At 62.7% G+C, this 56,276-nt stretch carries 56 protein-coding genes and 1 pseudogene; 41 read left to right on the top strand and 16 right to left on the bottom strand.

Translation table 11 applies throughout. The features are described from left to right. Positions 1-33: 33 nt before the first annotated feature. From ACYPXD_RS19015 to ACYPXD_RS18995, 5 genes are all read right to left on the bottom strand, one after another. Positions 34-810 carry an alpha/beta fold hydrolase gene (locus tag ACYPXD_RS19015; RefSeq protein WP_459714483.1) on the bottom strand — a complete coding sequence of 259 codons (777 nt, stop codon included), beginning with the start codon at positions 808-810 and terminating at the stop codon, positions 34-36. Then, complete coding sequence (gene fahA, locus ACYPXD_RS19010; protein WP_459714481.1) at positions 807-2,165, bottom strand: fumarylacetoacetase; 1,359 nt, start codon at positions 2,163-2,165, stop codon at positions 807-809. The genes ACYPXD_RS19015 and fahA overlap by 4 nt, the downstream gene beginning before the upstream one ends. After that, complete coding sequence (locus tag ACYPXD_RS19005) at positions 2,162-2,692, bottom strand: VOC family protein (protein WP_459714479.1); 531 nt, start codon at positions 2,690-2,692, stop codon at positions 2,162-2,164. The genes fahA and ACYPXD_RS19005 overlap by 4 nt, the downstream gene beginning before the upstream one ends. Before the next feature lie 83 nt (positions 2,693-2,775). Then, positions 2,776-3,963 carry an FAD-dependent monooxygenase gene (locus ACYPXD_RS19000; RefSeq protein ID WP_459714477.1) on the bottom strand — a complete coding sequence of 396 codons (1,188 nt, stop codon included), beginning with the start codon at positions 3,961-3,963 and terminating at the stop codon, positions 2,776-2,778. A 209-nt stretch (positions 3,964-4,172) separates the two neighbouring features. After that, a complete protein-coding gene (locus ACYPXD_RS18995; RefSeq protein WP_459714474.1) occupies positions 4,173-4,751 on the bottom strand; it encodes a UbiX family flavin prenyltransferase in 579 nt (192 codons plus the stop codon). 360 nt (positions 4,752-5,111) lie between these two features. On the opposite strand from ACYPXD_RS18995, the gene ACYPXD_RS18990 reads away from it, so the two are divergent. The 4 genes from ACYPXD_RS18990 (at position 5,112) to ACYPXD_RS18975 (ending at position 10,025) form a co-directional block, all read left to right on the top strand. Beyond that, positions 5,112-6,203, top strand: coding sequence for a porin (locus tag ACYPXD_RS18990; RefSeq protein WP_459714472.1), 1,092 nt, complete (start codon positions 5,112-5,114; stop codon positions 6,201-6,203). A gap of 220 nt (positions 6,204-6,423) precedes the next feature. Then, entirely contained in the window at positions 6,424-7,851 is a 1,428-nt protein-coding gene (locus ACYPXD_RS18985) for an MFS transporter (protein ID WP_459714470.1), read from the top strand. 46 nt (positions 7,852-7,897) lie between these two features. After that, positions 7,898-9,523: a methyl-accepting chemotaxis protein gene (locus tag ACYPXD_RS18980; protein ID WP_459714468.1), complete on the top strand. Its 1,626-nt coding sequence runs from the start codon at positions 7,898-7,900 to the stop codon at positions 9,521-9,523. 160 nt (positions 9,524-9,683) lie between these two features. Beyond that, entirely contained in the window at positions 9,684-10,025 is a 342-nt protein-coding gene (locus ACYPXD_RS18975) for a BON domain-containing protein (protein WP_459714466.1), read from the top strand. 268 nt (positions 10,026-10,293) lie between these two features. Here the strand turns inward: ACYPXD_RS18975 and ACYPXD_RS18970 are convergent, their stop codons facing one another. Together ACYPXD_RS18970 and ACYPXD_RS18965 are read right to left on the bottom strand one after the other, a co-directional pair. After that, positions 10,294-10,497 carry a hypothetical protein gene (locus tag ACYPXD_RS18970; protein WP_459714464.1) on the bottom strand — a complete coding sequence of 68 codons (204 nt, stop codon included), beginning with the start codon at positions 10,495-10,497 and terminating at the stop codon, positions 10,294-10,296. Then, complete coding sequence (locus tag ACYPXD_RS18965; protein ID WP_459714462.1) at positions 10,482-10,913, bottom strand: cupin domain-containing protein; 432 nt, start codon at positions 10,911-10,913, stop codon at positions 10,482-10,484. The genes ACYPXD_RS18970 and ACYPXD_RS18965 overlap by 16 nt, the downstream gene beginning before the upstream one ends. 711 nt (positions 10,914-11,624) lie before the next feature. On the opposite strand from ACYPXD_RS18965, the gene ACYPXD_RS18960 reads away from it, so the two are divergent. The 3 genes and pseudogenes from ACYPXD_RS18960 to ACYPXD_RS18950 all read left to right on the top strand — a co-directional run bounded on the left by ACYPXD_RS18960 (position 11,625) and on the right by ACYPXD_RS18950 (position 13,123). Beyond that, the gene (locus tag ACYPXD_RS18960; protein WP_459714938.1) at positions 11,625-12,803 is read left to right on the top strand and encodes an efflux RND transporter periplasmic adaptor subunit; all 1,179 of its coding nucleotides are present in this window, start codon (positions 11,625-11,627) and stop codon (positions 12,801-12,803) included. Between the two features lie 12 nt (positions 12,804-12,815). Continuing rightward, a pseudogene (locus ACYPXD_RS18955) lies at positions 12,816-12,983 on the top strand (efflux RND transporter permease subunit); the annotation flags it as partial. Beyond that, positions 12,983-13,123, top strand: coding sequence for an AraC family transcriptional regulator (locus tag ACYPXD_RS18950; RefSeq protein ID WP_459714933.1), 141 nt, complete (start codon positions 12,983-12,985; stop codon positions 13,121-13,123). The pseudogene ACYPXD_RS18955 and the gene ACYPXD_RS18950, both read left to right, overlap by 1 nt. Before the next feature lie 15 nt (positions 13,124-13,138). Here ACYPXD_RS18950 and ACYPXD_RS18945 read toward each other — a convergent pair whose 3' ends face one another. Next, positions 13,139-14,539 (bottom strand): GntP family permease, encoded by a 1,401-nt coding sequence (locus ACYPXD_RS18945; protein WP_459714460.1) that lies wholly within the window; start codon positions 14,537-14,539, stop codon positions 13,139-13,141. Positions 14,540-14,804: 265 nt separating this feature from the next. Between ACYPXD_RS18945 and ACYPXD_RS18940 the strand changes: the two genes are divergently transcribed. From ACYPXD_RS18940 to ACYPXD_RS18880, 13 genes are all read left to right on the top strand, one after another. Continuing rightward, entirely contained in the window at positions 14,805-15,398 is a 594-nt protein-coding gene (locus tag ACYPXD_RS18940) for a BON domain-containing protein (RefSeq protein WP_459714457.1), read from the top strand. A gap of 162 nt (positions 15,399-15,560) precedes the next feature. Further along, a complete protein-coding gene (locus ACYPXD_RS18935) occupies positions 15,561-15,782 on the top strand; it encodes a hypothetical protein (protein ID WP_459714455.1) in 222 nt (73 codons plus the stop codon). Between the two features lie 504 nt (positions 15,783-16,286). Then, the gene (locus ACYPXD_RS18930; RefSeq protein ID WP_459714452.1) at positions 16,287-16,493 is read left to right on the top strand and encodes a hypothetical protein; all 207 of its coding nucleotides are present in this window, start codon (positions 16,287-16,289) and stop codon (positions 16,491-16,493) included. Between the two features lie 106 nt (positions 16,494-16,599). Next, a complete protein-coding gene (locus tag ACYPXD_RS18925) occupies positions 16,600-16,890 on the top strand; it encodes an H-NS histone family protein (RefSeq protein WP_459714450.1) in 291 nt (96 codons plus the stop codon). 442 nt (positions 16,891-17,332) lie between these two features. Then, entirely contained in the window at positions 17,333-17,899 is a 567-nt protein-coding gene (locus ACYPXD_RS18920; protein ID WP_459714448.1) for a fimbrial protein, read from the top strand. 78 nt (positions 17,900-17,977) lie between these two features. Continuing rightward, complete coding sequence (locus tag ACYPXD_RS18915; protein WP_459714446.1) at positions 17,978-18,292, top strand: hypothetical protein; 315 nt, start codon at positions 17,978-17,980, stop codon at positions 18,290-18,292. 107 nt (positions 18,293-18,399) lie between these two features. Further along, positions 18,400-19,146 carry a fimbrial biogenesis chaperone gene (locus ACYPXD_RS18910; protein ID WP_459714444.1) on the top strand — a complete coding sequence of 249 codons (747 nt, stop codon included), beginning with the start codon at positions 18,400-18,402 and terminating at the stop codon, positions 19,144-19,146. A gap of 229 nt (positions 19,147-19,375) precedes the next feature. Then, a complete protein-coding gene (locus ACYPXD_RS18905; protein ID WP_459714442.1) occupies positions 19,376-22,018 on the top strand; it encodes a fimbria/pilus outer membrane usher protein in 2,643 nt (880 codons plus the stop codon). A 156-nt stretch (positions 22,019-22,174) separates the two neighbouring features. Then, complete coding sequence (locus ACYPXD_RS18900) at positions 22,175-23,176, top strand: fimbrial protein (protein ID WP_459714440.1); 1,002 nt, start codon at positions 22,175-22,177, stop codon at positions 23,174-23,176. Positions 23,177-23,292: 116 nt separating this feature from the next. Beyond that, positions 23,293-24,894 carry a peptide chain release factor 3 gene (locus tag ACYPXD_RS18895; RefSeq protein ID WP_459714438.1) on the top strand — a complete coding sequence of 534 codons (1,602 nt, stop codon included), beginning with the start codon at positions 23,293-23,295 and terminating at the stop codon, positions 24,892-24,894. Between the two features lie 190 nt (positions 24,895-25,084). Then, positions 25,085-27,448 (top strand): GNAT family N-acetyltransferase, encoded by a 2,364-nt coding sequence (locus ACYPXD_RS18890; protein WP_459714436.1) that lies wholly within the window; start codon positions 25,085-25,087, stop codon positions 27,446-27,448. Positions 27,449-27,681: 233 nt separating this feature from the next. Then, entirely contained in the window at positions 27,682-28,284 is a 603-nt protein-coding gene (locus ACYPXD_RS18885; protein WP_459714434.1) for a sigma-70 family RNA polymerase sigma factor, read from the top strand. Further along, a complete protein-coding gene (locus tag ACYPXD_RS18880; RefSeq protein ID WP_459714432.1) occupies positions 28,281-28,922 on the top strand; it encodes a DUF1109 domain-containing protein in 642 nt (213 codons plus the stop codon). The genes ACYPXD_RS18885 and ACYPXD_RS18880 overlap by 4 nt, the downstream gene beginning before the upstream one ends. 40 nt (positions 28,923-28,962) lie before the next feature. Here ACYPXD_RS18880 and ACYPXD_RS18875 read toward each other — a convergent pair whose 3' ends face one another. From ACYPXD_RS18875 to ACYPXD_RS18855, 5 genes are all read right to left on the bottom strand, one after another. Then, positions 28,963-29,460: an RNA polymerase sigma factor gene (locus ACYPXD_RS18875; RefSeq protein ID WP_459714430.1), complete on the bottom strand. Its 498-nt coding sequence runs from the start codon at positions 29,458-29,460 to the stop codon at positions 28,963-28,965. Further along, positions 29,457-29,945 carry a DoxX family protein gene (locus tag ACYPXD_RS18870; RefSeq protein ID WP_459714428.1) on the bottom strand — a complete coding sequence of 163 codons (489 nt, stop codon included), beginning with the start codon at positions 29,943-29,945 and terminating at the stop codon, positions 29,457-29,459. Before ACYPXD_RS18870 ends, ACYPXD_RS18875 begins: the two co-directional genes overlap by 4 nt. Before the next feature lie 457 nt (positions 29,946-30,402). After that, on the bottom strand, positions 30,403-30,669 hold the full coding sequence (locus tag ACYPXD_RS18865; protein WP_459714426.1) for a DUF4148 domain-containing protein: 267 nt from the start codon (positions 30,667-30,669) through the stop codon (positions 30,403-30,405). A 208-nt stretch (positions 30,670-30,877) separates the two neighbouring features. Beyond that, a complete protein-coding gene (locus tag ACYPXD_RS18860; RefSeq protein ID WP_459714423.1) occupies positions 30,878-31,417 on the bottom strand; it encodes a hypothetical protein in 540 nt (179 codons plus the stop codon). Positions 31,418-31,551: 134 nt separating this feature from the next. Then, positions 31,552-32,418, bottom strand: coding sequence for an IclR family transcriptional regulator (locus tag ACYPXD_RS18855; RefSeq protein WP_459714420.1), 867 nt, complete (start codon positions 32,416-32,418; stop codon positions 31,552-31,554). A 134-nt stretch (positions 32,419-32,552) separates the two neighbouring features. Here ACYPXD_RS18855 and ACYPXD_RS18850 point away from each other — a divergent pair, with 134 nt between their 5' ends. The 6 genes from ACYPXD_RS18850 (at position 32,553) to ACYPXD_RS18825 (ending at position 38,164) form a co-directional block, all read left to right on the top strand. Next, positions 32,553-32,861: a UxaA family hydrolase gene (locus ACYPXD_RS18850; RefSeq protein WP_459714418.1), complete on the top strand. Its 309-nt coding sequence runs from the start codon at positions 32,553-32,555 to the stop codon at positions 32,859-32,861. Positions 32,862-32,975: 114 nt separating this feature from the next. Then, positions 32,976-34,289, top strand: a complete 1,314-nt coding sequence (locus tag ACYPXD_RS18845) for a UxaA family hydrolase (RefSeq protein WP_459714415.1) — start codon at positions 32,976-32,978, stop codon at positions 34,287-34,289. 167 nt (positions 34,290-34,456) lie between these two features. After that, positions 34,457-35,500, top strand: coding sequence for an aldo/keto reductase (locus ACYPXD_RS18840; RefSeq protein ID WP_459714413.1), 1,044 nt, complete (start codon positions 34,457-34,459; stop codon positions 35,498-35,500). Position 35,501: 1 nt separating this feature from the next. Next, entirely contained in the window at positions 35,502-36,341 is an 840-nt protein-coding gene (locus ACYPXD_RS18835) for an amidohydrolase family protein (RefSeq protein WP_459714411.1), read from the top strand. A gap of 175 nt (positions 36,342-36,516) precedes the next feature. Then, positions 36,517-37,260, top strand: a complete 744-nt coding sequence (locus ACYPXD_RS18830) for an SDR family oxidoreductase (protein ID WP_459714409.1) — start codon at positions 36,517-36,519, stop codon at positions 37,258-37,260. Positions 37,261-37,315: 55 nt separating this feature from the next. Further along, complete coding sequence (locus tag ACYPXD_RS18825) at positions 37,316-38,164, top strand: ureidoglycolate lyase (RefSeq protein WP_459714405.1); 849 nt, start codon at positions 37,316-37,318, stop codon at positions 38,162-38,164. Positions 38,165-38,288: 124 nt separating this feature from the next. Here ACYPXD_RS18825 and ACYPXD_RS18820 read toward each other — a convergent pair whose 3' ends face one another. Then, on the bottom strand, positions 38,289-38,747 hold the full coding sequence (locus ACYPXD_RS18820; RefSeq protein WP_459714403.1) for a PaaI family thioesterase: 459 nt from the start codon (positions 38,745-38,747) through the stop codon (positions 38,289-38,291). 127 nt (positions 38,748-38,874) lie between these two features. On the opposite strand from ACYPXD_RS18820, the gene ACYPXD_RS18815 reads away from it, so the two are divergent. Then, positions 38,875-39,345, top strand: coding sequence for a hypothetical protein (locus ACYPXD_RS18815; protein WP_459714401.1), 471 nt, complete (start codon positions 38,875-38,877; stop codon positions 39,343-39,345). Then, the gene (locus tag ACYPXD_RS18810) at positions 39,345-40,205 is read left to right on the top strand and encodes an MBL fold metallo-hydrolase (RefSeq protein ID WP_459714398.1); all 861 of its coding nucleotides are present in this window, start codon (positions 39,345-39,347) and stop codon (positions 40,203-40,205) included. The genes ACYPXD_RS18815 and ACYPXD_RS18810 overlap by 1 nt, the downstream gene beginning before the upstream one ends. Before the next feature lie 66 nt (positions 40,206-40,271). Here the strand turns inward: ACYPXD_RS18810 and ACYPXD_RS18805 are convergent, their stop codons facing one another. Next, a complete protein-coding gene (locus tag ACYPXD_RS18805) occupies positions 40,272-41,402 on the bottom strand; it encodes an AGE family epimerase/isomerase (protein ID WP_459714396.1) in 1,131 nt (376 codons plus the stop codon). Positions 41,403-41,560: 158 nt separating this feature from the next. Here ACYPXD_RS18805 and ACYPXD_RS18800 point away from each other — a divergent pair, with 158 nt between their 5' ends. Further along, on the top strand, positions 41,561-42,271 hold the full coding sequence (locus ACYPXD_RS18800; RefSeq protein WP_459714393.1) for an MgtC/SapB family protein: 711 nt from the start codon (positions 41,561-41,563) through the stop codon (positions 42,269-42,271). A 69-nt stretch (positions 42,272-42,340) separates the two neighbouring features. Here the strand turns inward: ACYPXD_RS18800 and ACYPXD_RS18795 are convergent, their stop codons facing one another. Continuing rightward, entirely contained in the window at positions 42,341-43,030 is a 690-nt protein-coding gene (locus ACYPXD_RS18795) for a hypothetical protein (protein WP_459714391.1), read from the bottom strand. Positions 43,031-43,364: 334 nt separating this feature from the next. Between ACYPXD_RS18795 and ACYPXD_RS18790 the strand changes: the two genes are divergently transcribed. From ACYPXD_RS18790 to ACYPXD_RS18735, 12 genes are all read left to right on the top strand, one after another. Next, positions 43,365-44,525, top strand: coding sequence for a TIGR03032 family protein (locus tag ACYPXD_RS18790; protein WP_459714389.1), 1,161 nt, complete (start codon positions 43,365-43,367; stop codon positions 44,523-44,525). A gap of 729 nt (positions 44,526-45,254) precedes the next feature. After that, entirely contained in the window at positions 45,255-46,988 is a 1,734-nt protein-coding gene (locus ACYPXD_RS18785; protein WP_459714386.1) for a ShlB/FhaC/HecB family hemolysin secretion/activation protein, read from the top strand. A gap of 105 nt (positions 46,989-47,093) precedes the next feature. Then, positions 47,094-48,845: a DUF2341 domain-containing protein gene (locus ACYPXD_RS18780; RefSeq protein WP_459714384.1), complete on the top strand. Its 1,752-nt coding sequence runs from the start codon at positions 47,094-47,096 to the stop codon at positions 48,843-48,845. 69 nt (positions 48,846-48,914) lie between these two features. Next, complete coding sequence (locus ACYPXD_RS18775; protein WP_175112243.1) at positions 48,915-49,319, top strand: ExbD/TolR family protein; 405 nt, start codon at positions 48,915-48,917, stop codon at positions 49,317-49,319. A gap of 52 nt (positions 49,320-49,371) precedes the next feature. After that, positions 49,372-50,097 carry a TonB C-terminal domain-containing protein gene (locus tag ACYPXD_RS18770; protein ID WP_459714381.1) on the top strand — a complete coding sequence of 242 codons (726 nt, stop codon included), beginning with the start codon at positions 49,372-49,374 and terminating at the stop codon, positions 50,095-50,097. Between the two features lie 72 nt (positions 50,098-50,169). Beyond that, a complete protein-coding gene (locus ACYPXD_RS18765) occupies positions 50,170-52,002 on the top strand; it encodes a putative porin (protein WP_459714379.1) in 1,833 nt (610 codons plus the stop codon). Between the two features lie 8 nt (positions 52,003-52,010). Next, positions 52,011-52,730, top strand: a complete 720-nt coding sequence (locus ACYPXD_RS18760; protein ID WP_459714377.1) for a hypothetical protein — start codon at positions 52,011-52,013, stop codon at positions 52,728-52,730. 125 nt (positions 52,731-52,855) lie between these two features. Beyond that, positions 52,856-53,392: a YbjN domain-containing protein gene (locus tag ACYPXD_RS18755; protein ID WP_459714375.1), complete on the top strand. Its 537-nt coding sequence runs from the start codon at positions 52,856-52,858 to the stop codon at positions 53,390-53,392. Continuing rightward, positions 53,389-53,883, top strand: coding sequence for a hypothetical protein (locus ACYPXD_RS18750; RefSeq protein ID WP_459714373.1), 495 nt, complete (start codon positions 53,389-53,391; stop codon positions 53,881-53,883). Before ACYPXD_RS18755 ends, ACYPXD_RS18750 begins: the two co-directional genes overlap by 4 nt. 122 nt (positions 53,884-54,005) lie before the next feature. Continuing rightward, complete coding sequence (locus ACYPXD_RS18745; RefSeq protein ID WP_459714371.1) at positions 54,006-54,896, top strand: peptidylprolyl isomerase; 891 nt, start codon at positions 54,006-54,008, stop codon at positions 54,894-54,896. Between the two features lie 23 nt (positions 54,897-54,919). Next, a complete protein-coding gene (locus ACYPXD_RS18740; protein WP_459714369.1) occupies positions 54,920-55,705 on the top strand; it encodes a hypothetical protein in 786 nt (261 codons plus the stop codon). Positions 55,706-55,717: 12 nt separating this feature from the next. Further along, positions 55,718-56,134, top strand: coding sequence for a hypothetical protein (locus ACYPXD_RS18735; RefSeq protein WP_459714367.1), 417 nt, complete (start codon positions 55,718-55,720; stop codon positions 56,132-56,134). The last annotated feature ends 142 nt before the right edge of the window (positions 56,135-56,276 follow it).

The following is a 56,276-nucleotide window of genomic DNA, read 5'->3' as shown; positions in this document are numbered from 1 at the left end:
CGCGCGCCGGACCACGGCGCGCGGCCGGTATTGCTACGTCGTTTGTTTCAGCCAGTCTTCCAGCTTCGTTGCAAGCGCAACGGGTACCTCGTACATCGCATAGTGGCCCGCATTCGCAAGCGTTTCCAGCGTGGCGTGCTCGTACCACGCGAGCCACGTGCGGTTCATCAGATCGGCGGTCAGGGTTGGATCGTGCTCGCCGATAAACAGCTTGACCGGTACCTGCGCAGCCGGGCTTCCCGCAAGTTCGGCCGAGAAGTCGTGCGTCGCCCATTCGGGCAGATAGCCGGCGAACGCTTCGCGGCGCGACAGCCGCATCGACTCGTTCGCGAGATGCGCACTCCAGCGCGGCGTCAGGCGATTGCCGGTCGAAAAGGCAATGATGCCCGCGCGTTTTGACACGTCGTCGATGGTGGCGCTAAAACCCGCGAGGCGCGCCGCATCCATCCGCGAGCCGCATGCGGGCACCGCCGAAATGCCGGCCATCCGTTCGATCCGCTCCGGCGCCGCGAGCAGCACTCGCTGCATCGCCATGCCGCCCATCGAATGCCCGATCAGGCTGAAGCGCGGCCAGTCGAGACGATCGGCAAGCGCGAGCACATCGCTCGCCGCTTCCGCGAACGTGAACGCGCCGTCGTGTTCGAGCGATGCGCCATAGCCGCGATAGTCGAAGAAAACATAGGTGAAAGCGTCGACGTCGAGCATTGGCGCGAGCGTTTGCCAGTCGGCGGAACTGCCGAACCAGCCCGACAGCGCAAGCACTTTGCGCGGACCCTGTCCGACCTGTACATATCCGTTCAGAGCGGTCATGCGTGGGCCTCGCTGCGAGCGTGGACAGGCGAGGCCGCGAATGCCGGCGCAATCGTGCCGCGGCATTCGCCGAAACCGATCGTCACGGCGCCGGGTTGCACGGCGCGCGCATGGAAAATCACTTCGTCGCCATCTTCGAGCGCGGTGCGCGTTTCGCCGTTCGGCAATTGCAGCGGATCTTTGCCCGCGTTCGTCAACTCGGTCAGGCACGCGCGCGAAAGGTCGTCGGCGCCGGAGATCGTGCCGCTGCCGAGCAGATCGCCGGTGCGCAGATTGCAGCCGTTGCTCGTGTGATGCGTGACCATCTGCGCGAAGGTCCAGTACAGATTGTCGAGATGCGTGCGCGTGATGCGCACCGGCGCAACGCCTGCGGCGCGCAGTCTGGCGGTCGACAGGAACGCTTCGAGTTCGAGGTTCAGGCCGCCGTGCTGCTGATCGAACGCGCCGTTCAGGTGCGGCATCATGGCCGGATCGCCAGCGGCGCGTGAAGGCGCCGGCTTGCGGAACGGCGCGAGCGCCTCCGCGGTGACGATCCACGGCGACAGGCTCGAGTGAAAGCTCTTGCCGAGGAACGGTCCGAGCACCTGTTCGAACCACTGAATGCTTTTCGCGGACCAGTCGTTGAGCAGGCAGTAGCCGAAGATGTGCCGGTGCGCATCGTCGATCGCGACCGGTTGCGTCAATGCATTGCCGCGGCCGATCAACGCCGCGAGTTCGAGTTCGAAATCGAGCGCGGGCGCCGGGCCGAAATGCACATTGCCTTGCGCATCGCGATACTGGCCGTGCGGCCGGCGCACGTCGCCGCCGCTCACGCGCAGCGACGATGCACGGCCGTGATACGCGATCGGCAACGATTTGAACGCGGCGGGTAGCGGGTCCGCGAGGCCCTTGTAGCGGCCGTGCCGTTCGGTGTGATGCAGCGAGGTCAGGAAATCGGTGTAATCGCCGATCTCGCACGGCAGCCGCATCGTGACGTCGGCGATGCGCGGCAGCAGGGCGGCCGCACGCGGTTCTACCTGCGACAGCATCGGCGAATCGCTGCGCAACAGCGCGGACAATGCACGGCGCAGCGCGCTCAGGTAACGCGGCTCGAGCGCCATCAGGCGGTTAAGCGTGCCGTCGCCACTGGCGGCGGCTGCGCACGCAATCGCGGCGTCGCCGTCGAACAGCGCAGCATCGTGCAGCGCCTGCAAATCGACGATGCGATCGCCGATCGCGACGCCGGTACGCGCGTCGCCATCGCGCTCGAAGGCGCCGAACGGCAGGTTCTGAATCGGGAAGTCCGCACCGGGCAGATTGGCCGATTCGACCCAGCTGCGCAGGGCGGGATCGTGGGTGGAGTTCAGCTCGGTCATGCGGGGCGTGTCTCCAGTACAGCTTTTTTCTGTTCCGCGGTCCACGCGTCGAGCGTGCCGCGAGCCCGTATTTTAAAGCCTTCGAGCGTGGCGGCATCCGCCACCACCGTGGTCAGCTCGACACGCAACCCGTTCGGGTCGAAGAAATAGATCGAGCGCACGAAGTGGTGATCGGTCACGCCGAGCACTTCAATGCCGTGCCCGGTGAGCCGCTGTTTCATCGTTTCGAGCTCGTCGAGCGACGCCACACGGAACGCAATGTGATTGACCCACGCGGGCGTATTCGGCGACGGCAGGGCCGCCGTATTGTCGCCGAGATCGAAGAACGCGATGTTCGAACCGTCCGCGAGCTCGAAGAACAGATGCACATACGGGCAATGCTCGCCGGTGCTCGGCACGCGGTCGAGGCGAATCACGTGCGTAAGCGGCAGGCCGAGGATGTCCTCGTAGAAATGACGGGTTTCCTCGGCATTGCGGCAGCGCCATGCGAAATGGTGCAGGCCGAGGACGGCGGGTATCGTGGCCATCTATCGTCTCCTTTATGCAGAGGCCGGAGCTGCGCTTGAGCGCTGACTCGAGCCTCTTGCCCGCGAGGGCAGGCGGCTGGAATTCAGACTTCGACGGTGTCGACGTTGTATTCGAACAGCCAGTTATAGCGCTCTTTCACGCGCTCCTCGCTCCATTCGCGGTCGACATATTCGGCCGCACCTTCCGCGTGCGCGAGTTGCGGATTGTGAAAGCGCGTCGCGTTGGCGGCCGACCCGCGCACCACGCGTGCGGTGCGATCGAGGCGCAATGCTTCGTAGCGTTCCAGAGCGCGCGGCAAGTCGCCCGCATAGCGTTCGAGGCAGCGCGCGATCAGGTAACCGTCTTCGATCGCCATGCCGGCGCCTTGCGCGAGGAACGGCAGCGTCGGGTGGCAGGCGTCGCCGAGCAGCGTGGCGTTGCCGGAGCTCCAGCGCGTCATCGGTTCGCGCACCATCAAAGCCCACTTGTACGGAATATCGATGGCCGAAATCAGCGCACGCACATCGTCGTGCCAGCCCGCGAAATCGTTCAGACATTCTTCGAGCGTGCCGCGTTCGGACCACGATTCGACTTGCCAGCCGTCGCGTTCGACCGCGCCGACGAAGTTGACGAGCTTGTGCCCGCGCAACGGATAGTGAATGACGTGCGCGCCCGGCCCGACCCAGTTCGTACCGTAAGCGGTGCGCAGATGCTCGGGCAATTTTTCCGCGTCGATCACGCCGCGCCATGCCATCACGCCGGAGTACACGGGTTCGTCCGGGCCGAACAGCGCGCGCCGCACGCGCGAGTGCACGCCGTCCGCGCCGATCAGCAGATCGGCCTCGTAGACGTTGCCCTGAACCGTCGTGACCTCGACCTTGGCATCGCTCTGCTTGATGCCTTCCACCTTTTCGCCGAGGCGGATCGCATTCGGCGCGAGCGCATAGACTGCATCGGCGAGCCCCTGATGCAGATCCGCACGGTGCAGCGTGAAGTACGGATAGCCATAGATTTCCCGCGACGCGGCGCCGAGATCGAAGAGGCGCCACGACTGGCCGGTGTTCCACAGCCGCACGCGCTTGCCGGGCGGCTCGCACGCGAGACCCTCGAGCGTGTCGCCGACACCGATCTGGTACAGCACGCGCGTCGCATTCGGGCTCAGCTGCACGCCCGCGCCGATCTCCTTGAGCGCCTGCGCCTGCTCGAGAATCGTGACGTCGAAGCCTTTCTTCAGTAACGCAACGCCGGCCGTCAGTCCGCCGATTCCAGCTCCCGCAATGACTATCTTCATTCGTCGAATCAACCTCTTTTCGTGTTGGGCGCGTTTTATCGGGTTAATTTATCAATCTATCGATAAATGTTTTTAATGCCGTTATAAATGCATTACCCGCTGAAACCGGAATGAACTTTAAAACAACGCCTGGCACTTAAGAAGCAAAAGAATCCGAATGGATCATCGAGCAATTTTGTTAATTGCAGCGCATGATGGGGGCGCGCCTGCTACATGCCCCAGCGATGCACGACGGAGGTCTCGATGCCGAACAGGTCGAGCACGCGGCCGAGCGTGTGATCGACCATATCGTCGATCGATTCCGGGTTCGCGTAGAATGCCGGCACCGGTGGATAGACGATCGCGCCCGCTTCGGTGACGCTCGTCATGCTGCGCAGGTGGCCCAGATGCAGCGGCGTTTCGCGCACCATCAGCACGAGCCGGCGGCGCTCCTTCAAGGTGACGTCGGCGGCGCGCGAGAGCAGCCCGCTTGTCACGCCTGTCGCGACTTCCGAGAGCGTCTTGATCGAACAGGGCGCGACGATCATGCCCATCACGGGAAATGAACCGCTCGAAATGGCCGCGCCAATATCGGTGTTCGAGTAGCAAACGGTGGCGAGCGCGCGCACGTCGGCGACGCTGTAGTCCGATTCGTGCGCGAGCGTGACTTGCGCGGAGCGGCTCATCACCAGATGCGTTTCGATGTCCATCTGCCGGAGCAACTGCAGGAGCCGCACGCCGTATACGACGCCCGATGCTCCGCTGATGCCGACGATCATCCGCCGCGGCGGTACTGCCCTGACTTGCATTCTGTTCTCCTCCGCGAGAGCGGATTTTTATCATTTCGAAACTCGCTTTGATCGCGCGGATGGTAGCACGCGCAATAGCGGCGATTAAAGACGCGCAATCAGGTTTTTCAGGGTCTCCTGGTAAATACCCCAGGCGAGTATTCGCATTGTTCTATCGATTGATAAATATTTCACGATTCAAAATCGCAAACGACATGGCTACACTTTGCGCAGCGTGAAGGGACTGTCGACGCGCGCAGCGGATCAACCGGAGACGATCACGCGACGCGCGGCTCTTCACGTACGACAGACAGCCGTGCCAGTCCAGGAGACCAGGGCCGGACACGATAACAACATCACAAAACAATATTTGGAGGCAAGTTGAAGACACGAATGTTCGTCGGCGGATGTGCCGCGCTATTGAGTTGTCCTGCGCTCGCGCAGTCGTCCGCCACGATTTACGGGAGCATCGACACGGGTGTCGACTTCGTGACGAACTCGCATGGAGGCCATCTGGTGCAGGAATCGGCAGGCAAACGGACGCCCGACCGCTGGGGCTTTCTGCTCAGGGAAGACCTGGGCGGCGGCAACGCGGTGTTTGCGCGGCTCGAATCCGGCTACCTGTCCAATACCGGCGCGCAGATCAACCCGACCAGCTTCTTCAACCGCGATGCGTACGTCGGCCTTGCGAACGACAAGTGGGGCGCGCTCAGCTTCGGTAATATTCCGGACTACATCTACGAATACGTCGGTGCGCTGAACAACTCGGTGCCGGGTATTTCGTCGTTCTACACAGTGGGCAATCTTGACGGCCTCGCGAACACGCACGCGCTGAATAACTCGGTGCGGTACGAGACGATCAATTTCCACGGCCTCCAGGCCGGCGTGATGAACAGTTTCGGCGGTCAGGCCGGCGATTTCAGCGCCGGACGGCAGTACAGCGTCGGTGTGCGTTACGGCAACGGTATCGTGAAGCTCGGCGCTGCGTACACGATGTCGCACGACCGTACAGCAGACGTGTTCGGCGTTTTCAGCATTACGTCCCTGCTTGGCCAGCAGTTGAAATCCGGCGTGCAGTTCAATGCGAGCCGCTACAGCACGATCGCGGTCGGCGGCTCGGTTGTGATCGGCGCATTCACGCCGCACCTCACGTATACGGATGTGAAGCTCGAAAACGCGCAAGGCGCGGAGCATGAGCACAACTACCAGGCCGGCGTGAACATCGATCTGAGCGGCGGGGCGCGCCTGTACATACTGGGCCTGTCGTACAACCGTTCGACATTCGACGACCTGACGTTCAATCAGTACAACCTGTTTTTGACGCATTACCTGTCCAAGGTCACGCAGATTTACGCGGGCGTCGGTCTGCAGCGCGCGTCGGGGCCGAATGCGCACGCCGAGCAGTTCGGCTATCTGGCGTCGAGCTCGAACGCGCAGACGGTTGGACGGATCGGCATCAACCATATGTTCTGAAGCGGAGGCGCTATGGCGTGACGGGAAGTGAGAGATGAGCGGATTTATTCACTTTTTTCTATCTCTTCATCGCTAATTTTTGATTCTGCCGCTGCACGGCGAGCCTTATATTGTGGCTCCCGGCAGCGGCGCTGCAACGGGCAGCCTTGAGAGCATGAGGAGAACACGGCAACGCACACGCGCGAAGGCGCGGCGCGCTGACGACGCATATGGAACGCACATGCAAGCAGACCGGACATTCAATATCGCGACACTGGTAGAAGAACAAAAGACGGGGCGCTTCGCCGTCGGGCTGTTGTTCTGGTGTTTCATGATCATGCTGATGGATGGCTACGATCAGACGGCCGTGTCGTTCGCGGCACCCGCCATCATCAAGGAATGGCACGTTGCGCGCGGCGGGTTCGGTGCGGTGTTCGGCGCGGGCCTGCTGGGCACGCTGATCGGCTCGTTCATTTTCGGTTATATCGGCGACCGTTTCGGCCGCAAGAGGGCGATTGTCTCCGGCAGCCTGTTTTTCGGGGCATTGACGCTGGCATCGGTGTGGGTCGCATCGTTAAACGAACTGATGTTGCTGCGTTTTATCGCGGGTATCGGCATGGGCGGCGTGATTCCGAATTCGGTTGCACTCGTCGCCGAATATGCGCCCAAGCGCTTGCGCGCAACGTGGGTCACGCTGATGTTCTCCGGCTTTTCGATCGGCGCGGGGTCCGGCGGGCTTGTTTCATCGTCGCTCATTCATCGCTATGGCTGGCCGGTGATGTTCGTCGTCGGTGGCGGCGGATCGCTGCTTGTCGCGGTGCTGCTGATTTTCACGCTGCCCGAATCGGCGAAGCTGCTGGTCGTGCGGCAGCGCAGTGTGGATGCGGTGCGCAAGCTCGTCGCGCGGCTGCGCCCGGAATTGCAGATTCCCGCGGATGCGCAATTCATTGCCGGCGAAGTGCAGGAGAAAAAGCGCTTCGTGCTGAAGCTGATTTTTTCCGATGGCCTTGCCCGCATCACGCCGCTGCTCTGGATTGTGTTTATCGTGAACTCGATGACGCTCTACTTCCTGCAGAACTGGCTGCCGATCCTGATGGAAGGCATCGGCATCAATCCGCAGGGCGCGGGGATCATCACGACGATGTTCTCGGTCGGTGGCGTGATCGGCGGGCTCGTTCTGTGCCGTTTCGTCGATCGCCACGGGGTGCTCGCGATCATCTCGCTGCCTGCGCTCGGTGCGCCGGTGGCGGCGGCGCTCGGCTTCACGACCTCGCAGGCGTGGCTGATGCTGGCCGTGTTCGCGACCGGCTTCTGCGTGGTCGGCGCGCAATATGGCCTGTATGCGGTGGCCGGCATGATTTATCCGACCTCGTTCCGGTCGGCCGGTGTCGGCAGTGCGATTTCGGTTGGCAAGATCGGTTCGGTGTCGGGGCCCGTGATCGGCGGCTTGCTGTTGTCCATGCATTTGCCCATCGCACAACTTTTCTATGCGGCCGCGCTGCTGTTTGTGGTGACGGCGGTGTTTTCGGCGGTGCTGTCGCTGTTGTATCGCGTGCGCTTCGGCGCGCAGCATGCGCAGAACGCGCAACAGAATATGGCTCAACAGCATGCGGCCGCGGCCAAAGCCGTGGAGCCGATACAAAGAAGCTCGGTGCTCGGCGATTCATAGCCGCCTAGGCCAATCGATAAAAACATAAATACGGGGATCTGATTCGATGACGCACGCTCTGGCCGCCGATGCGGTTGACGCATCACATTACGACGTCGCGAATAGCGCAAGCACGCGATTCATCGCAAAACGCCGCAGCGGCTTCACGCTGCAAGCGCGCATCGCGTTGACGGTCGCATTACTTGCGGCGCTGATGCTTGCAATCGGCGGTTTCGGCCTGCAAGGCGGTTACACGGCGAACCGTGCGAATCGCGACACCTATCAGAACAAGCTGGCGGCTACGATGCACATCGGCGCGGCCGAGTTGCTGATCGCGCGCATGCGTCTCGTGCTTGGCGCGGCAACCGCCAATGTCGACGACGCGATGACGCAGCGCCAGATTGCCCGCGCGACCGAATACCTCGCGCAATCGGACGACGCATGGCAGCGCTTCGTCGGACAGCCGCACGAGCCGGGCGAAGCGTCGCTGATCGAAGCGGCGAACCAGCACCGCGAAGCGCTGCGCAACGCAATGCTCGCGTTTATGGACGCGCTGAAAAAGGGTGAACGCGCGGCGGCCGACCGGATCGGCACCGTGCAGCTGAGTCCGCTCTTCAACGATTTGACGACGGCGGACGAAGCGTTGAAGCGCACGCTCTATACGAATGCGCAACGCCGTTATGAAGAGGCGGAACATTACTTCAGAACTTTTCTGATCGCATCGTCGGCGTTGATCGCGATCGGCTTGCTGGCCGCCGTTGTCGGCTGGGTCACGTTGCGCCGCGCGATCATGCGTCCGCTCGGCGACGCGCTCGGCCATTTCAATGCGATCGCGGCCGGCGACCTGAGCCGCGGGATCGAAAGCGGGCGTGCGGACGAAATGGGGCAATTGCTGGCCGGCCTGAAAACGATGCAGGTGCAACTATCGAAAACCGTGACGGCTGTGCGAGACAGTTGCGAAACGATCGGCACCGCGACGCGAGAGATTGCCGCGGGTACGCTCGACCTGTCGACGCGCACTGAAGAGCAGGCGGCCTCGCTCGAAGAAACGGCGGCGAGCATGAGCGAGCTCACCGCGACCGTCAAGCAGAACGCCGACCATGCGCAACAGGCGCGTGGCCTGGCCGACGACGCTTCGTCGGCCGCGCAAAGCAGCAGCGCGGTGATCGGCCGCATGACCGGCACGATGAGCCGCATCGATGTCAGCTCGCGCAAGATCGCGGACATCACCGGCATTATCGACGGCATTGCGTTTCAGACGAATATCCTGGCATTGAATGCGGCGGTCGAAGCGGCGCGCGCCGGTGAGCATGGCCGCGGTTTCGCGGTCGTCGCGGCGGAAGTACGCGCGCTTGCGCAGCATTCGTCGTCGGCGGCGAAACAGATCGGTGAACTGGTCGCCGATTCGGTCAGTGCCGCGGCTGACGGCACCGAACTGGTCACCGAAGCCGAGCAGGCGATGCAGCAGGTGCTGACCACGGTGCAGCGCTTCGCGCTGGTGATGAACGAGATCGTGGCGGCCGCGCTTGAGCAGCGCACCGGCATCGAACAGGTCGACACGGCAATCAGTCTGATGGATTCGATCACGCAGCAAAACGCCGCGCTGGTCGAACAGGCGAGCGCCGCGGCACAAGCGCTCGATCAGCAGTCGCAGGATCTCGCGCGTCAGGTCGCGGTGTTTAGCGTTCGCTGAATCGCTCGGGCGCGTTTCAGATGGCCCCGTTGCGGCTTGCTTCGTTATGCAGCAAGGCCGCACGGGGCTTCTTTGCGGATTCCTTCCGAATCGCCTACAGTGCTCAAAATGAGGGTCATTGTCCGCCAATACCGGCAACAATGTGCAGCGAGGAGGCAACATGAAACGAAGGATCATTCAGGCGCTGTTGCTGGGGGCGGGGCTGGCGGTCGCGATTCCACCGGCGCTCGCGCAAAACGATGCGGCCACGACTGCCGCTCCGGCGCAGTCGTCAAAACAGGCGGACCGGGCGCTTGCCAAAGCAGTGCGGCGTGCCTTGAGCAAGGCCCAAGGCTTCGATGTGTCGGGCGTATTCGTCAAGGCGCGCGGCGGCGCCGTGACGCTAAGCGGCAGCGTCAAGGACGGTTCGCAGATTGCTCAGGCCGAACAGATTGCGCGCTCGGTGCAAGGCGTGACGTCGGTGTCGAACAAGCTGACGTTGTTCCATGGCGGCAACGGCTAGATAAGGTCGTCGCCACACGCCGAAGCGGCAATCGGCTTATCACTGGTGCGACAGGATGGCGTTTGCGGCGCCAGGGGAATGCCTGCGTAAGCGTCGGGCGCGGACCATGACGCTGTGCCGCGCAGGCCCATTTCGCTGATCAATTCACACGTAACCGAGGCCGATTCCGTCGCCGACGCCCAGGCGGCAATGCATGTGGATATGACGGCAACAGCACAGAGCGTGCAGACTAATCGGATCGGCTTCATGGTGCGTCACTCTCTACGGTTCAACATTTCAATCTACGACTTGATGTGTCGTAGTAACGATAATGGATTGCAAGTTGGAGTGCAAGTGCAATGAATAGATGGACGCTCGATACATAGCGTTGGAACGCCTCGTGATGCTCGAGGGGGTCAGTCAAAGCAAAAAAGGCGATCCAGCGGATCGCCTTTTGTTCATCCGGCGCCAGCACGCCTACTTTTTGTCCCATATCACAAGGTTCTTGTCGTCGGCGGCGGCGACAAAGATCGCGAGCAGCTTCGCGGGCTTCGTGCTGCTCGCGTTTTCGCTGTCCGTGTGATGATCGCCGGGCGCTTCGGTCCACGATTCGCCGGCGTGGTAGACGCGCGGCTCGCCGCCGTTGACCGCGCTGCGAATTTCTCCCTGCAGCACATAGGCAACCACGAACGCCTCGCCATGCCGATGGGGCAGCGACTTTCCACCTGGCTTGTAGTCGACGACGAGCGCCGTCATGGTCTTGCCGGGCACGTTCGCGATCGGTGTCTGGAACGCGGGTTTGATGGTCTCTTGCACGCTGTCGGCGCCGTGCGCGTGCGCGGATGGCGGTGCGCACAGAACGGCAAAAGCGGCGACGGAGGCGGCAAACGCGGTCTTGATGGTCTTCATAGGGTCACTCCTGATGGGTGGTCTGTCTACGATACGAAAAATCGTAGTCTGGAAGCCGAAAGGCGGAAATCTCTCGGCGACGAATAAAGCATAGGATTTTTTCGGTTTTACTACGACTTAATATATCGTAGTATTGAGATGTACTCGATCGAGTCTGGACGAAAAACATCGTGTCGCCCGAAGCGGTGCGGCGCTGGAGAAAGTGCCAAACCACAAAACTGGCTGCGGTTTCGCGCGCTCTTCCTTTAGCCCGCCCGTTCCATTCATCGAGCCGCCGGTAAGCTCATCAGCGGGCGTATCGACGAGATAAACGAGGCAGCGCAATCCATCTCCGACCCCTGTGCTGATAAACGGCATCGGTGTGTGCATCTAAGCGTGTCGCCATTCGGTTCTGATACTGTCGAGGCTAAGGCCAGTTCCGCAAAACGTACAGGGACAAGAATCGGGTAAAGCGCCAGGGCATAGCGCGCGGACGCCGCGGATTTCTTACGCGCACGCGATGTGAGTTCGCTCGATGGCCTATATGTTTTGCATAATTTTGGCTCTTCTTGCCCACTGCTATCGGTTGCACCATAGCGCCGTCTGATCCTTTTCTCATTAGCGATTCCGTGAGGCATGACATGACGAATCAGCTCAAGAACGATCATCGTGCGGCCCGTTGTGGAGATATCAGTGATGAACACGCAGTTTATGGCTCGTCTATATGCGGTCATGCCGGCCACGGTCCTTGCCGCGCTGTTTCGCCTCGTTGCCTTTAGCGCTTTAGCGTTTTCATTCAGTGCATGCCGGAATTCGGAAGGCGCCGCCGCGCCGTCATCGGTGAACGTTGCGCCGGTCGCATCTAAAGCGATACAGGAATGGGATCAGTTCAATGGGCGCGTGAGTGCGATCGATACAGTCGAGCTGCGCGCTCAGGTCAGTGGCTATGTGGACCGCGTCGTCTATAAGGAAGGCGACGATGTGAAGAAGGGCGATGTGCTGTTCGTCATCGACAAGCGGCCTTACCAGGACGCCCTCGCGAGCGCGGAGGCACAACTCGCGCGTGCCCGTGCAACGGCCTCCCTCGCACGCGCACAAGACAGGCGGGCTCAAGCGCTGATCCAAAGTAAGGCGATCTCGGTGCAAGAGTTCGAGACGCGGCACGCGACGTATGAGCAGTCGAACGCTGACGTGAGGGCGGCTGAGGCCGCTGTCGCAACGGCGCGCCTGAATCTCGGCTTTACCGAGGTCCGTTCGCCCATCGACGGCCGCACGGGCCGGGCCTTCCTTACCGTGGGCAATCTGGCTCAGGCCGATCAGACCTTGCTGACGACTGTCGTCTCGCAGAACCCGATATATGTGTATTTCGACGCCGACGAACCTAGCTATCTGCGTTATCTCGGGCGGGCGAAGCAAGGGGCAGGGACCGGTACCGCGCAAAAGGTGCCAATCGGCCTTGCGAACGAAGAGGGCTTTCCGCATGCCGGCACGGTCAACTTCCTCGATAACCAGGTCGATTCGACGATGGGCACGATACGCGCGCGAGCGGTGGTGCCCAACCCCGACCATCTGCTGACGCCCGGACTCTATGCTCACGTCCAGTTCCCCGGCAGTGAGCATCACAGCGCGCTTCTGATCGACGACAAGGCGGTTCTGACGGATCAGGACCGCAAGTACGTCTATGTGCTTGGCCCCGGAAACAAGGCGCTCCGTCGGGACGTCACGCTCGGCCGGGCGATCGATGGTCTTCGCGTGGTCGAAGCGGGCTTGAAAGCGGGAGACAGGGTGATCGTCTCGGGACTGCAGAAGATCTACTACCCGGGGCAGGTGGTCAATCCCGTATCCGGTTCGGCGGGGCAAGGGGATGCGCATGCCGACGTCCCCGCAAACAGCACGGCAACGGCCGAGTGAGGGGGTTCTCCGATGGATTTTTCAAAGTTCTTCATCGACCGGCCGATTTTCGCCGTTGTGCTGTCGATCATTATGTTCGCGGTCGGCCTGATCGCGATCCCTCTGTTGCCGGCTGGCGAGTATCCGGAGGTGGTGCCACCGACGGTCGTTGTGCACGCAACCTATCCGGGCGCGAACCCGTGGCATTGCGATGCGGTTTCTCATCGCATGCTCACTTCAGCCGTGTGTTTAGAGAGCGTTATGGCATGTCGCCGAGTGATGCGATTGCTGGGAGAAGTGCACTGCCTGCTCCGGTTCGAAGTCAGGCAGATGAAATCTGATCCAGGCGTGGTGCGTTAAACCAACCCGGTCGCGTAATACAGCGCGATGACGAAAAACACCGCAAGCGTCTTGATGACCGTTACCGCGAAAATGTCGCGATACGACTCGCGGTGCGTGAGCCCTGTCACCGCCAGCAGCGTAATGACTGCGCCGTTATGCGGCAGTGTATCCATGCCCCCGCTCGCCATTGCCACCACGCGATGCAGCACTTCCATCGGGATATGTGCGGCCTCCGCGCTTTTGATAAACAGATCCGACATCGCGGCGAGTGCAATACTCATGCCGCCCGATGCGGAGCCGGTAATGCCGGCCAGCGAGCTGACCGACACGGCGGCATTGACGAGCGGATTCGGAATGCTCTTTAACGCATCGCTTACTACGATAAAACCTGGCAGTGCTGCAATCACACCGCCAAATCCGTACTCCGATGCGGTATTCAACGACGCGAGCAGCGCGCCCGCGACCGCCGATTTAGTGCCGGTCGCAAAGCGTTCGCTGACGCGGCCAAACGCGGTCGCCACGACGAGCAGAATGCCGAGCAGCAGCGCGCCTTCGACGGCCCAGATCGCGACCACCGACTTGATCGTCGCGGTAACCGGCGCATGCACGCCCGGTAACACATCGGGCGCGACCGTGTACGACGCGCCATACCATTGCGGCAACCAGCGCGTCAGCGCGAAGTTTGCGACGCCGACGAGCACGAGCGGCGCCACTGCAAGCAGCGGATGCGGCAACTGCGACGTCTCGACGCGCTCCGGCTCGTTGACGAGCGACGTGCCATAGCCTTCGCCTTTGGCCATTGCCGACCGGCGTCGCCATTCGAGAAACGCGAGCCCCACGACGATGATGAACAGCGACCCTGCGATGCCGAGTCCGGGCGCGGCCCACGCGGTGGTCTTGAAGAATGTGGTCGGGATGATGTTCTGAATTTGCGGGGTTCCGGGAAGCGAATCCATGGTGAACGAAAACGCGCCGAGCGCGATCGCGCCCGGCATCAGGCGCTTCGGAATATTGCTTTGACGGTAGAGCTCGGCCGCAAACGGATACACGGCAAACACGACGACGAACAGCGACACGCCGCCGTACGTCAGCAAGGCGCAAACCGCGACGATGACCGCGTTCGCGCGCGAGCGGCCGATGTATCGGATCGCGGCCGCGACGATCGACTCCGAAAAGCCCGATAGTTCGATAACCTTGCCGAACACGGCGCCAAGCAGAAATACCGGGAAGTACAGCTTGACGAAGCCGACCATCTTTTCCATGAAGATGCCGGAAAACACCGGCGCGACGGCCGCGGGATCGGTCAGCAGCACTGCGCCGAGCGCGGCGACGGGCGCGACGAGAATGACGCTGTAGCCGCGATAGGCGGCGAACATCAGAAATGCCAGAGCGGCAAGGACAATGACAAAGGACAAGAGGCGTCTCCAAAACCTGGTTTTATGGATTGGTTGCGAATGTTGGCGGGGGCGGTCGGCGCGGAGCGGGTGCCGCTTTGGCCGGTATCGGCGCTGATGCCGGCGCCTGCGTTCGCAGGTTCCATGCCGGTTTTCGCAAGGCTCATGAGAATACCCGATTTACGTTGTGCTGACGGTCGAGAAAATAAGCGTCTGGTGCGGGACGCGCGCACCGAAAAGGGGTAGCGCCGCGCGCGGCTGGCCGACATAACGTAAGGGAGGAGGGATGACACGTTCAGGTACCCGATCTATCCGCATTTGCATGGCGGGCGTGGCCGGCGTGCTGTGCCTGTGCCATGGCCTGTCATCGTATGCGCAACAACGGGCTTCATCAGCTTTGTCGTCGGCCGCCGCGCCGCCGCTCGAGCGCAAGAACTGGTTCAACGACCCGTTCTTCGAGCTGTCCCACGCGCTGCTAGGCTGTCCGGTCCCACTCGGCCCATTGATGACCCGCGCGCAGATGGAAGACGATGCGCACTACCGGGTCGAGCGCGGCACGACCTGCTGGCTCGCCCACAAATGCACGAAGCCCAATTCGTATATGTACGACCAGCCGATCGCCGATGCGATCCGCGCGCATTTCACCGATTCCCGCCCGTTCGACGGCACGAGCCTGTGGATCACCGTGCAGCGTCGCTTCGTCTACGCCGAAGGCTGCGCGCCGGCCTCGTTCGACCGGCAGGCGCTGCGCCGGCAACTGGAGGCGATTCCGGACGTCGAGCAGGTGTTTATCCGCGTCGGCACGAGCGCGGACGCGCCGGCGCCCTACAGGACGCTTGCCGCGCCGGACCAGCCTGCCGGCGTTAGTGATGCGCAATGACGCAATGTAGCGCCCGCATGGCACAATCTCATCGTCGAAAAACAACAGGTCCAAAAGGTCCAAGCGGGGTTGCCCATGAAATGCAGTCAGATCTCCGGCAGTCAATTATTCGAGGCGGCGTGCGGCGGTCGCGGGTTCCGTCCGTTCCGCGCCGCGTGCGCAGTGGCGGCGTTGGCGGCAACGGCCCTCCTGGCCGGCTGCGGCAGCAGCGCACCGTTGTTTGCATCCGACGGTCGTCCGACGACGCTCGTCCAATGTACGAACGGCTCGGATAGCTGCGATCAGCAGGCGGCGGCCAGTTGCGACGGCGCCGGCTATGAGGTCGTGCGACAGACGGTAGAAAGCGGTGTTCGCAATCTGCTGTATGCGTGCAAGCGCAAGTAGAAGTCGAATATGCGCCATCGCGGGTGAAACGCGGACGGGAGATGACTTGCCGTTGGCGCGTATGCATGGCGACAAATCGATGAAAGCCGTTTTGCATTAACCGCTGTCTGATCGCTGGCTGGTTCATTCTGAAATGGGCATTTCTTTTCCTAATCAGCCAGCATAAATTGCCGGGCGTTCGATTTAATTTCCCGTCGATGTTCATTTAGCGCCGCGCGCGCTCGTTCTTATTTCCTCCCATACGGCATTTTTACCGGCCTTCGGCTGTTGGACTGCCGACTTCCGTGCGGCGGGCAACGGACGCGTGCAGATCGGCATCCTATAGTCGTTCGCAGTCGTTCGCGGCGACGATGCATGGGAGATCGAGCTTGCATGCTGTTTCATGCAATACCGGAAAGACGTTCGAAAAAAGAATAAACACGTGAAACGGTGTGGCCTGGTTTTCCGTAACACCGTTTGCGCAATAGACGAATGACTCGACATACGGTCAATACGGGGAACGCGATGAATCACGATCAAATCGAAAAGGATATTGAGCACCTTGAACGGATAATTCCACGCATTTCGCCTAATGATGGCATTCCATTGTCCTATTGGCGAAATCGTATCAATTCGGTTTCGGGCGCGGTGCTGGTGCCGGCCCAGATGGACCGTGTCAAGAAGCTCAGCGAGGCTTTGAAGGCGCTCGAGGCGCGGGCGCGAAAGAGCTGAGTGCGCTTGAAAAGTCTTCTCTCGGGGCAATACGGGCTACCCGGCACTTTTTGTGTCTGGTACGGTCACACCTGCCGTACTCGACACTGACAGGAGACGATGCTCGATGGCCACGTATAAGCAGCTGACTGCGCAACTCGAAAAACTTCATAAGGAAATGTCGCTTGCGCGCGATAAGGAAGTCGCGCAAGCCATTGCCGATATCAAGGAGAAGATTGCCGAATACGGCATTACCGCCGAGGAACTCGGTTTTTCGAGCAAACGCCCGGCGACGCGCAAACCGGCTCTTCCGCCCAAGTACCGGAACCCGAAAACCGGCGAGACCTGGAGCGGCCGCGGCCGTGCCCCGGGCTGGCTGGCCGGCAAGAATCGCGACCGGTTCCTGATCGAAGAGTAGGCGGCAACGCGCGAAGCATCGCCTCGGGTGGCGCTGGCTGGGCGCAGCGGCGCTGCTTGTCTTATAGCGGCGCCGGCGCGCAGCAGCGCCCTTCACTCCCGAATATCCTCACCTTTCCCGCTTGACGCCGCCGCACCGGGCAACCGATGCGGCGTTTTCTTTTGTGCGGCTCCCGAAAATCCTCACCTTTACCCGGCTGCCTTCTGCCTCGGCTGATCCGTTGCCGAGACAATCATCTCAAATTTAAGAGTCGTCTTACGGACTCTTAGTCACAACATTTTTAAGATTCTGTTCAACCTGATGACTGCTTCAGCGCTTCAACGAAAGCCTCCGATAACGAGGCGAGAGCGACGGGGCAAATCAGGACCGGTGCGGTCAGATGGTAGGAACTGATGCGTACCGATCTCAATCTGCTTCGTTCAATTTTGTTGGAGTGTCAAACATGAAACTGCGCCTTTCCACGCTCGTTCTGGTTGCTGGTGGTCTCTTCGGCATCGCATCGCTCAACGCTCGCGCCGCTGACGGCACGATCACGATCCAGGGTTCGGTATCGGATACGACATGTTCGATCAACGGCGCCGCATCGGGCACGCCGGCCGATATTTCGGTCACGCTGCCGACGGTCCAGGCGGGTTCGCTGGCGTCGGCGGGTGCGGTCGCCGGCACGTCGAATATGGGCGACATTCAGATGGTTCTGAGCGGCTGCTCCGGTGCGGCGACCAAGGCGATTGCCCGCTTCGAAAACGGCTCGACGGTGGATCAATCGTCCGGCTATCTGAAGAACATGGCGAGCGCGAACGGTGCCCAGAACGTTCAGGTGCGTTTGCTCAACGCGAGCATGCAGCCGATCAACATCGTCACCGGCCAGAACAACGATATCGCGAGCAACGGCACGGCGATTACCGGCGGGGCAGCGGTGCTCAAGTACTTCGCTCAGTACTTCGCGACGGGCAAAGCGCAGGCGGGCAGCGTGTCGACGTCGGTGCAATACACGATGCAATACCAGTAAGTCACGTCTGAAGGGCGTCGCATAGGCGACGCCCTTGTGGCGTTTGCAATCTTCATGGATCTCTTTTGGAAAACAGGTATGAAATCGCTTCTCTCTGCGCTTGCGCTCGTTTCAGCCGGAGTTTTTGGTGTTGTGTCGATTAATGCTCAGGCGGCGGACGGCACCGTTGCTATTCGAGGCGCCGTTGCGGATACGACGTGCCCGACCGGATGCGCCGGTTTCGCAACTGAGGCGCTTGCCCGTTTCGAGAATCGCACGACGGACGAACCGACAACCGGCTATCTGAAGAATGTGTCGATCGGGAACGGCGGAAAGAACGCTGAGATACGCCTGCTGAACGATCAGCTTCAGCCAATCGATATTCGCATCAACACCAATAACGACGTCGCATGAAATGGCAAACCGATTGTCAGTGGCTAAGCTATCCTGAATTGTTTCGAGCAATACATTGGAACGGCATTAAAGGCGTTTGCTAACACAAACGGGCAAAGGTAAATGCGATGAAAACCTTCGTTCAAACGGCGATCGCGGCAAGCGTGGCCGGTATGTGCCTGATCGGCGGTGCGCATGCGAGTGTGACAATCGGCGGTACACGCGTTATCTATCCGCTCGATCAGCGCGAAGTAACCGTCAAGCTTGAAAACGACAGCAAGAATCCATCGCTTGTGCAGGTATGGATGGACGATGGCAACGCGGATTCGAAACCCGGCGAAGCGAAAGTCCCGTTTGTGATTACGCCACCGATCTTCCGGATGGATGCGCGCAAGACGCAAATGCTGCGCGTGATTTTCAGCGGCGATATGGCGTTGCCCCAGGACCGCGAGTCGGTCTATTGGCTCAACGTGCTCGATATTCCTCCAAAAGCCGACCAGAAAGCCGACGCGAACTCGCTGCAGTTTGCCTTTCGCACGCGTATCAAGGTATTTGTGCGGCCGCCGAAATTGCCGGGCAGCCCGGATGAAGCGCCGCGTCAACTCGAATGGAAGCTCGTTCCGGCACCACAGGGAAAAGGACAGGCGTTGTCCGTGTCGAATCCGACGCCGTATTTCGTGTCGTTTAGCGAAGTCGATGTCGTCGATGGTTCGCAAACCTGGCGCAATGAAACGGGTGGCATGGTGCCGCCGCGCGGGACGGCGCTGATCGTGGTGCCAAAGATGGAAGCGGCGCCCGCGTCCGCTACGGTTCGCTACACGGCTATCAATGACTACGGCGGCGCATTGACGGGCGACGCGCAGTTGCATCACTAGGCGCCGTTTTTCTTCGTGGCGAAGCGTCCGCCTTCGCCCGCTATCGATTCCTATCTTTTCTCAACAGCTCGCGACTTTTCTGCTCTGAGCGCTTATCGCGCACGCAATCGACGTGCGTCTTAAAAGGCCATCTCACAAATAGGACTCGTCCTAGGTACTTCGCTATCTCGAAAAAATAACATCGGTTTGAGCTTTTCGAGATAGCAACCACCTGTTCGAAGTTTTCCGAATGATGACCTCCAGCCGCCGACAATCGCATGCAAACGTCAATCTCAATGCAGTCGCATCGAGCCTGAAGCCGATCACGGCGGTTGTGCTGGCTGCTTTCGCGGTTCTGGGCAGCGCGCATGCGGCAGATGTGAAGATGCCGTCCGATGCCGGCGTCGTGAATAGCGCGAATGCTGCGGTTTCATTCGATACGACGTTCCTGCAAACCGATTCGACGCAAAAGGTCGACGTCGCGCGTTTTGCGCATGGCAATCTCGTTTCGCCGGGCGTGTATTCAGTGGACATCTGGGTCAACGACACGCGCGTCGCGCACGACGACGTGCGTTTTGTCCCGGCTGCGAACGGTGAAAGTGCCCGCCCGTGTTTCGGCCGCAAGACGTTGCAGGGATTCGGCGTCGACTTCGCAAAAGCGGCGGCCGATACAGGCGCAAAACACGGCGCCGATGAGGAAGCATCGTCAAGCAATGCTGACGAATGCATCGACCTCGGTGTTGCCGTACCTGGCGCAACGGTCGAATTCGACTTCTCGGAACAGAAGATCGTCGTCGCCGTGCCGCAGAAATACATGCGCAACTCGGCACGCGGCTATGTGCCGCCCGAAATGTGGGAGCAGGGTGTCAACGCGGGCTTCGTGAGCTACAACGCGAATGCCTATCGCACGGACGGCCCCGGCGTGCATTCGGCGCAAGAGTATCTGGGCCTGAACGCGGGCCTCAATCTTGGTGCATGGCATTTTCGTCACCAGTCGTCGGTCACGGCCGCGACGGGGCAGGCGACGACGTTCGATAACGTTGCGACATACGTCCAGCGCGACGTCGCCAAACTGCGCTCGCAGGTCACGCTCGGCGACGCCTATACGACTGGCGACGTTTTCGACAGCGTGTCGTTTCGCGGCGCGCAAATCGCCACCGACGACCGCATGCTGCCCGAGTCGCTACGGGGTTACGCACCGGTCGTACGCGGCACGGCCGAAACGAATGCGCGCGTCACAGTACGCCAGAACAATCAGGTGATCTATGAAACGACGGTCTCGCCGGGCGCGTTCGAGATCAACGACCTCTACGCGACCGGCTACGGCGGCAACCTCGACGTGACGGTAACCGAAGCCGATGGTCGCACGAAGAGCTTCACGGTGCCGTATGCGTCGGTTGCGCAATCGCTGCGTCCGGGCACGACGCGTTTCGCATTCACCGCGGGCCAGCTGCGCAACGATTCATTGCAGACGAAGCCGAACTTCGTGCAGTTCACGATGCAGCGCGGCATGACAAATATGCTGACGTTGTATGGCGGCGCGATCGTATCGAACGGATATCTTGCGGCAAACGCGGGCGCGGCCTTCAATACGAAATACGGCGCATTTTCGGCGGACGTGACCGCGTCGCAAACGCAAGTGCCTGGGCAGAACGCGATGCGTGGCACGAGCCTGCGGATCGGCTATAGCAAGTTTATCGACCCGACGGACACGAGCATCACGGTGGCTGCCTATCGTTATTCGACCGCGGGCTATATGAGCTTTTCGGATGCGGCCACGCTGCGTGATGCGGCGCTGCATGGTGGGGATCTGAACACGGTGGACCGTGAACGCGGCCGCATGCAAGTGACGATCAACCAGAATCTGAAGGACCATGGCAGCGTGTTTTTCACGGCATCGACGCAGCACTACTGGAATCGCAGCGGCAGCGATACGTTTTTTCAGGCGGGCTATTCGAACAGCTTCAAGTACGGCACGTACAGCATTACCGCGGGGCGCACGCGCAATTCGGACGGATCGATGTCGAACGAAATCATGTTGAGCACGACGATTCCGCTCGGCCACACGCAGCACGCGCCGATGCTGACGACCAATCTGTCGAAGAACGGCGATACGTCGAATTTGCAGGCGAACGTGAGCGGCACGGTGGGCGAGAATAATCAGCTGTCGTACAACGCGTACGGCACATATGGGCAGAGCGCGGGCTCGGGTAGCGGGAACGCGGGCGTGAGCGGCGTGTATCGCGCGCCGTATGCGCAGGTGACGGCTTCGGCGAGTGCGGGCGCGAATTCAGCGCAGGTCTCTGCGGGCGTGAGCGGCTCGATCGTCGCGCATCCGGGCGGCGTGACGTTCTCGCAGACGGTCGGCGACACGTTCGGCATCGTGGAAGCGAAGGGCGCCGAGGGCGCGCAGGTGACGAGCGCGCAAGGCGTGAAAGTGAACCATAGCGGTTACGCGGTCGTGCCGTATCTGACGCCGTACGCCATGAACACGGTTGATATCGACACGAAGGGCACGTCGACAGACGTCGAATTCGAATCGACGTCGGAGCATGCGGTGCCGCGCGCCGGGTCGGTCGTGATGCTGAAGTACAAGACGGTGACCGGGCGCGCCGCGTTGATTCAGGCGCCGCGGCTGGGTGGCGAGGCGTTGCCGTTCGGTGCGGAGGTGATGGATCAGAATGGGCGCAACGTCGGTGTGGTGGCGCAGGATAGCCGGATTTTTGCGCGCGGGCTGGAAGATAAGGGCGCGTTGGTGGTGAAGTGGGGTGATGGCGCGGAGCAGCAGTGCCGGGTGGATTATGAGTTGCCGAAGCAGAGCGGGAAGGCGCAGGAGGCTTATTTGTCGGTGCAGGGGCATTGCGTAGATCTCACGCAGATTTCGCGGCGATGAATCAAGGGGACGGCGGAAGCAAATGTGGCAGATGACGTGACAAGAGGGGCTGCAATGGTGCGCAATCTCGTATTTCTCACGCGGCACCGAGTCGTAACAAATCTGGCGAAACGGCGGGGCGAAATTTTTCGTCCAGGAATAGTGCGAGCCGCTCAGATGATCTCTATCTTGCTTCTTTCTCGATCCGTTTGCGCGAACCTTACTTGCGAGGTCGCCTCAGTCGACAAGGTGCTAAATGCGGGTACGGTTTCGGTTGCCGTGAACGCTGCTGTTGGATCAACGGTACTGACGCTCGCACCTGATCCGTTCCAACTCACATGCAACTTTCCTGATGGTGGTCTTCGAGACACGTCCGCGACTTTATATTCAGACTTCAAGACCGCAACACCGCTTGCCGCTGGTTTCAGTGACGTGTATCAAACTGGAATTGCAGGGATCGGTACGCGCTATACGTTCAATTCGCCGCAGTGCAATGCGGTGAATGTGGGTTTGACAAACGGTGCCGTGCGGATTAACTGCCCGTTCAGTGGGCCACTGAACGGGCCGATTCAAGCCGCAAATGTCTCTGTAACCGTTGCCTTGGTCGTAACGGGCGTGGTTGCTCCGGGCGCGTCAAACTTTTCCAAGGCTCCGACGGTGACTATCGGCTTCGCCACATCGGATGGCGGGACGGGATACTGGAACAAGTCACCGCTCTATACGGGCAGCGCTACGGGAATACTGACACATGCGACATGTTCTGTTTCCGAAACCCAGGTTGCAGTCATTTTGCCGACTGCCGATACGGGTGCATTCAGGTCGGGAATCGGTGCGGTCGCGGCGCCTCAGCCCTTCACTCTGTCGTTTTCTTGCAATACTGGCGCGAAAGTGCTGATAACGCTGACAGACAGCGTAAGCCCCTCTAATCGGACGACGACGCTGCAAATAACCGCAGACTCGACCGCAACAGGAATTGGCGTCCAGATCTTGAATCCTCTAGGCGCGCCGGTTTCATTCGGCCCCGATTCTGCTGCGCCCGGCAACTTGAATCAATGGACGGTCGGCGATTCTCCCAACGGCATATTGAAGGTACCGCTGACAGCACGATATGTCCGGACGGGCCTGGTCTCGGCGGGTACCGTTAAAGCGTTGGCCACATTTACCATGTCTTATCAGTAGTCGTGCTGTGCGGTGACGGCGAATGCCGACAGGGTACGTTTTTATAACGTTTTGCGCAGCACGTGTATCATCCGTACCGGCGCTTTCTGCTAGCCTTCACTAAACGACTTTGTCTGATGTCCCTCTCCGAACTCCAACGCCGCCGCACCTTCGCGGTCATTTCTCACCCTGACGCGGGCAAAACCACGCTCACGGAAAAGCTGCTGCTTTTCTCCGGCGCAATCCAGATCGCCGGCACCGTGAAGGGCCGCAAAAGCAATCGCTACGCCACGTCCGACTGGATGGAAATCGAAAAGCAGCGTGGCATTTCCGTCGCAAGCTCGGTGATGCAGTTCGAGTACGGCGACGCGGTCATCAATCTGCTCGACACGCCGGGCCACGAAGACTTCTCGGAAGACACATACCGGGTGTTGACCGCGGTCGACGCCGCAGTGATGGTGATCGACGGCGCCAACGGCGTCGAAGCGCAGACGCTCAAGCTGCTCGAAGTGTGCCGCAGCCGCAAAACGCCGATCGTCACGTTTATCAACAAGCTCGACCGCGAGGTGCGCGAGCCGCTCGAACTGCTCGACGAAATCGAACAGCACCTGGGCGTCGCAGCCGTCCCGTTCACGTGGCCGATCGGTATGGGCAAGGACTTCCAGGGCGTCTACGACATCCAGCGCGATCAGGTCCGCGTTTTCCGTGCGGGGCAAGACACCCTGGGCGGCGACGTCGAAACGCTGCAGGCCATCAGTCATGAAGACGGCGAACGCCGCTTCGGCTACGCGTGGACGAAAGCCAAAGACGAAGTCGATCTGATCACGGGCGCCACGCCCACATTCGATCGCGACGAATTCCTCGCGGGCCAGCAATCTCCCGTGCTGTTCGGCTCGGCCATCAACAACTTCGGCGTGAAGGAAATTCTCGACGCGCTGGTCGATCTCGCACCGCCGCCATCGATGCGCATGACGGTGCAACGTCCGGTTCAACCCGACGAACCGAAGTTCACCGGCGTCGTATTCAAGGTGCAAGCGAACATGGACCTCGCGCACCGCGACCGCGTCGCGTTCATTCGCGTGTGCTCGGGCCGCTTCGAACGCGGGATGGCCTTGAAGGTCACGCGTTCGAACAAGACGTTCCGCGCGAACAACGTCGTCACGTTTCTGTCCCAGCGGCGCGAAACAGTCAGCGAGGCGTACGCGGGCGATATCATCGGCATTCCGAATCACGGCACGCTGAGCCTCGGCGATACGCTGACCGAAGGTGAAGACCTCCAGTTCGTCGGCCTGCCGTTCTTCGCGCCGGAAATCTTCCAGACCGTCGAAGTGGTCGATCCGATGCGGGCGAAGCAACTCGGCGAAGCATTGAAGCAACTCGGCGAAGAAGGTGCGATCCAGGTCTTCAAGCCCGTCGTCGGCGGATTGATGGTGCTCGGCGCGGTCGGGCAACTGCAGTTCGAAGTCGTGTCACACCGGCTTTCGACTGAATATAAGGTCGACGTTCGCATGATGTCGGCGCGCTACAAGATGTCGCGCTGGGTCACCTGCGACGACGCAGGCGAACTGCGGCGCTTTCTCGATTCGTACTCGGCTCGCATCGCACTCGACGCATCGAACGCGCCGACCTATCTCGCCTCGCATATCTCCGAGATCGAGGTCGCGCAAAAGGCCTGGCCGAAGATCGTATTCAACGAATTGCGCGAGCGCTCCGGGGCGCCGTTCACAAAGGCGATCTGATCTGACCGGATCTGATCGTCAGCACCCGCCGCAGGCCGATTTGCATTCCCGCTCTCGCATTCGGCCTGCAAAAAGTCCCACCGCGCCGCCACTTCGCCTATCCTGACAAAACACGCGCGGCCCCGCCTCGACATTCCCGCCCGCGCACCCTCCATCTGAGGATACTCATTCAAGTACTCGAGGAGCGTCCGTGACCGTCCGCAATCTCGATGCACTGTTCCGCCCGAAATCCGTCGCCGTCATCGGTGCGTCGCACCGTCCCGGCAGCGTCGGCGCGATGGTATGGAAGCGCCTGACCGAGGGCGGTTTTGCCGGCCCCATCTGGGCAGTCAACCCGAAGTACGACATCCTCGACGGCCACGCGACCGTCGGCGACGTGGGCGACCTGCCCGAGCCGCCCGCCGTGGCGATCGTTTGCACACGGCCCGCCACCTGGCCTTCGATTGTCCACAATCTCGGCGGCCACGGCACGCGCGCGGTAGTTATTGTCGGGGAAACGCGCAGCGACGAAGACCGCACGCATCTGCGCCACGCGCTGTCGGCCGCGCGCCCGCACCTGCTGCGTATTCTCGGCCCCGGCAGCCTCGGCATCGTCACCCCCGCGCTGCGCGCGCATCTCGGCGCGCCGGCGTGCACCGTGAAAGCGGGCGGCGTGGCCTGGGTCTCGCAATCGAATGCGCTGACGAACGCGGTGCTCGGCTGGGCCGACGCGCGCGGCCTCGGCTTCTCGCATGCCGTCGCGCTTGGCGATGAAGCCGACGTCGATGCGGGCGACGTGCTCGATTATCTCGCGAGCGACGCCGCCACGCGCGCGATCCTGCTCGAAGTAGATACGATTCACGCCGCGCGCAAATTCATGTCGGCCGCGCGCGCCGCTGCGCGCAACAAGCCCGTGCTCGCGCTGCGCTCGGGCCGCGACGACCCGACCGATGCGCTCTACAGCGCGGCATTCCGCCGCGCGGGCATGGTGCGCGTCGATTCGCTCGACGATCTGCTCGACGAAATCGAAACACTCGGCCTGGGCCGTGTGGCGGCGGGCTCATCGGCGACGCTGATCACAAGCGACCGCGGCCTCGCCACGCTATCGCGCGATGCGTTCCGTGCGGCCGGCGACACGCTTGCCCCCTGTTCGCAGCAAAATACCGCCGCCGTTCGCGACGCGCTCCCGCTCGCCACACCAGGCAATCCGCTGCTGCTCGGCGGCACCGCGCTACCCGAGCACTTCGGCACCGCGCTTAAGGTGCTCGCCGATCAGCCCGACACCGGCACCGCATTCGTTGTGCACGCATCGACCCATAGCGCGCCGGCGGAAGAAGTCGCGCAGGTGCTGATCGCGCATCAGCGCTACGCGTACCGCGGCCTGCTCGCATGCTTTTTCGGCGGCATTTCGCTCGCCACGCGCGATGCGCTGCATGCGCACGGTATTCCCGTGCATTCGACCCCCCAACGTCTTGCACGCGCCTTCGCGCGCCTTGTCGACTATCGCTTGGGCCGCGAATTGCTGATGCAGACGCCCGAGGGCCAGCCCGCACGTGTCTCCGCGGCGGTCGATGCCGCGCAGGCGCAAGCGTGCGCGGCGCTCAAGGCGGGCGTCACCGAACTCGACGGCGACGCGGCCGCGCGACTGCTCGCGCATTTCGGCCTGGTCGCATTGCCGCCGCAACAGCGCGCTGAACCCGCCATTGTCGATATCAAGGTCGAATTGCGCGACGACGATAACTTCGGTCCGGTGTTTCGCTTCACCGCGCCATCGGAAGACGGCATCGCGCCGCCGCTGCGTCTTTACGGACTGCCGCCGCTGAACCCGATCCTGTCGCGCGACATCGTCGCGAAGTCCGCGTATGCGCGATATACCGACCCCGAGCGGGTACTCGCCGCGCTGACGTCGGTATCGCAAGCGGTTTGCGATATCCGCGAGATCGTCGGCCTGTCGCTCGCATTGCGTGTGATGCGGGATCGCGTGGCTGTCGTCGACCCGCACATTCGCCTGTCGCAAACGCGCAGCCGCTTCGCGATCGTGCCGTATCCGCGCCGCTACGAAGAGACCTTCGACTGGCACGGCGAGAAGCTGACCGTGCGGCCGATCCGCCCCGAAGACGAACGGGCGCATCGCGAGATGATCGACGCCATGACGCCCGACGATCTGCGTCTGCGATTTTTCGGCGCCGTGCGCGGCTTCGATCATTCGCAACTTGCGCGGATGACGCAGATCGACTACGACCGCGAAATGGCGCTGATCGCAACGGTGCCGGCGGCCGACGGTTCGACACGCACGCTCGGCGTCGTGCGCGCGGTCTCGGACCCCGATAACGAAACCGCGGAATTCGCCGTGGCCGTTCGTTCCGACCAGAAAGGCCGCGGTCTCGGCCGCCTGCTGACGCAGCGGATCATTGCGTATGCGAAGACGCGCGGCACGCATTGGCTGGTCGGCGAAGTGCTGCGCGAGAACACGGCGATGCTCGGCCTCGCAAAAGCATGTGGATTCACGATCACCCGTACCGACGATCCGGCCGTGATGGCTTTCAGAATGCCGCTGAGCGACCCCGAAGCGTAAAGCGCCTTTGCGGTATGAAAACGCCGCACGACGCGAAGCGCCTTGCAAATAGCCTGCAATTTGCGGCGCCACGCGAATTCCGCTTTACTCTCCTTGCCGGATTTTTTTCGCAGCACTGTAACCGGAATGCTCTGCCGGACGAATTCATAGAATGATCGCGGAATCTTCGTGAAGGCCGCGCTGTGGCAATCATGGCAATCCGGCACAAACAGGAGCGGCGCGAGCAATTGTCGATGAATCGAGGCAATGAGGGCACAGAGGGCACTGAGGCGCCTGACGCACACCATGCACGCCCGGTGGAAGAACGGCTGCGAGCGCTTTTTATCCGTTCGCTCGATGGCGACTCCGCCGCCTACCACGTGTTTCTGCAAGAGCTTGCGAAACACGTGCGGGCGCTGCTGCGCAAACGCCTGCCCAATCTGCGTGACGATGTCGAAGACATCCTGCAGGAAGTGCTGCTTGCCATCCACAAGGGGCGTCATACGTACCGGCGCGACGAACCGCTAACCGCATGGGTGCACGCGATCCTGCGCTACAAGCTCGCCGATTTTCTGCGTGCCCGTGCGCGTCACGAAGCGCTGAACGATCCGCTCGACGAGGTTCCGGAGCTGTTCGGCGAATCCGGTATCGAGCCCGCGGAAGTCAAACGCGATCTGGGCAAGCTGCTCGATCTGCTGCCCGACCGGCAGAAGTTGCCGATTCTGCATGTGAAAGTCGAAGGCCGGTCCGTGGAGGAGACAGCGCGTGCAACCGGCCTTTCCGAACCCGCTGTGAAAGTCGGTGTGCACCGCGGCCTGAAGGCACTGGCATTGAAAATACGTGGTGGGAAAACATGAATACCGAGAACCTGATTGCAGTTCTGGCGGCGGAGGCGGCACCGGTCGGCCGGCATATCGTCGAGCGCCGCATGCTGTCCGCGCTTGCCGTTGCGGCATGCGGCGCGCTTGCATTGCTGCTGCTCAGCTACGGCGTAAGGTCCGATCTCGCGTGGCTCGTCGCCACGCCGGTCTTCTGGGCCAAGGTTGCCTTCGCGTTGACGATGGCCGGCGCGGCGCTCGTCGCAACGGTACGGCTGTCGCGCCCCGGCGTGGCGGTCGGACGTGCGTGGGCCGGGCTCGCCGCGCCGGCGGCGATCGTCGTGCTCGTCGCGCTGACGGTCTTGTGGTTCGCGCCGCACGGCGCGCGCGCTGCGCTCGTGATGGGGCACACGTGGCGAACCTGCTCGCTGAATATCGCCGCGCTCTCCGTGCCGGGCCTCGTGGCGATTCTCGCGGTCGTGCGCAGTCTCGCGCCCACCCGCTTGCGGCTGTCAGGCGCAGCCGCGGGGCTGCTGGCCGGCGCGATCGGCACGGCCGCGTACTGTCTGCGATGCCCGGAAACGAGCGTGCCGTTCTGGGCAACGTGGTATCTGCTCGGCATCGCGATACCGACGCTCGTTGGCGCTTTGCTGGGGAAAAAGGTGCTGCGGTGGTGACGGCTTCAATGCGGGATTCAATGCGCGATTCAACGCGGGCTTAATCGCGCGCCAGCAGCGCCCGCAGCTTGCTGCGCGCCCGTGAAAGACGCGACATGACTGTGCCGATCGGCAGATTCAGCGTATCCGCAACCTGCGCATAGCTCATTTCTTCGAGGCCGACGAGCAGCACGATTTCGCGCTGCTCGGCCGGCAGCTGCTGCAGCGCGAAATCGAGATCGCGTACCTCGAGACTGGCCGCATGATGCCCATCGACCATGAACTGATCGTCGATGATGCTCGCGTCGTCCACTGCGATATGCACTTTCGCATTCGCGGCGCGGATGACATCGTTGACAAAGATGTTGTGCATGATCGTCATGAGCCACGCGCGCAGATCCGTATCGGGACGAAACCGCGACGCATTGCGCAGGGCACGCTCGAGCGTGTCCTGCACGAGATCGTCCGCGCGTTCGCGGTTGACGAGGAGCGCGCGCGCATAGCGGCGCAGCCTCGGCAGGTGGCCCAGCATTTCGTCGCAGAGGTCCGATGCGCTCATGCCAGTTTCGGGCGCAGCCGTTTCCCGATGTAGCCGTCCAGCGCAAACGGACCGGCGCCACCGATGATGAGCGTCGCGAGACATGCGAGATACAGCAGATCGGTTTCGTAGCCGGGCGGCCCGAATTGCGGGCCGGCGGCGGTCACGGCCATCAGCTTGATCGACGTGAAGCCGAATTGCACATGCACGGTGAACGTGGCGACGGCCAGCACGGCTGCCATCGGTATGCTGACAAGCGGAACGAATGCGCCGAGCAGAATCGCAAGGCCGCCTAACAGCTCGATGAGAATCGTCGCCCATGCCATGAAATGCGGCGCGGGAACATGAAGCGCCTGAAGAATGGCGGCGAACACCTCGGGATGTTTAACGATCTTCGCTACCCCATGCGCCATGAACCCGTAACCGACAATAAACCGCAGCGGCAGCGGAGCCCAATGCGCGAATTTTTCTCTATCCGACAGAAACGAACCGACTAGCTCGGTCAATGGCCGACTGTTTTGCATGCTCGATAACCTCTTCCGTGATGATGAATGAACCGGTGTCAGCAGTGTGTTGACCGACACTGCCTTTGAGTTAGTTCGTTCGGAACACGGACGCGGTTACAGGCTTCGTCAAAAGATGCGAGCAAGGCGGCATGCGTGCGCGCGGGCGTCGGCCACGCGGAGCCGCCAGGCTTGAGGGTCGATGCGCGGTTCTCAGGAGCCGAAGAAAATATTGCAGAAGCTGACTGGGCCGGTGCACGCGTTCGAGTTGCTGGCATTCGCGCCCGAGGGCGGCAACGAAGCGCACGCGCTCACCGCCAAAACGGCTACTGCTGCGAGCAGGCCCCCTGTCGAACGGCGGCGCACAGTGTCGAGCATGGCGCGCGGTCCGTGGCGAGTCGCTTCGCCGCGAACAGCCTGCTTCTCGCGAGGGGAGTGATCGTGCTGCATGCCGGCCACCTCAGTGAGCGACCGAGGTGTTGGCATCCGCGGTCGAATGACCATCCTGCTGCCCGTTCTTTGCGAGCGCCTTCTGCTTCAGATAGGCAACGGTGTTCTGATACATCGGGCTCACGTCGGGATATGAAGCGTCGGTCACGAAATCGAGACCGTTCTGCTTCGCCTGCACGAGTTCCTGATAGACCTCGGCGCGCGTTTTGCCTTGCGCAAATACGTTGGCTGAACTGAATGCTGCAAGCGCCATGGCGAACATCGCGAACGTTTTCATTTCCGTCTCCTTGACGAGTTGTGCGGTTTGCAATCGGGTAAACATGACCCGTCACGGAGATATTCCTGACAGCGAGAAAAAGTTCGTTCGTAAGTACGCCAATGACATCGCGCACACGAATTTTTGAATTCGCGTGCGCAAAAGGGGAATAAGTTCGATGCTCAGCCGGTTAACCGTTTTTGCGCGGTTCACGCGAGCCCCGGCAAGCTCACGCGAGCTTCGCCGCAGCCTCTTCGATCTGCGCGCGCGAGACCGCGAGTTCTTCGAGCCACGCATCCGCGTAGACAGTGCCCGTCTCGCGTTCGAGCCGCGCGATCGTCGCTGCGCAACGCCCGGCGTCCTTCGGCGTGGCAATGAACGTCTTCACCGATTGCCCGCTGGTGAACGCATCGAAAAGCGGCACGCGAATTTCATCGGGCAGATTGCGCGTCCATTGATAAGGCTTGCCGTTAAACGTCAGCGTCGGCGGCAGCGCACGTTCTTTCTTCGCGGCGGGAATCAGCCCATACGAACGCGCGGCTTCGCCGATCTGCTCGGGAGAGAACAGTTCGTCCGGCGTGATCTCGAACTGGCGGATGTACGTTTCGATGGCTTGCATCGCCGCGGCGCGGTCGTCGCGCTTTTGCTGCGCCCGCGCAACGATGTCGCGCAGCTCGTCGGCTTCTTCGTGGGTGATCGTGAAGCTTGCCTGCTTCTGTTGAAGTTCGGTAAAGCGCTGGAATTCGTGATCGGACAGCAGTTTGGCCATTGCGTATCGAAGCGGATTGGATAGCGCGCACATGGTCACGCATGCGTGGCCATGTGCGGCGGGTTCGGAAAGGGCCGCCATTCTAACGCATGCGCGCGCGATTTCCAGCGCCAATCGAATGCCCGGGTTGCGGCCTAACCGGTGGTTTGCCCGGCTGACTGCGGGGCAGGTTCGTCGCTGATGCCGAACTCGCGAAACATCGATAACGCCTGCACCGTTTCACGCAGCAGCGCAGTGGTTTCCGCGAGAGAAGGCGCGACGTATTCGTCGATGCGCTTGAGATACGGGCACGTCAAGGCGGCGATGGCCTGGCCCGATGGGCCGAGCAAGGGAAAGGTCAGATCGGTGACGCCGAAAATCTGCTGACTGTCCTTCTGCGAAAAGCCGGCTTCGCGAATGCGCTCGCATGCCGCTTCGAGCGCGTCGTGATCGATCGTCACTTCGCCCTTCACGGCCGTGTGCTCGGCGAGCATGTGCGTACGCTGCTCGGGTGTCTGGAACGCCAGCATCGAGCGGCCCGAGCCCGTGTCGACGAGGCCGACGCGCGCACCGAGGCGCACCGCGATGCCCCAGGTGCCCGGCCCGTCCACTTGCGCGATCACGAGCAGATTGCCGCGGTCGTACACGGCGAGGTGCACCGACTGTTCCGCCTGCCCGGCAAAGCGCTGCATGAGCGGCAGCGCTTCGGCAATCAGCCGCTCCATCGGCGGATGCCGGTGCGCGAGCGCATAGAGCTTGAGGCTCAGCGAATAACGGTCGCCGCCGGCCGAGCGCACCACATATTGCCGCGCGACGAGCCGCTCGAGCATCCGGTAGATCTCGCTCGCATTGCGGTTGAGCAGCTTCGTGATTTCCGCGCGCGTCAGCCCGCCTTTCTGCTCCGCGAGCAATTCGAGGATGTCGAGCCCCTTGTCCAGCGCGGGTGCGCGGTAACGGTCGCCGTCATCCTTGTCGTCCACGTGCAGGTCCATGGTGACCGTCTGATGTCTGTTTGTTCGCATCCCATTATCCGGGGAATTGGGCCGCGACCCGTCGCCAGGGAAAACACGGACGCTCGCGGCGGACTCATACCTTGACCGAGTGAGGTTCGAATATGAATAATACGTTTATTAGTAAATAGTCAATAGAGCTGGCCATGACCGACCCACGACTGATCCTGCTGAACCCCGAGGACAACTGCCTCGTTGCCGGGGCGCGGCTTGCGGCCGGCACGCGGCTCGATATCGAAGGCGAGACGGTGACGCTCGCGAAGACGATCGATCTCGGCCACAAGGTTGCGCGCCGCGCGCTCGTCAAGGACGAGAAAGTGCTGCGCTACGGCGCGGTGATCGGCCACGTGACCGCGGATGTCGCGCGCGGCGAGCATCTGCACATGCACAACCTCGAAAGCGACTACCTGCCGACGTATACGCATGACGCGGGGTACACATTCGTTCAACATTGACTGGATGCACGGCCAATCACCGCGTGAAACCGCCGACGTCACAGGCGGCCACACGCGGGCACACGCGGCCACACCAGCCCTCGGAGTCCTCGCCCCACGCGACGCGAAAACATCATGACCGACACCGCCCGTTCCCCTAATGCCGCGCAGCAACCGATGCTGCAAGGCTATTTGCGCAGCGATGGCCGCAAGGGCATCCGCAACGTGGTTGCGGTTGCGTATCTGGTCGAATGCGCGCATCACGTCGCGCGCGAGATCGTGACGCATTGCCGCGAGCCGCTCGACGCGTTCGACGATCCATCGGCCGAACGCGAAGCGCCCGTGCACCTGATCGGCTTCCCGGGCTGCTACCCGAACAGCTACGCCGAAAAGATGATGGAGCAGCTGACGACGCACCCGAACGTCGGCGCGGTGCTGTTCGTCTCGCTCGGCTGCGAGAGCATGAACAAACACTATCTGGTCGACGTCGTGCGCGCGAGCGGCCGGCCCGTCGAGGTTCTGACGATTCAGGAAAAAGGCGGCACGCGCAGCACGATCCAGCACGGCATCGAGTGGGTGGCAGCGGCGCGCGCCGAACTGGCGAAGCAAACAAAGGTGCCGATGGCGTTGAGCGAGCTCGTGATCGGCACCGTCTGCGGCGGCTCGGACGGCACGAGCGGTATCACTGCGAATCCGGCCGTCGGCCGCGCGTTCGACCGGTTCATCGAGGCGGGCGCGACGTGCATCTTCGAGGAAACCGGCGAGCTCGTCGGCTGCGAATTCCATATGAAAAGCCGCGCGGCGCGCCCCGATCTCGGCGACGAGATCGTTGCGTGCGTCGCGAAGGCCGCGCGCTACTACTCGATACTCGGTCACGGCAGCTTCGCAGTCGGCAACGCGGACGGCGGGCTCACCACTCAGGAAGAGAAGTCGCTCGGCGCCTACGCAAAAAGCGGCGCGTCGCCGATCGTCGGCATCGTGAAGCCCGGCGATGTGCCGCCCACCGGCGGCCTTTACCTGCTCGACGTGGTGCCCGACGGCGAGCCGCGTTTCGGTTTCCCGAACATTAGCGACAATGCTGAGATTGCCGAACTGATCGCCTGCGGCTCGCATCTGATTCTGTTCACGACGGGCCGCGGCTCGGTGGTCGGCTCCGCGATTTCGCCGGTGATCAAGGTCTGCGCGAATCCGGACACCTATCGCAAGCTGTCCGGCGACATGGATGTCGACGCCGGGCGGATACTCGAGGGCCGCGCGACGCTCGAGGACGTCGGCCTCGAGGTGTTCGACGTGACCGTGGGCGTGGCGCGGGGCGAGCCGTCGAAATCGGAAACGCTCGGCCACCAGGAGTTTATTCTGACGTACAAAACGTTTGAGCCGGTCGGGCCCGCTTGCCTGCCTTCTCATGCGGTGATGTCGCCGCGGGGGGTGGGCGGCGCGCCGCAGTGAAGCTGGGGGGCGCGAAGGGAGGCGATGTGCAGGGTATGAGAAATGCAGGCGTGTGGGGAGCAGCGTTAGTGCTAAAGCACTAACGCTAGCCGACTCGCTGTGAAACTCCCGCCAGGCGCTAAAGCGCCAATCGGGAGTAACGCACCATGGGGCTGGAGACACAAAGAATGACATCCGCAATCGATTCGAAAGTCGACCGCCACCGCGCAATCGGCCGTCGCGGCAATTTGCAGGTAAGCGGCCTTGGCCTCGGTACGGCGCCGTTGGGCGGCCTGTACCGCGATCTGACCGACGAAGAGGCGCAGGACACCGTCGACGCCGCATGGAGCGCCGGCGTGCGCTATTTCGACACCGCGCCGCATTACGGGCACACAAAGGCCGAGCATCGGCTCGGCGACGCACTGCGCCGCTACGCCCGCGACGAATACGTGCTGTCGACCAAAGCGGGCCGCCGCTTCGTGCCCCGTACGCATCCGTACGACGGCAGCGAAGGCTGGCAGAACCCGCTGCCGTTCGAAGCGATCTACGACTACACGCACGACGGCATCCTGCGGTCGTTCGAAGATAGCCAGCAGCGCCTCGGCATCGTCGATATCGACATCCTGCTCGTGCACGATATCGGCCGCATGACGCACGGCGACAAGCATCCGACCTACTGGAAGCAACTGACCGACGGCGGCGGCTTTCGCGCGCTCGACGAATTGCGCTCGGCCGGTGTCGTGAAGGCGGTTGGCCTCGGCGTCAACGAAGGGCCCGTTGTGCTCGAAATGATGGTCGAGTTCGAGATCGACTGCGCGCTGCTCGCGGGACGCTATACGCTGCTCGAACAGCAGACGCTGAACGATCTGCTGCCGAACTGCGAAAAGCGCAACGTCAGCATTCTGCTCGGCGGCGCGTTCAACTCGGGCATTCTCGCGCAAGGCGTGTCCGGCGATCTGAAGTTCAACTATGGCGCGGCGCCGCCCGAAGTGATCGAGCGCGTCGCGCGTCTGGAGGACGTGTGCCGCGCGCATGGCGTGCCGCTCGCGGCGGCCGCCTTGCAGTTTCCGTATGCGCATCCGTCGGTCGCCACCGTGCTGACCGGCGCGCGCAGCGCCGATGAAGTGCGCCAGAACGTCGAATCGTTCGAGCGGCCGATTCCCGTCGAATTGTGGCAGGCGCTGCGCGACCAGGGTTTGATCGACCGGCGCGCACCGGTACCGGAGGCGTGACATGACGACGCCGCAGATCGACGCACATCAGCACTATTGGGACCCGTCGCGCGGCGACTACGGCTGGCTCACGCCCGCGCTCGCGCCGCTCTATCGCGTGTTCGGGCCGGCGGAGCTCGCGCCGCTGCGCGAGCGCGCGGGCGTCGCGCGGACGGTGGTCGTGCAGGCCGCGCCGACCGTCGAGGAAACGCGCTATCTGCTCGACCTCGCGCGCAACGAAGCATCGGTTGCCGGTGTGGTCGGCTGGGTGCCGCTGCTCGAGCCCGACGCGCCCGCGCTGATCGAGGAACTCGCGCGCGAGCCGAAATTCAAGGGCGTACGGCCGATGCTGCAGGATCTGCCCGACGACAACTGGATCGCCAACCCCGCGCTCGCGCCGGCCATCGACGCGCTGATCGCGCACGGCCTCGCCTTCGATGCACTGATCTTCACGCGCCACGTCGACGCACTGGAGACGTTTGCCCAGCGCTTTCCGGCGCTGCGCATCGTCGTCGATCACGGCGCGAAGCCGGCGATCCGCGACGGCAGCGCAGGCTGGCGCGCGTGGGCCGAGGGCATCGCGCGGCTCGCACGGCTGCCGCAAGTGCACTGCAAGCTGTCGGGCCTCGCAACCGAAGCGGCCGCGGGCTGGACCGAAGCGACGCTGCGGCCCTACGTCGACCATCTGCTTGCCGCATTCGGTCCTGCGCGGCTGATGTGGGGCAGCGACTGGCCGGTGCTGAACCTGAACGGCGACTATTTGCTGTGGCATTCGATCGCGACCACGCTGCTTTCCGCGCGCTCCGAGACAGAGCGCGACGCGATTTTTGGCGGCAACGCCGCGGCGTTTTATCGCCTTTGACAACGCCACGTTCGCGCACCGCGTGCGGCGAAAGCGCTCAGAAGGTGCTCAGAAAGCGATCGGACGGTGCGCAGACGGCGCTCGGAAGGCGCTAACTGGGCGCGGCAGCCCGCCAACCGAACCGATTGGATCCGAACTCGCACCAAATCCGTCTCACACTCATTGGGAGCCGCAAATGACACAACGACTGGCCGGCAAAACCGCGCTGATCACCGCCGCCGGGCAAGGCATCGGCCTTGCGACCGCTGAACTCTTCGCACGTGAAGGCGCGCGCGTGATCGCCACCGACATCAAGCTCGACTCGCTCGCCGGCAAGCCCGTCGATGCGCGCAAGCTCGACGTGCGCGACACGGCGGCGATCAACGCGCTCGCCAAAGAGGTCGGCCCGGTCGACGTGCTGTTCAACTGCGCGGGCTACGTGCACGCAGGCTCGATTCTCGAAGCAAGCGAAGAAGACTGGGATTTCGCCTTCGATCTGAACGCGAAGGCGATGTATCGGACCATCCGCGCGTTCCTGCCCGGCATGCTCGAGAAGGGCGGCGGGTCGATCATCAATATGTCGTCGGCGGCGTCGAGCGTGAAGGGCGTGCCGAACCGCTTTGTGTATGGCGCCTCGAAGGCGGCGGTGATCGGCCTCACGAAGGCCGTTGCGGCGGACTTCGTCACGCGTGGTGTACGCTGTAACGCGATTTGCCCCGGCACGGTGTCGTCGCCGTCGCTCGAACAGCGCATCGCCGAGCAGGCCCAGGCGCAAGGCAAGAGCGTCGCCGACGTGCAGGCCGCGTTTGTCGCGCGCCAGCCGATGGGCCGCATCGGCAAGCCGGAGGAAATCGCGGCGCTCGCGCTCTATCTGGCCTCGGACGAATCGGCGTTCACGACCGGCCACGCGCATCTGATCGACGGCGGCTGGTCCAACTGACCGGCTGCCCGTACTACTCGTTCGAAAGACTTTGCACTTACTGGAGACTGCAACGATGAAACTGCTTCGTTACGGACCGAAAGGTCAGGAAAAGCCCGGCTTGCTCGATGCGCAAGGCAAGATTCGCGATCTGTCGAAGGTGGTCGGCGATATCGACGGCAGCGTGCTTGGCGATGCAAGCCTCGCGAAGCTGCGCGCGCTCGACCCGGCCACGCTGCCGCTCGTCGACGGCAATCCGCGCATCGGTCCGTGTGTCGGCAAGATCGGCAAGTTCGTCTGTATCGGCCTGAACTACGCGGATCACGCGGCCGAATCGAATCTGCCGGTGCCGCCGGAGCCCGTGGTGTTCAACAAGTGGACGAGCGCGATCTGCGGCCCGAACGACGACGTCGAGATTCCGCGCGGCTCGAAGAAGACCGACTGGGAGGTCGAACTCGGCATCGTGATCGGCAAGGAAGCGAAGTATGTCGACGAGGCGAACGCGCTCGACTATGTGGCCGGCTATTGCGTGATCAACGACGTATCCGAGCGCGAGTGGCAGATCGAGCGCGCGGGGCAGTGGGATAAGGGCAAGGGCTTCGACACGTTCGGCCCGATCGGCCCGTGGGTCGTCACACGCGACGAAGTGCCCGACCCGCAGAACCTGAAGCTGTGGCTCGAAGTGGACGGCCATCGCTACCAGAACGGCAGCACGAAGACGATGATCTTCGGCGTGAAGACGCTCGTGTCGTATCTGTCGCAGTGCATGAGCCTGCAGCCGGGCGATGTGATTTCGACGGGCACGCCGCCGGGCGTCGGCATGGGCGTGAAGCCTTCGCCGGTATATCTGAAGGCGGGGCAGACGATGCGCCTCGGCATTGAAGGGCTCGGCGAGCAGCAGCAGAAGACTTACGCGGCGGAGTAAGGAACGCGGCACGCGCGAGGCGGCGTCGCCGGCTTTTGTTACTACCTTTCTGAATTTTGCGTAGTTTTTGTGTAGTGACAAGGGTGTAGCGACAAGGCCTTCGCACGCGTCGCACGCGTCCTTCTCAGTCCACTTGCGGTTCCCCCGGCTCGTCCCCCTTATGGTTCTCCGTCCCGTCGCCGATGCGGTTGATCGTGCCCTGCGCGACCGCGACGAGCCGTTCGCGATCGCCATCCGTCACAAACACGCTGCACTGGCAGGTCGCCTGATGGCGGCCCGCATACACGACCTGCGCGCGCGCCATCAGAATGCCGTTCACCGCCGGGCGCAGATAGTTGATCTTGTACTCCCCGGTAATCACCCTCGGCCCGAGCGCGAGCGCGCCGGCAAAGGTCAGCGCATTGTCCACGAGATAGCTGATCACGCCGCCGTGCACAAACCCGTGCTGCTGCCGCAGTTCGTCGCGGATCGGCAGGCATAGCGTCAGCTCGTTCGCGCCGACGTACATCAGTTCCGTGCCGAGCAGCGTGCTGAACGGCTGCGCATGCAATGCACCGCGCGCGCGGTCCAGGAGATCGGTCATCGTCGTATTCCTTCGGGTCGAAGCCCGCAGTGCGTTCCACCCACTCTAGAAAGCGCAATCGCACCAAGTCAAGGTAATCCAGAAAAATCGCGGATTAATTATTGCCAAAAACGACAGCAATCGATGAATGAGCCGCCCCGTGGTCCTGTTGGATCTTCAAGGCCGCGAGTTTTTCTTGTCCGCATCTCGAAGCGAATGCCGTCATTGCCGTAAACCCCGAGTGCGTTGGTTTTCCGGGCAACGCCTGTCGCACGCCGGTACGTGGATGGTGCGCGACGGCACCGAGCCTGCCGACATGGTCCAGCATGCGCGGGTCCCGCTCGCGTTCGGCGGCGCGCTGACCACGACCGAGCGCCGGCACACGGACCATGCGCGCGAAGCGAACACGCTTGCGACGAACGCCCGACGCCCCCTCGCGCGGCAGCGGCCTGGTCGACGACGTCGTCGCGAAGAGGCGTGGCATCGCGCGTCGCTTCATCAGCAGACCCGTCAGCTGAAAGATGCGGTTGCAGTGTTTGAGATTTCCGATTCGGTGCTGGCAGGCTCGCGACAGGTCGGTTATCGTGCAGTTGCTGCCGGTTCAATCCGAGGTAACTGATGAAAGCTGCGATCGAAGCGTTCCACGACCCTGCCACGGCGACGATCAGCTACGTGGTCCATGCGGGCCGCGGTTCGCGATGCGCGGTCGTCGATTCGGTGCTCGACTACGACCCGCGCTCCGGGCGCACGTCGACTCACTCGGCGGACCGCATCATCGCGTTCGTGCGCGACACGAAGCTCGACGTGCAGTGGTTGCTGGAGACGCATGCGCATGCGGACCATCTGTCCGCGGCGCCTTATCTGCGCGAGCATCTCGGCGGCGCGATCGGCATCGGCGAGCACATCCGGTCCGTACAGAAGATTTTCGGGCCCGTGTTCAACTTCGAGCCCGAGTTTCATGCGGACGGCTCGCAATTTGACCGGCTGTTTGTTGCGGACGAAACCTTCCGCGTCGGCGAACTCGAAGCGACCGTGCTGCATGTGCCCGGCCATACGCCTGCTGATGTCGCGTATCAATTCGATGGCGCGGTGTTCGTCGGCGATACGCTTTTCATGCCGGACGTCGGCACCGCGCGCTGCGATTTTCCCGGCGGCGACGCGCGCCTGCTGTACGCGTCGATTCGCCGGCTGCTGAGCCTGCCCGGCGACACGCAGCTCTACATGTGCCACGACTATCCGCCGAATGGACGCGGCGTCTGCTGGCATACCACGGTTGCGGACCAGCGCGAACGCAATATCCATATGCACGATTCGGTGGAAGAGCACGCGTTCGTCGAGATGCGCAATACGCGCGATGCGACGCTCGGCGCGCCCACGCTGCTGATTCCGTCGATTCAGCTCAATATCCGCGCGGGCGTCGCGCCGCCGCCCGAGGCGAACGGCATCCGCTATCTGAAGACGCCGCTCAACGTGCTTTGAGCGGCGGCGCGGCCCTCGCCGCGCGTGGCGCGCGCTGGCGCGAACGGTGAAGGCCGCGTTTCAGCTTTAGAGCGCCGCGTAGGCTGTCGCGAGGTGATAAGGCGTCGTCGACGGCATATCGTCGCGCGTCACTTCGCCTGCGGCCGTCTTGCATTCGAACCAGCCTTGCGGGCTCAGAAAGCGTTCGCTGAAGCGCTCGATCTGCCGCGGCAGCGCGGCGCGCACGCCCGCATCGGGATGGACCGCGAGTGCGCGCAAGTACTCGGATTGCGCCCAGATACGCTGGGTCGCGTCCCTCGTCGTCCCCTGTTCGTCGAGCGCCAGCGCGACGCCGCCCGTGGCGGCGTCCACGCCGTGCCGCTGGGCAAAAAGGAATGCGCGCGAAAGCGGCTCGTCGAGGCCCGATTGCTCGAGCAGCGCGCCCGCTTGCCGTACGAGCCAGAACCATTCGAACTGATGCCCGGGCTCGAGCCAGTTGTCCGCGCTGCCGATCGGCAGTTCCGCGATGCAACTGGTCGGCGTATGCACGAACGCGCGTGCGACCGCGTTGCACAGGCGCTCGAGCGCGGTATCGAACGCGGCGTCGCCGGTTGCCTGCCGCGCGGCGAGCCACGCTTCGGTCAGATGCATGAGCGGGTTTTGCAGCGGTGCGCCTGTTACGGTCGAGAAGTCCGCGTTCAGTGCCGCGTTGAAGAGACCGTGCAAATTGCCCGCGGCAAGCGACCTGGCATGTGCCCCATCGTGCACCGCAAAACGCTCTTCGATCACCGACGAGGTGCGATGTACGATATCGAACGCGTCGCGATTGCCCGAGCGCGCGCCATATTCGGCACACGCGAACACGACGAATGCATGCGTGTACAGGTCCTTCGTCGTATCGAGCGGCGCGCCTTGCGCGTCGACGCTATAGAACCATCCGCCGTGCCGGTTGTCCTGAAAGTAATGAAGCAGCGCTTCGAAAAGCCGTTGCGCGTGATCGGTGTCGCCGGCCTGCGCAAATACGAACAGCTGACGCGCACAGGCCATCGCGCGATAACGGACGGCCGGCAGCGGCCGTCGGCCGTCGGCGGCGAGCGCTTCATAGGGCAGGTTCAGCGCCTCGTTGAAACCGGCGCTGCGCCAGGTCGGCAGGACGACGCGTGCAAAATGTTCGCGCAGCGAAAGCGCGGAGACAGTCGTCGAAGCAGATGAACTCATGTTGCGAATTGAAGGTTGAAATAAGGCGTGCCGCTCTTGGGCGGCGCGCAGCCGGCACGCAGCCGGCACGGGAAGGCAAGCGAATAACCTGCTATGGTACGCCGCTCAGGGCCGGCGCGGACCGCATCTTGCTTGACGAACAAAAACAGGGGGTGAATATGCCAGGGAATCTTGAACTTATCGCACGCCTCGTGATGGCGGCCGCGCTTGGCAGCGTAATCGGTTTCGAGCGCGAACGCCTTTCGTGGGCGGCGGGGCTGCGCACGCATATGCTCGTGTGCGTCGGCTCGGCGCTGATCATGATCGTATCCGCGTTCGGCTTCTTCGATGTACTGCAGAACGAACACGTTGTGCTCGATCCGTCGCGGGTCGCCGCGCAGGTCGTATCGGGGATCGGCTTTCTCGGCGCGGGATCGATTCTATTGCGCGGCGAGATCGTCCGCGGGCTGACGACGGCCGCGAGCTTATGGTCGGTCGCAGCCATTGGCCTTGCGGTCGGCGGCGGCCTGTACACCGCATCGATCGCGGCGACGATCATCATCCTGGTCATTCTCGCCGGTATCAAGCCGATCGAGCGGCGCTTCATCACCGTGAAGCAGCGGCGCCAACTGACAGTGCTCGTTGAGCGCGGGACACTGACGTTTCACTCGCTGCACGATGCACTGGGGCCATCGGCGGTGCGCGTCAAGCAGTTCGTCGTGCAGCAGTGCGACGACTCGCCCGAGCTCGACGAAGTGGCGATCGTGTTCAGCCGTGTGTCGTCGCAGGAGTACAAGGCGGTGTGTGAGCAGCTGCGGCAGTTTCCCGGCGTGAAGGAGTTTCGCGACAACGGCAGTGGGGCTGGCAGTGACTACGGCACGCGGACCTGATGCTGAGCGCTCGCAATCTGCCGGCATTCGCGGCTGTTTTGCTCGGCCCGATCGAGCTGAACGCGGGCATCATTGGCCGTCGCCGCGCCCATCGATCGTCGATCCGGAATCGGACGGCCCGCGCTCGGACAGGCCGCGCTCGAACGGCTCGCGCTCGGCGGCCTGAGCTTGAGCCCGCTCCGCGCGCTCGGGTGCGAACGTCCCGCGCGAAATCCGATACCAGATCGGCACCTCGAACGCGAGCCACGCATGCAGCACGCATGCATGCGCGAACGACAGCACGCAGAACACCGCCGTTGCGCCGAGTGTCCACTGCAACTGTGCTAGCGAACCGGCGAAGTGCGTCGTATGCCCGCTCGGCAGCAGCGGCCCCGCGATGTCTTCGAGAATGCCCGTGCCCCAGACGAGCATCATGAAGAGCGCGCCCCCGACAAACGCGCTCACGCCGAAGTAGCGCAACGCCACGCGCACGCGACTGCCGAACGGCCGCCGATGATGCCGCTGATTCCCGTCGACGATCGCCAGCGCGTTGGTCAGCGCCACCACCGCCATCGCTGACGGCCAGAAGTACGGGCAATCGCTGTGCGCATTGATCAGCAGCAGGATGCCGATCACCGTGAATGGCGGCGCAAGCAGCGTGTTGGCAACCCACGACGCGCCCTGCCACAGATGCCACGGATTGCGCCAGCGCAGCGGAAACGGCGTGTCGCCGCGCTCGCGCGATGCGAAGCGCGCGCCGAAAGAACGCAGCCGCTTCATGCTCAAAGGCACGGGGTTCCCCTAAACCGACCCGCTTTGCCGTCATCGCCGGCCGCGCGCCGCGCCGCGCCGCCGCCTGCGTTGCGGCACGTATCGTTGCAAGCGCAACTGCCCGGCATTGCGCGCGTCTTAGGCTCGGAAATCATGGGGTTCGAAAGGTCTTTTTTGTCTGTGTCTACTGCTTGGACGGATCGGACCTGCAGAACCCGCACACTTTTACGCGAGTGCGCATATCCATTCTTTCTGTCACATGCTTGACTCAAAACATGCGCTACCTTGAAAAAAGACCCATTCGAGCGATCGAATGCAGCACACGCAAATAAAAGGAAAAGTAGTGGAGCAGTCTCCGCACGATGCCGCAGCCAACCCCACGCAGACAGACCCCATAGAAGCGCCGCTGATCAACTTGCGCGATACCGGGCGTTTTCTCGACGTGCTTGCATCGCTGAAGTGTTCGCTCGCCATCAGCCGGCGCCCTTCAGGCGTCGCGATTCTCGGGGTCGAGAACGGCATACCGACGCTGTCCGCCTGCCAGTTGCCGCGCTCGATGGGACTTGCAGTGGGCGGCAAACGCCTTGCGATCGCAACGATTCACGAGCTGATGATTTTTGCGAATGTGTCGTCGCTCGCGCCGCTTTATCCGGAGCGGCCGAATCATTACGACGCGATGTATGTGCCGCGGATGTCCCACTATACGGGCGACCTCGATTTGCACGATATGGCGTTCGACAAGCAGATCGTGCTCGCGGTGAATACGCGCTATTCGTGCATCAGCGTGATCGACGGCTACTTCAATTTCACGCCGATCTGGCAGCCGCCTTTTGTCACCGAATTCGGTCCCGACGATCGTTGCCATCTCAACGGTATGGCGTTCCACGAATCGAAAGTGCGCTACGTGACCGCGCTCGGCGAAACGAACACGCCGTTCGGCTGGCGTAAGGGCATGGCCGACGGCGGCATCGTGATGGAAGTGCCGTCGGGGCGCATTATCGCGAACGGTCTTTCGATGCCGCACTCTCCGCGCATCATCAACGGGCAGCTCCATGTGCTCGAAGGCGGACGCGGCGCGCTGTTGCGCATCGATCCCGCCACGGGCGCGAAAGAAGTCGTCGCGAAACTGCCCGGCTTTACGCACGGGCTCGCCGAATATCGCGGCGTGCTTTTCATCGGGCTGTCGAAGCTGCGCATGAAGCGCGGCCCGCAAGGCTTGCCGATCGAAGCGGAGCGCGACGAACTCGTCGCGGGCGTCGCCGCCGTCGACCTCGCGAGCGGCGAACTGCTCGGCATTCTCGAGTTTTACAACGGTGTCGAAGAAATACTCGACGTGCAGGTGCTGCCCGATGTGTTGCGCGCGGAGATTCTGAATCCGCGCCAGTGGGCGCAGATGCCGTCGATCACCACGATGCGCGGCGGCTTCTGGCAGCAAAGGCCGCGCGAAGAAGACGAAGAGGCGGTCAAGGCTGTGCGGGATCCGGAGGAAGCAGCCGGTCGGTAACGGTCTCGCCATATCGGCAGTGCAGTATCGCTACGCGGCTCGATCCGGGCGGTCGTGACCGCGTCGTTGCGCCGGTGCGCTGGTGTGCAATGTGTGTGCAGCACGTGTCAGCAGTATGGAAATGCAGACGTTTTCCGTCTGCCATCACGCTGCGACGAAAGTTTGCGGGTTCGCGAGTTCCAGTACGTCTGGATAGACAGGGAGGCAAAAAGCCTTCAGCCGTTGTCATCCCGTCAATGAACCTGCCGGTCGCCGCATGCGCAAGCGGCGACGGCCGGCAGCGCAATTCAGGTGGTCCGCGTATTCGACCCCGTCGGATTGTCCAAACAAAAAAATGCGGTTTCGTGCGGTTCGCTCCGTCTATGCAAATAGATGCGTCGGTTCGAATGCGGCTTGAGTGACCGGCATGCGTAACACGTAGTGTGGAACCTGAGCATTCCGGCTGTTCCGGTGCATATCGCCAAGCGATTTGCCGGCGTGGCCTGCGGCCAACGCGGTTGGATTTTCGCGAATGCGAAAGTCGTCTGCGCCGATTGAAGAGTCTTGAAGAGTCAATAAGCAGGCGATGGGAAAACAGTTTGTGTGGCGCCGGAGAGAGACCAGGTTAACTATTTAGGAATACTGAGCCGCTGTCATCAAATTGACCTGAAACACGTATAACGCAAGCGACGCGAAGTGCTGCAAGCGAACCGATAACGCTGAGAATTTCAAGCAATCAAGGGGTGGCGCATGACGCCGGTAGTAGACGGGGAATCGAATAACCGGATCGGGCAGTGCCTGGCGGGTGCACTGCTCGTAGGCGGGATCACGCTTGCGCCGCTCGCGCAGGCGCAAACACAAACCGACACGCAGGCAACGGCTCAGGGAACGGCGCAAACGGGCGGGCGAGCACAGGCATCGACAACGAAACAGGTAACTGAGCAGGCAACCGAGCAGGCAAATACGCAGGCAACCCGGGCAGCGGCCAATCCGCCGCCCACCTTCGACGTCAACGAGTTCATCGTGCGAGGCAATACGACGCTGCCGTCCATCGAGATCGAAAAAGCGGTCTATCCGTTCGAAGGACCGGGTAAGACGCTTGCCGACGTCAATGCCGCGCGCGATGCGCTGCAGAAGGTCTATCAGGACAACGGGTACCAGTCGGTGGTCGTCGAGTTGCCCGCGCAGCAGGTGAAAGGCGGTGTGATTCTGCTGCAAGTGGTCGAGGCGAAAGTGGGGCGCTTGCGCGTCGAGGGCTCGAAGTACAACTCGCCGCAGGAGATTCGCGATGCGGTGCCGGCGCTCGCGGAAGGCACGGTGCCCGATTTCAACGCCGCGCAACGACAGCTGACCGACCTCAACAAATCGCAGGACCGTCAGGTGATTCCGGTGCTGAAAGCCGGCGCATTGCCGCAAACGGTCGATGTCGACCTCAAGGTCGACGATCACAATCCGCTGCACGGCAGCATCGAACTGAACAACGACCACAGCCCCGACACATCGGAGCTGCGCACGGTCGCCGCGCTGAGCTATTCGAACCTGTGGCAGCTCGGCCACGTGATTTCCGGCAGCTTCCTGCTCGCGCCGCAGCATCCGCAGGACGCGAAGGTCTACACGTTCTCGTATCTCGCGCCGCTGCAGGGCACGCACTGGAGCCTGCTTGCCACCGCCTATCACTCGGACAGCAACGTCGCATCGCTCGGCAACACGACGGTGCTCGGCAAGGGCACGTCGTTCGGCTTGCAGGCGATCTACGCATTGCCGTCGACCGACACGTATTCCGAATCGGCGACCGTTGAAATCGACCACAAGCATTTCGACGAAAACGACATCTTCGCGGGCACATCGTCGCAAGCGCCGATCACGTACGTGCCGGTCACGTTCGCGTACAACGGCCAGTTGAACCTGAAGAACTCGCAGACCGCGTTCTCGGTTTCGCTGACCACCAACCTGCGCGGCGCCAGCAGCAGCGCGGACGACTTCGACAACAAACGCTTCGACGCGACCGCTGACTTCATCTACGGCAAGTTCGACGTCAATCACACGCAGAACCTGCCGCGCGATATGCAACTGAACGCGCACGTCACAGGCCAGATCGCGAACTCGCCGCTCGTCTCGAGCGAGCAGTTCGCGGCAGGCGGCATCACCACCGTGCGCGGCTATCTGTCCGCGGAAAACACCGGGGACAGCGGCGTGATCGGTTCGCTCGAACTGCGCAGTCCGTCGGTCGCGAAATATTTCAACGGATCGATCGTGAACGAATGGCGCTTCCATGCGTTCGTCGATTCCGCGCATCTGTGGTTGTTGAGCCCGCTTCCGGAGCAGGAGTCGTCTTTCAACATGCTGTCCGTCGGTATCGGCACGCGCCTGCAGTTGCTGAAGTACGCGAGCGCCGACCTCGAAATGGCGTTCCCGATGAAGTCCGGGACCTTCACGAAAGCGTATAGCCCGCACTTCGACTTCTATGTGCGCGCGAGTTTTTAACCTGGCCGGTTTCTTTAAATGTGTTGGGCCGGCCGTGTACCGGCCGGTTTATCGGGGGATTTGACTGTGAAGCGAGCTTGGTTGGTATTACTGACGGTGGCCTTCATGTGGCTGCCAGGGGTGGCGAATGCGTGGTGGCAGAACGACTGGTCGTTCCGCAAATCGATCACGATCGACACCACGCCGAAGGGCGGCAATATCGCGGAGTCGGCCGGACGCGTGCCGCTGCTGATCCGTCTGCATTCAGGCAACTTCCAGTTCGACGGCTTGCAGGACAGCGGCGCCGATATCCGCTTCGTCGCCGCCGACGACAAGACGCCGCTCAACTATCACATCGAACAGTACGACCCGGTGCTCGGCGTGGCGCTCGTCTGGGTGGACGTGCCGCAGTTTCCCGCCGGCGCGACAGAAAACATCTGGATGTACTACGGCAACAGGAAAGCGCCGGACGGCGCGAAGCCGGCCGAGACGTTCGACCCCGATTACACGCTCGTCTATCACTTCAACGGTGCATCGGGTGCGCCGACAAAGGATCTGACCGCGTATGCGAATAACGCGCAGAACGCAGCGTCGCGCATCGTCGAAGACGGCATCGTCGGCAAGGCTGCGCAATTCGATGGCAAGACGCCGGTGAATCTCGCGGCGAGCCCGTCGCTGGCCATTCCGGCAGGCGGCAAGTTCACGTTCAGCGCATGGGTGAAGCCCGCCGCGCTCGCGCCGCAAACGCTGCTGTTCGCGCGCCGCGACGGCGCCAACGGCGTGCTGATCGGGCTCGACAACGGCGTGCCGTTCGCCGAAGTGGACGGCGGCGCCGCACCGGCCCGCACGCCCGCCACGGCGCCGATCGCCGCCGGCCAGTGGTCGCATATCGCGGTGACCGCCGACGGCACGAACCTCACGCTCTACGTGGGCGGCCATCAGGTCGCGCAGGTCGCTGCCGCGCTGCCCGCGCTGAACGGTGCGGCCGCCATCGGCGGCGACGTCGCGGGCGGCGCCGGCAGCGGCTACGTCGGCGAGATCGACGAACTGCGCCTGTCGAAGGTCGCGCGGTCGGCCACGCTGATCGGCATCGACGCAATGAGCCAGGGTTCCGAATCGAAGCTGGTCGCCTACGGCGCCGACGAGAAGCAGTCGGGCTTCGGCTTCGGCTACTTCGGCGTGATCGTGAAGTCGGTGACCGTCGACGCATGGGTCGTCATCGTCATCCTGCTCGCGATGGCATTCACGTCGTGGGTCGTGATGTGGAACAAGGCGAAGTACGTGGGCACCGTCGACAAGGCGAACGCCTTCTTCGTGAAGCGCTTTCGCGAAGTCGCGGGCCGTCATCTGGTCGGCCTCGCGCATACCGACGAGCGCTCGGAAGACGGCAAGCGTCTGCGCCACTCGTCGCTGTATCGCCTCTATCGCGCGGGGGTGTCGGAAATCCACAGCCGCGTCGATGAGAACGGCCGCACGGTCATCACCACCGAGTCGATCGAAGCGATCCGCGCCACGATGGACGCGACGCTCGTGCGCGAAAACCAGCGCCTCTCGAAGTCGATGGTTTTGCTGACGATCGCCATTTCCGGCGGCCCGTTCCTCGGCCTGCTCGGCACCGTGGTCGGCGTGATGATCACGTTCGCCGCGATCGCCGCCGCCGGCGACGTCAACGTGAACGCGATCGCACCGGGTATTGCCGCCGCGCTGCTCGCCACGGTCACTGGTTTGTTCGTCGCGATTCCCGCGCTGTTTGGCTACAACTATCTGCTCATTCGCAACAAGAACGTGACCGCGAACATGCAGGTGTTCGTCGACGAGTTCGTTACGCGTCTCGCGGAAGCGCATCGCAGCGTGGACCACGCGATCGCCGCCGATTGATGAAAGAGACGCAACCGCACAAGACACACGACATGCGCCGCAGCACGCAACAACGGAGGGCGTAACGCCATGCAAGTTCAGGACGACGACAAGCCGTACGACGACATCAACATCACGCCGATGCTGGACCTCGCGTACGTACTGCTGATCATCTTCATCATCATGACCACCGCGTCGGTGCAGGGGATCAAGGTCGATCTGCCGAAGGCGAGTTCGTCGGCAAGTCTCGCCAAGCCGCAGACGAAAGCGATCACCGTATCCGACTCGGGGCAGATCTTCCTCGACGCGTATCCGGTGACGATGGACGAGCTCGAAAACCGGCTGCGCACGATCAAGGCGACGACACCCGATGCGCCGATCGTGCTGAAGGGCGACTCGGCGGTCGCGTACCAGAAGGTGATGGATGTGCTCGATCTGCTGCGCCGGCTCGATCTGACGCAAGTGGGTCTCGTGACGGGCAAGCAGAAATCATGACACGCGCGCGCAGCAGCAGCAGCAGCGGCAGCGGCAGCCGGAGGCTTCGCTCATGGAAATGACCTACGAGGGCGGCCACGGCGGCGATCCCGACGACGAGAAGAAGGGCCTCAAGCGCTTCGTGAAGCCGGCGATCTACGTGATCGTGCTGGCCGGCGTCGGCTTTGCCGTGTGGCGCTTTGCGAACGACACGGCCGGCGTGAAGCGCGCCGAAGCACCGCGCGTGACGACGGTGATTCCGGTGCCGCCGCCACCGCCGCCACCGCCGCCGAAGATCAAGCCGCCGCCCGAGAAGCAGCCGGAGGTGCAGACGCCGGTGCCGAAGCCGACCGCGACGCCCAAGCCCGCGGAAGCGCCGAAGCCGATGGACAACATGCCGAAGCAGATGACGATGAACGCGCCCGCGCAAGCCGGCACGGACAACTTTGCGATTGCGGCCGGCGACGGTTCGGGCATGGCCGGCAGCGGTACCGGCAACGGCGGCTTCGGCAACGCCACTTACTCGCAATACCTCGTGTACGCGCTGCAGCAGGCCGTCGAGCGCGACAAGAGCGTGCAGGAAGCAGGGGAGGGTTTGCGCTTTTCGGTCGGCGTGAATCTGTGGCTCGAGCCGTCGGGACGCATCGTCAAGGTGACGATCGGCCAGTCCACTGGCGACGCGAAGCTCGACGACGCCGTCGTCAGCGCGCTGCAGGTGCTCGGCAAGCTCGACGAACCGCCGCCGCCGTCATGGCAATACCCGGTGCGGCTCAACTTACAGGGGCATCAGCCGGGCTGACGCGAATCGCGGGGGCGATTGGTGAGCCATGCGGGGCCAGTAGAAAAATCAGCAGTTATGCGGAGAATCAGAATGATTCAAAAGATGGTGTTACGGGGTGGCGGGCAGCATGGCGGGGGGAAAGCGATCCGCCGCACGCGGATCAATTTCGCGGTGCTGGCGGCACTGGGGATGTCGTTGACCGCGGGCGCGCATGCGCAATCGCTCGAGACGCAGGCGGCAAATCGGGCAGCAACGCCGGCAGGAAGCGGTGCAGCCGCGCCGACCGAAAGCACGGTAATCAACCTGATCAACCTGCTGGTCAAGCGCGGCGTGCTTACGCAGCAGAATGCGAACGACCTGATCTCGCAGGCGCAGGCCGAAACCGCGCAGGCGAAAGCGGCCGCCGCGCGTCCGCCGGTGCCGGTGGTCGCGAATGCGCCGACGCAGCCGGGCGACGTTGCGGTGCCGTACGTGCCGCAAGTCGTGCGCGATCAGATCCGCGACCAGGTAAAGCAGGAAGTGGTCGCACAGGCGAAGGCGGAAAACTGGGCGCAGCCCAACACGTTCCCGGACTGGGTGTCGCGCATCAAGATCGACGGCGATCTGCGCATACGCGATCAGTTCGACTTCTACTCGCCGCGCAACGTGACGGGTGTGACGGACTTCGGCGCGATCAACCGCATGGGCGGCTTCGACTTCACGGGCAATACGCCGGGTGAAGGCGCACCGCCGTCCATCAATACGACGACGAACCGTTCGAACCTGTTCAGCGTGCGTGCGCGTCTCGGCGTCACGGCGCAGATTGCCGACGGCCTGAGCTCCGGCATCCAGCTCGCGTCGGGTAACGACAACGATCCGGTTTCGACGACGCAGCTGCTCGGCGGCGGCTTCGACAAGAAAAACATCTGGCTGAACAAGGCGTACGTCACATATTCGCCGACCTCGTGGATGTCGCTGACCGCGGGCCGCTTCGACAATCCGTTCTTCTCGTCGGACCTGCTGTTCGATCCTGACCTCGAGTTCGACGGATTCGCGGCGAATTTCCGGCATGCGTTGCCGACGACCGCGGACATCACGCTGTTCGGCACGCTCGGTGCGTTCCCGGTGCAGTACGGCGACGACAACTTCCCGTCGAACAGCCCGGTGAAAGAGGGCAGCGATACGAAGTGGCTGTTCGCCGGCCAGTTCGGCGCCGAATGGAAGATCAACGAGACGAACCGCCTGAAGGGCGCGATTGCGTACTACGACTTCCAGAACTCGCGCGGCGAGCTGTCGTCGCCTTGCGCGCTGTTCCTCGGCGCGACGAGCTGTAGCACCGACAACGATGCGCCGGACTTTATCCAGAAGGGCAATACGCTGATCGCGCTGCGCAATATCGTGCAGAACCCGAACCTCGCGCCGGGAACCACGCCCGAGCCGCAGCTGTTCGGTCTCGCGTACAACTATCGTCTGTTCGACGCGAAGCTCGAATGGGATACGAAGCTGATGGACCGCTATAAGGTGCGGCTCGACGGCGAGTACGTGCGCAACCTCGCGTTCGACGCGAACAAGGCGCTCAATGCGGCGTCGCCGCCGGTCAACAACTTCAACACGGCGAGCTCGACGGTATCGGCATCCGACTATCGCAGCGGCGGCAACGGCTTTATGTTCAAGATGACGCTCGGCGAGCCGGACACGGTCGAGAAGGGCCAGTGGAACTTCTCGGTCGCATATAAGTACTTGCAGCCGGACGCGGTGCTCGATGCGTTCACCGATTCGGACTTCCACCTCGGCGGTACGAATGCGAAGGGTTATGTGATCGGCGCGCAGTATGCGGTCGCGCGCGATGCGTGGCTGTCCGCGCGTTACCTGAGCGCACGCGAAGTGTATGGGCCGCCGCTGCTGATCGACGTGCTGCAGCTCGAGCTTAATGCGAGATTCTGAGGCTGACCATGCGAAAACGTCTATTGAGCGTGGCAAGCGGCTGCGTCAGTGCCGCGCTGTTCTGTGCATCGCTGCCGGCACATGCGCAAAGCGGCAGCCTCGAAGACCGGTTGCGCGCGCAACTACGTTCGACCGTCGAGCAGCTGCGGCAGCTGCAGGATACGCAGGCGCAACTGCAAGCGGACAAGGCGTCGGCCGAGCAGCAGCGTGACAAGGCGCTCGCCGACCTGAAAGCCGCGCAGGGCGAGCTCGATGCGGCGAAGGGCAAGTCGGGCGCGCAGGAGCAGGCCGAGCGCTCGCTCGCTGCCGAGCGCGCGAGTCACGCGAAGGATTCGACGGAGCTGACGAAGGTGAAGGCCGCGTATGACGCGCTGCTTGCCGAATCGCACACGCAGGACGCGCAGCGCAAGCAGGTGCAAAGCGAGCTGAAGGCGCGCGACACGCAACTGCAGACCTGCCAGGCGAAGAATGTGCAGCTGTACAAGGTCGGACACGACATTCTCGATGCATACGAGCATGTCGATCTGGGCACCTTCATGAAGACGCGCCAGCCGTTCGCGCAAAGTGCGCGCGTGAAGTACGACGAGATCGGGCAGCAGTACGGCGATCAGCTGTATGCGGGCAAATACGATCCGAATGCACTGCCGGCGCCTGCCGCGGCAGGATCGGGAACCAGCGCGGGAGCGAGCGCGGGAACGCCCGCGCCTGCAGCGGCGCCATCGAAATAACACAGTCACGAAGGCGTCGCACCATACGCGGTTAAGCATGGCATTCCGCTCGACGCAGTTATTGCCGTAGCCCGTGAACGCCATCGGACCGTTCACACAATCGGATCGAAACAACAGGAAACGATATGACGACCGCAGCAAAAGCAGCAGTGAAGAAGGGGAACGACGAGATGTTCATCGAAGCCGTCAGCGTCGATCAGCTGGCCGATGTATTCAAGGCAGCGGGCTACCGTGTGACGCCGGCCGAGCAGAATGGCGCCGTGCAGCTGATGAGCGCGAGCCAGGGGGTCGGCTTTGCGGTGCGCTTCGGCAATCCGGGCACCGAAGCGGGCACGTTCCTCGACTTCACGCTGAGCTGCGCGCTGCAGGTACAGGGTGAATTGCCCGCGGAAATCGTCGCGAGCTGGAACCGCACGAAGCGCTTCGCGCGGCTCTGGGAGCAGGCGCCGTTTCTCGTGCTCGAAATGGACGTGGTGGTGGCGGGCGGCATCAGCGAGCGCAATCTGCGTTCGCTGATCGAACTGTGGGATCGCCTGATTCGCGAATTCCTGCTGCATCTGCGCAACCGGCCGGCGATGGCCGCGGCCGAAGCCGGCGCGGGCGTCACGGTGGCGGGTCTCGCGAGCGTCGCGACGGACGCGTCGAAGGCCGGCGCGCAATGAACAGGCCGGGCAAGCCCGGCGTAGCGGGCGCGCTCGGTGCCGCGCTGCTGGCGTTCACGCAAAGCGTGTGGGCCGGCGCGGGCGCGCAGCACGTCAGCATCGAGAAGGCGCCGCAAGCGTGGCTTGCCTATGCGCAGCGCGTGTCGGAAACGCTGCAGACAGCGCTTTCGTCCGACACGGACACCGCGCGCCGCTTCAACGACTACTTCAGCAACTGGGTCGACACCGACGCCGGCGCGCTGGCTCAAGCGCCGCAATCGCAACAGGCGGCGGACGACGCACCGTTGCCGTTCGATCCGCCGACGCTGAAAGTGCGCGTGTGGCTCGATCGCACGGGGCAAGTCGAGCAGGTGCAATTCGACGATATCGGCGACGATGCGGCCGAAGCGGACCTGCGTTCGCTTCTGCTGGCACAGACCGTTGGTGCGCCGCCGCCGCGCACGATGAAGCAGCCCGTCGTCGTACGGTTGTCGGTGGGCGCCGGGATGTGAAGCATCGGACACCGGCTGCCGATGCCGCATAGATGCATAGATGCGTGCGCAACCAGGTGAACGCTTGCATCGGGCAGGCGCATCGGCAGCCGGCCAATTTTTTCAGCAGTGGGAGTGCGAAAGTGAAGACAGTTGCCATGGTGGTGGGAAGCGCAGTGTTCGCGTTGTCATGCGCGGCGCATGCGAAGGACGATGTCGTCGCGCGCGCAGGCGACGCGACCGTCACGCAAGCCGATATGACGCAGTTCCTGCAGTCGTTGAGCCCCGATGTCAGGACGCGTCTCGCGGCCGACCCGACGAAGCTCGATCAGCTCGTGCGCGCGAAGCTCGCGACGACGGCCGTGCTCGCCGAAGCACACGCGAAGGGCTGGGACAAGCAGCCGCAAGTGACGGCGCTGATCGACGAAGCGCGCCGCGACGTGATTCTGCGCAGCTATCTCGCATCGGTCTCGGTGCCGCCCGCCGACTATCCGTCCGACGCGGACATTCAGGCCGCGTACAGCCGCAATCCTCAGCTGTTCACATTGCCGCACGCGGTACGGCTATCGCAGATCTATATCGCGACGTCGGCCAACGCCGATGCGGCAACGCTCGACAAGGCGCGCAAGCAGGCAACCGATCTCGCGCGTCAGGCGCGCGCGTCGGGGGCCGATTTCGCCGCGCTCGCGAAGGCTAATTCGCAGGAGCCGCAAAGCGCGGCGAACGGCGGCGATATGGGCTTCGTGCCCGATGGGCTCCTGATGCCGGAAATCCGCAAGGCGGTCGAAGGAATGAAGACGGGCGACATCGCGGGTCCGCTGCAGACGTCGTCGGGCTTTCATGTGATCAAGCTGACCGATACGCGCGCGCAAAGCGTGCGTCCGCTTGCCGACGTGAAGGAACAGTTGCGCGCGCAACTGCGTCAGCAACGCGAAGCGCAGAACGCGCAGGCGTATATGGCGAAGCTCGCGAGTCCGTCGGCTGCGCCGATCGATGAAGACGCGCTGAAGAAAGCGCTCGCCGCGGTTCACTGACCGGCGCGCAAGGGGCCAAGCGAGTGAGCACGGGAACCTCGTCCGACATTGCGCGGCCGCTCGACGCGGTCAACGTCGGGAGCCACGGCTTTCACGTCGTCGGTGCGCACTACGGTGCCGGCGACAAGTCGAGCCTGCATTGTCCCGTTTGCTTCGGCGAACTGACGCCGCTCGCCGACGGCGGCACGGGCCCGCGCTTTCGCCATCTGATTGCGTACGACGAAGAGCGCTGCCCGCTATCCACGCTGTCGTACCAGCCCGAAGCGCCGAGCGTGCGCCGCAGGCGCGACGCCACGCTCGAGCACGAACAGCGCGGTGTATTTGTCGAAAACTGGCAGCGTCATTTCCAGGTCATGCGTCGCGCGGCGCCGTCGGTCACGGTGCGGCGTTTCATCTATCTCGTCGGTTACGCCGACGTAATGAACCTCTGGTCGTATCCGTCGCTCGAACAACATGACTTGCCTTATGTGCTGCTGACGCTGGCCCAATTCATGCGCGCCGGTGCAATGGGCGGCAGGCCGGTCTGGGTGCGTTTCTGCTTCGATGCGACGGTGCGCGATGTCGGCGACCTGTGGACGCAGCGCGGGCCGCAGGCGCGGCTCTTCAAGATGATGTACCACGCGCCGCGCGAAACACCGTTTCCGACTTCGAGGCAATTGATCCATTATGAAACGGTGCGTCGCGACACCTCCTTCCTCGAGACTCCGCCGCCCTGGATGAAACGGGCCGATGTGAAGGAGTTCCAGCGCTTTGCCGCGGCCGGCCGCCCGCCGGTCGACAGGGAGCGCGCCGATACGGGGACATCATGAGAGGAACTTGTGATGAAACTGCGTAAACGTGTGGTGCGGCTGGTGGTGAGGTTATCGATTCCCGTTGCAGGGGCCGTATCGATGGGCGCGATGGTTGGCGCGGCGTGGGCGCAAAACGCGCCTGCCGACGCCGGCACGGACGCGGCTTCCACGCAGGCCGCGGCGCCGAACAACGGCAAGCGGGTATGCGTGAATGCGGAAGTGAACGGCGTGCAGGCGCTTTCGTACGATTGCCTGAGCCAGCAGCTTGCGCCCACGCCGAGCGCCGCGGCAAGCGGCATCAGTGCCGCCGAAGCGCTGGCGAAGTCGCCGTCGAATCAGGTCGGCACATTCAACTATTCGGCCGAGAGCATTCGCTTCGGCAATGCGTGGGGTAAATCCGCGACGCCGCAGCGGCCCGGGACACCGGCCCCCGCGCCGGTCAAATGACGCCGTAACGAAAAAGCGGCGCCGCGCCCGGGTGGTTTTTCGACAATGCGAACGAATTTATGACAGCCGCAAGACGTGGTGGTGAACGGGGTGGAGCGCGGAATGCAGTGCGGGCAACGATATTCGTTGCGCTCGCATCGAT

It is taken from the genome of Paraburkholderia sp. 2C, assembly GCF_054589215.1.
This window is presented reverse-complemented; position numbering and strand designations above follow the sequence as displayed.

What these genes read in the sequence shown, in the direction of transcription:
- ACYPXD_RS18785 (WP_459714386.1), top strand. Translation starts at nt 45,255, where the DNA reads ATGACGCCGGTAGTAGACGGGGAATCGAATAACCGGATCGGGCAGTGC.
- ACYPXD_RS18940 (WP_459714457.1), top strand. Translation starts at nt 14,805, where the DNA reads ATGACACGTTCAGGTACCCGATCTATCCGCATTTGCATGGCGGGCGTG.
- ACYPXD_RS18750 (WP_459714373.1), top strand. Translation starts at nt 53,389, where the DNA reads ATGAACAGGCCGGGCAAGCCCGGCGTAGCGGGCGCGCTCGGTGCCGCG.
- ACYPXD_RS18830 (WP_459714409.1), top strand. Translation starts at nt 36,517, where the DNA reads ATGACACAACGACTGGCCGGCAAAACCGCGCTGATCACCGCCGCCGGG.
- ACYPXD_RS18835 (WP_459714411.1), top strand. Translation starts at nt 35,502, where the DNA reads ATGACGACGCCGCAGATCGACGCACATCAGCACTATTGGGACCCGTCG.
- ACYPXD_RS19015 (WP_459714483.1), bottom strand. Translation starts at nt 810, where the DNA reads ATGACCGCTCTGAACGGATATGTACAGGTCGGACAGGGTCCGCGCAAA.
- ACYPXD_RS18885 (WP_459714434.1), top strand. Translation starts at nt 27,682, where the DNA reads ATGAATCGAGGCAATGAGGGCACAGAGGGCACTGAGGCGCCTGACGCA.
- ACYPXD_RS18905 (WP_459714442.1), top strand. Translation starts at nt 19,376, where the DNA reads ATGATGACCTCCAGCCGCCGACAATCGCATGCAAACGTCAATCTCAAT.
- ACYPXD_RS18875 (WP_459714430.1), bottom strand. Translation starts at nt 29,460, where the DNA reads ATGAGCGCATCGGACCTCTGCGACGAAATGCTGGGCCACCTGCCGAGG.
- ACYPXD_RS18880 (WP_459714432.1), top strand. Translation starts at nt 28,281, where the DNA reads ATGAATACCGAGAACCTGATTGCAGTTCTGGCGGCGGAGGCGGCACCG.
- ACYPXD_RS18850 (WP_459714418.1), top strand. Translation starts at nt 32,553, where the DNA reads ATGACCGACCCACGACTGATCCTGCTGAACCCCGAGGACAACTGCCTC.
- ACYPXD_RS18775 (WP_175112243.1), top strand. Translation starts at nt 48,915, where the DNA reads ATGCAAGTTCAGGACGACGACAAGCCGTACGACGACATCAACATCACG.
- ACYPXD_RS18800 (WP_459714393.1), top strand. Translation starts at nt 41,561, where the DNA reads ATGCCAGGGAATCTTGAACTTATCGCACGCCTCGTGATGGCGGCCGCG.
- ACYPXD_RS19005 (WP_459714479.1), bottom strand. Translation starts at nt 2,692, where the DNA reads ATGGCCACGATACCCGCCGTCCTCGGCCTGCACCATTTCGCATGGCGC.
- fahA (WP_459714481.1), bottom strand. Translation starts at nt 2,165, where the DNA reads ATGACCGAGCTGAACTCCACCCACGATCCCGCCCTGCGCAGCTGGGTC.
- ACYPXD_RS18920 (WP_459714448.1), top strand. Translation starts at nt 17,333, where the DNA reads ATGAAACTGCGCCTTTCCACGCTCGTTCTGGTTGCTGGTGGTCTCTTC.
- ACYPXD_RS18860 (WP_459714423.1), bottom strand. Translation starts at nt 31,417, where the DNA reads ATGGCCAAACTGCTGTCCGATCACGAATTCCAGCGCTTTACCGAACTT.
- ACYPXD_RS18970 (WP_459714464.1), bottom strand. Translation starts at nt 10,497, where the DNA reads ATGGGACAAAAAGTAGGCGTGCTGGCGCCGGATGAACAAAAGGCGATC.
- ACYPXD_RS18825 (WP_459714405.1), top strand. Translation starts at nt 37,316, where the DNA reads ATGAAACTGCTTCGTTACGGACCGAAAGGTCAGGAAAAGCCCGGCTTG.
- ACYPXD_RS18925 (WP_459714450.1), top strand. Translation starts at nt 16,600, where the DNA reads ATGGCCACGTATAAGCAGCTGACTGCGCAACTCGAAAAACTTCATAAG.
- ACYPXD_RS18895 (WP_459714438.1), top strand. Translation starts at nt 23,293, where the DNA reads ATGTCCCTCTCCGAACTCCAACGCCGCCGCACCTTCGCGGTCATTTCT.
- ACYPXD_RS18915 (WP_459714446.1), top strand. Translation starts at nt 17,978, where the DNA reads ATGAAATCGCTTCTCTCTGCGCTTGCGCTCGTTTCAGCCGGAGTTTTT.
- ACYPXD_RS18960 (WP_459714938.1), top strand. Translation starts at nt 11,625, where the DNA reads ATGCCGGCCACGGTCCTTGCCGCGCTGTTTCGCCTCGTTGCCTTTAGC.
- ACYPXD_RS18985 (WP_459714470.1), top strand. Translation starts at nt 6,424, where the DNA reads ATGCAAGCAGACCGGACATTCAATATCGCGACACTGGTAGAAGAACAA.
- ACYPXD_RS18760 (WP_459714377.1), top strand. Translation starts at nt 52,011, where the DNA reads ATGCGAAAACGTCTATTGAGCGTGGCAAGCGGCTGCGTCAGTGCCGCG.
- ACYPXD_RS18965 (WP_459714462.1), bottom strand. Translation starts at nt 10,913, where the DNA reads ATGAAGACCATCAAGACCGCGTTTGCCGCCTCCGTCGCCGCTTTTGCC.
- ACYPXD_RS18780 (WP_459714384.1), top strand. Translation starts at nt 47,094, where the DNA reads ATGTGGCTGCCAGGGGTGGCGAATGCGTGGTGGCAGAACGACTGGTCG.
- ACYPXD_RS18930 (WP_459714452.1), top strand. Translation starts at nt 16,287, where the DNA reads ATGAATCACGATCAAATCGAAAAGGATATTGAGCACCTTGAACGGATA.
- ACYPXD_RS18810 (WP_459714398.1), top strand. Translation starts at nt 39,345, where the DNA reads ATGAAAGCTGCGATCGAAGCGTTCCACGACCCTGCCACGGCGACGATC.
- ACYPXD_RS18815 (WP_459714401.1), top strand. Translation starts at nt 38,875, where the DNA reads ATGAGCCGCCCCGTGGTCCTGTTGGATCTTCAAGGCCGCGAGTTTTTC.
- ACYPXD_RS18865 (WP_459714426.1), bottom strand. Translation starts at nt 30,669, where the DNA reads ATGAAAACGTTCGCGATGTTCGCCATGGCGCTTGCAGCATTCAGTTCA.
- ACYPXD_RS18820 (WP_459714403.1), bottom strand. Translation starts at nt 38,747, where the DNA reads ATGACCGATCTCCTGGACCGCGCGCGCGGTGCATTGCATGCGCAGCCG.
- ACYPXD_RS18980 (WP_459714468.1), top strand. Translation starts at nt 7,898, where the DNA reads ATGACGCACGCTCTGGCCGCCGATGCGGTTGACGCATCACATTACGAC.
- ACYPXD_RS18765 (WP_459714379.1), top strand. Translation starts at nt 50,170, where the DNA reads ATGATTCAAAAGATGGTGTTACGGGGTGGCGGGCAGCATGGCGGGGGG.
- ACYPXD_RS18995 (WP_459714474.1), bottom strand. Translation starts at nt 4,751, where the DNA reads ATGCAAGTCAGGGCAGTACCGCCGCGGCGGATGATCGTCGGCATCAGC.
- ACYPXD_RS18910 (WP_459714444.1), top strand. Translation starts at nt 18,400, where the DNA reads ATGAAAACCTTCGTTCAAACGGCGATCGCGGCAAGCGTGGCCGGTATG.
- ACYPXD_RS18840 (WP_459714413.1), top strand. Translation starts at nt 34,457, where the DNA reads ATGACATCCGCAATCGATTCGAAAGTCGACCGCCACCGCGCAATCGGC.
- ACYPXD_RS18755 (WP_459714375.1), top strand. Translation starts at nt 52,856, where the DNA reads ATGACGACCGCAGCAAAAGCAGCAGTGAAGAAGGGGAACGACGAGATG.
- ACYPXD_RS18735 (WP_459714367.1), top strand. Translation starts at nt 55,718, where the DNA reads ATGAAACTGCGTAAACGTGTGGTGCGGCTGGTGGTGAGGTTATCGATT.
- ACYPXD_RS18855 (WP_459714420.1), bottom strand. Translation starts at nt 32,418, where the DNA reads ATGCGAACAAACAGACATCAGACGGTCACCATGGACCTGCACGTGGAC.
- ACYPXD_RS18795 (WP_459714391.1), bottom strand. Translation starts at nt 43,030, where the DNA reads ATGAAGCGGCTGCGTTCTTTCGGCGCGCGCTTCGCATCGCGCGAGCGC.
- ACYPXD_RS18770 (WP_459714381.1), top strand. Translation starts at nt 49,372, where the DNA reads ATGGAAATGACCTACGAGGGCGGCCACGGCGGCGATCCCGACGACGAG.
- ACYPXD_RS18845 (WP_459714415.1), top strand. Translation starts at nt 32,976, where the DNA reads ATGACCGACACCGCCCGTTCCCCTAATGCCGCGCAGCAACCGATGCTG.
- ACYPXD_RS19000 (WP_459714477.1), bottom strand. Translation starts at nt 3,963, where the DNA reads ATGAAGATAGTCATTGCGGGAGCTGGAATCGGCGGACTGACGGCCGGC.
- ACYPXD_RS18975 (WP_459714466.1), top strand. Translation starts at nt 9,684, where the DNA reads ATGAAACGAAGGATCATTCAGGCGCTGTTGCTGGGGGCGGGGCTGGCG.
- ACYPXD_RS18900 (WP_459714440.1), top strand. Translation starts at nt 22,175, where the DNA reads ATGATCTCTATCTTGCTTCTTTCTCGATCCGTTTGCGCGAACCTTACT.
- ACYPXD_RS18805 (WP_459714396.1), bottom strand. Translation starts at nt 41,402, where the DNA reads ATGAGTTCATCTGCTTCGACGACTGTCTCCGCGCTTTCGCTGCGCGAA.